The sequence below is a fragment of the Streptomyces sp. NPDC006296 genome, assembly GCF_040613235.1.
GTDB lineage: Bacteria > Actinomycetota > Actinomycetes > Streptomycetales > Streptomycetaceae > Streptomyces.
Map to the genome: position 1 here is coordinate 111,911 of NZ_JBEXRT010000006.1, position 57,389 is coordinate 169,299.

At 72.4% G+C, this 57,389-nt stretch carries 52 protein-coding genes and 2 tRNA genes (2 of these 54 running past the window's edge); 41 read left to right on the top strand and 13 right to left on the bottom strand.

The genetic code is table 11. The features are described from left to right. Together ABZ172_RS06465 and ABZ172_RS06470 are read left to right on the top strand one after the other, a co-directional pair. Positions 1–171: the 3' portion of an aminodeoxychorismate lyase gene (locus ABZ172_RS06465; protein ID WP_356880766.1), read on the top strand. 651 nt of this gene lie to the left of the window's left edge; 171 of the gene's 822 nt are visible here — the last part of the coding sequence; its start codon lies beyond the left edge, outside the window; its stop codon occupies positions 169–171. Positions 172–255: 84 nt separating this feature from the next. After that, positions 256–1,092, top strand: coding sequence for a GNAT family N-acetyltransferase (locus ABZ172_RS06470; RefSeq protein WP_356880768.1), 837 nt, complete (start codon positions 256–258; stop codon positions 1,090–1,092). A gap of 28 nt (positions 1,093–1,120) precedes the next feature. Here ABZ172_RS06470 and ABZ172_RS06475 read toward each other — a convergent pair whose 3' ends face one another. Beyond that, complete coding sequence (locus ABZ172_RS06475; protein ID WP_356880770.1) at positions 1,121–1,639, bottom strand: DsbA family protein; 519 nt, start codon at positions 1,637–1,639, stop codon at positions 1,121–1,123. A 154-nt stretch (positions 1,640–1,793) separates the two neighbouring features. Here ABZ172_RS06475 and ABZ172_RS06480 point away from each other — a divergent pair, with 154 nt between their 5' ends. The 3 genes from ABZ172_RS06480 (at position 1,794) to ABZ172_RS06490 (ending at position 3,913) form a co-directional block, all read left to right on the top strand. After that, positions 1,794–2,249 carry a hypothetical protein gene (locus ABZ172_RS06480; protein ID WP_356880773.1) on the top strand — a complete coding sequence of 152 codons (456 nt, stop codon included), beginning with the start codon at positions 1,794–1,796 and terminating at the stop codon, positions 2,247–2,249. A gap of 313 nt (positions 2,250–2,562) precedes the next feature. Then, positions 2,563–3,582: a LacI family DNA-binding transcriptional regulator gene (locus tag ABZ172_RS06485; protein WP_356880775.1), complete on the top strand. Its 1,020-nt coding sequence runs from the start codon at positions 2,563–2,565 to the stop codon at positions 3,580–3,582. 175 nt (positions 3,583–3,757) lie between these two features. Next, positions 3,758–3,913, top strand: coding sequence for a hypothetical protein (locus tag ABZ172_RS06490; RefSeq protein WP_356880777.1), 156 nt, complete (start codon positions 3,758–3,760; stop codon positions 3,911–3,913). Positions 3,914–3,977: 64 nt separating this feature from the next. Here the strand turns inward: ABZ172_RS06490 and ABZ172_RS06495 are convergent, their stop codons facing one another. Beyond that, positions 3,978–4,535, bottom strand: coding sequence for a CGNR zinc finger domain-containing protein (locus tag ABZ172_RS06495; RefSeq protein WP_356880779.1), 558 nt, complete (start codon positions 4,533–4,535; stop codon positions 3,978–3,980). A gap of 695 nt (positions 4,536–5,230) precedes the next feature. Continuing rightward, positions 5,231–5,644 carry an SsgA family sporulation/cell division regulator gene (locus ABZ172_RS06500; protein WP_003959770.1) on the bottom strand — a complete coding sequence of 138 codons (414 nt, stop codon included), beginning with the start codon at positions 5,642–5,644 and terminating at the stop codon, positions 5,231–5,233. Positions 5,645–5,834: 190 nt separating this feature from the next. Between ABZ172_RS06500 and ABZ172_RS06505 the strand changes: the two genes are divergently transcribed. From ABZ172_RS06505 to ABZ172_RS06530, 6 genes are all read left to right on the top strand, one after another. Continuing rightward, positions 5,835–6,293, top strand: a complete 459-nt coding sequence (locus ABZ172_RS06505; protein WP_356880781.1) for a TIGR02611 family protein — start codon at positions 5,835–5,837, stop codon at positions 6,291–6,293. A gap of 55 nt (positions 6,294–6,348) precedes the next feature. Next, a tRNA-Val gene (locus ABZ172_RS06510) sits at positions 6,349–6,420 on the top strand. Between the two features lie 216 nt (positions 6,421–6,636). Next, positions 6,637–7,902: an extracellular solute-binding protein gene (locus ABZ172_RS06515; protein ID WP_356880783.1), complete on the top strand. Its 1,266-nt coding sequence runs from the start codon at positions 6,637–6,639 to the stop codon at positions 7,900–7,902. 10 nt (positions 7,903–7,912) lie between these two features. Further along, positions 7,913–8,893, top strand: a complete 981-nt coding sequence (locus ABZ172_RS06520) for a sugar ABC transporter permease (protein WP_356880785.1) — start codon at positions 7,913–7,915, stop codon at positions 8,891–8,893. After that, the gene (locus tag ABZ172_RS06525; RefSeq protein WP_356880787.1) at positions 8,890–9,750 is read left to right on the top strand and encodes a carbohydrate ABC transporter permease; all 861 of its coding nucleotides are present in this window, start codon (positions 8,890–8,892) and stop codon (positions 9,748–9,750) included. Before ABZ172_RS06520 ends, ABZ172_RS06525 begins: the two co-directional genes overlap by 4 nt. A 6-nt stretch (positions 9,751–9,756) precedes the next feature. Further along, positions 9,757–10,347 (top strand): hypothetical protein, encoded by a 591-nt coding sequence (locus ABZ172_RS06530; RefSeq protein ID WP_356880789.1) that lies wholly within the window; start codon positions 9,757–9,759, stop codon positions 10,345–10,347. Between the two features lie 138 nt (positions 10,348–10,485). On the opposite strand, the gene ABZ172_RS06535 is transcribed toward ABZ172_RS06530, so the two are convergent. Further along, entirely contained in the window at positions 10,486–12,897 is a 2,412-nt protein-coding gene (locus ABZ172_RS06535; RefSeq protein ID WP_356880791.1) for a hypothetical protein, read from the bottom strand. A 115-nt stretch (positions 12,898–13,012) separates the two neighbouring features. On the opposite strand from ABZ172_RS06535, the gene ABZ172_RS06540 reads away from it, so the two are divergent. Further along, a tRNA-Val gene (locus ABZ172_RS06540) sits at positions 13,013–13,084 on the top strand. Positions 13,085–13,140: 56 nt separating this feature from the next. Here the strand turns inward: ABZ172_RS06540 and ABZ172_RS06545 are convergent. Then, entirely contained in the window at positions 13,141–13,866 is a 726-nt protein-coding gene (locus ABZ172_RS06545) for an exonuclease domain-containing protein (RefSeq protein WP_356880793.1), read from the bottom strand. Between the two features lie 424 nt (positions 13,867–14,290). Between ABZ172_RS06545 and thrS the strand changes: the two genes are divergently transcribed. Next, entirely contained in the window at positions 14,291–16,267 is a 1,977-nt protein-coding gene (gene thrS / locus ABZ172_RS06550; protein WP_356880795.1) for a threonine--tRNA ligase, read from the top strand. Positions 16,268–16,298: 31 nt separating this feature from the next. Here the strand turns inward: thrS and ABZ172_RS06555 are convergent, their stop codons facing one another. Beyond that, positions 16,299–16,976, bottom strand: coding sequence for a potassium channel family protein (locus ABZ172_RS06555; RefSeq protein WP_356880797.1), 678 nt, complete (start codon positions 16,974–16,976; stop codon positions 16,299–16,301). A 66-nt stretch (positions 16,977–17,042) separates the two neighbouring features. Between ABZ172_RS06555 and ABZ172_RS06560 the strand changes: the two genes are divergently transcribed. Beyond that, positions 17,043–17,615 carry an HIT domain-containing protein gene (locus tag ABZ172_RS06560; protein WP_356880799.1) on the top strand — a complete coding sequence of 191 codons (573 nt, stop codon included), beginning with the start codon at positions 17,043–17,045 and terminating at the stop codon, positions 17,613–17,615. Between the two features lie 316 nt (positions 17,616–17,931). Here the strand turns inward: ABZ172_RS06560 and ABZ172_RS06565 are convergent, their stop codons facing one another. Then, the gene (locus ABZ172_RS06565) at positions 17,932–19,602 is read right to left on the bottom strand and encodes a hypothetical protein (RefSeq protein WP_356880902.1); all 1,671 of its coding nucleotides are present in this window, start codon (positions 19,600–19,602) and stop codon (positions 17,932–17,934) included. Between the two features lie 157 nt (positions 19,603–19,759). Continuing rightward, positions 19,760–21,982, bottom strand: coding sequence for an elongation factor G-like protein EF-G2 (locus ABZ172_RS06570; RefSeq protein ID WP_356880801.1), 2,223 nt, complete (start codon positions 21,980–21,982; stop codon positions 19,760–19,762). Positions 21,983–22,265: 283 nt separating this feature from the next. Here ABZ172_RS06570 and pgsA point away from each other — a divergent pair, with 283 nt between their 5' ends. The 15 genes from pgsA to ABZ172_RS06645 all read left to right on the top strand — a co-directional run bounded on the left by pgsA (position 22,266) and on the right by ABZ172_RS06645 (position 37,908). Then, complete coding sequence (gene pgsA, locus ABZ172_RS06575) at positions 22,266–22,934, top strand: phosphatidylinositol phosphate synthase (RefSeq protein WP_356880803.1); 669 nt, start codon at positions 22,266–22,268, stop codon at positions 22,932–22,934. Next, entirely contained in the window at positions 22,931–23,854 is a 924-nt protein-coding gene (locus ABZ172_RS06580; RefSeq protein ID WP_356880805.1) for a phosphatidylinositol mannoside acyltransferase, read from the top strand. The genes pgsA and ABZ172_RS06580 overlap by 4 nt, the downstream gene beginning before the upstream one ends. Continuing rightward, positions 23,851–25,011 (top strand): glycosyltransferase family 4 protein, encoded by a 1,161-nt coding sequence (locus ABZ172_RS06585; protein WP_356880807.1) that lies wholly within the window; start codon positions 23,851–23,853, stop codon positions 25,009–25,011. The genes ABZ172_RS06580 and ABZ172_RS06585 overlap by 4 nt, the downstream gene beginning before the upstream one ends. Positions 25,012–25,078: 67 nt before the next feature. Next, a complete protein-coding gene (locus ABZ172_RS06590; protein ID WP_356880809.1) occupies positions 25,079–25,627 on the top strand; it encodes a hypothetical protein in 549 nt (182 codons plus the stop codon). Positions 25,628–25,814: 187 nt separating this feature from the next. Then, positions 25,815–26,735 (top strand): pyridoxal 5'-phosphate synthase lyase subunit PdxS, encoded by a 921-nt coding sequence (pdxS, locus tag ABZ172_RS06595; protein ID WP_356880811.1) that lies wholly within the window; start codon positions 25,815–25,817, stop codon positions 26,733–26,735. A 6-nt stretch (positions 26,736–26,741) separates the two neighbouring features. Then, positions 26,742–27,407 (top strand): pyridoxal 5'-phosphate synthase glutaminase subunit PdxT, encoded by a 666-nt coding sequence (pdxT, locus tag ABZ172_RS06600; protein WP_356880813.1) that lies wholly within the window; start codon positions 26,742–26,744, stop codon positions 27,405–27,407. Between the two features lie 61 nt (positions 27,408–27,468). Then, on the top strand, positions 27,469–28,221 hold the full coding sequence (locus ABZ172_RS06605; protein ID WP_356880815.1) for a YebC/PmpR family DNA-binding transcriptional regulator: 753 nt from the start codon (positions 27,469–27,471) through the stop codon (positions 28,219–28,221). A gap of 114 nt (positions 28,222–28,335) precedes the next feature. Continuing rightward, the gene (gene ruvC / locus ABZ172_RS06610; protein ID WP_356880817.1) at positions 28,336–28,869 is read left to right on the top strand and encodes a crossover junction endodeoxyribonuclease RuvC; all 534 of its coding nucleotides are present in this window, start codon (positions 28,336–28,338) and stop codon (positions 28,867–28,869) included. After that, the gene (gene ruvA, locus ABZ172_RS06615; RefSeq protein WP_356880819.1) at positions 28,866–29,492 is read left to right on the top strand and encodes a Holliday junction branch migration protein RuvA; all 627 of its coding nucleotides are present in this window, start codon (positions 28,866–28,868) and stop codon (positions 29,490–29,492) included. Before ruvC ends, ruvA begins: the two co-directional genes overlap by 4 nt. An 86-nt stretch (positions 29,493–29,578) precedes the next feature. Further along, entirely contained in the window at positions 29,579–30,664 is a 1,086-nt protein-coding gene (gene ruvB, locus ABZ172_RS06620; RefSeq protein WP_356880821.1) for a Holliday junction branch migration DNA helicase RuvB, read from the top strand. Between the two features lie 169 nt (positions 30,665–30,833). Next, the gene (gene yajC / locus ABZ172_RS06625) at positions 30,834–31,325 is read left to right on the top strand and encodes a preprotein translocase subunit YajC (RefSeq protein WP_356880823.1); all 492 of its coding nucleotides are present in this window, start codon (positions 30,834–30,836) and stop codon (positions 31,323–31,325) included. 147 nt (positions 31,326–31,472) lie between these two features. Continuing rightward, positions 31,473–33,218 (top strand): protein translocase subunit SecD, encoded by a 1,746-nt coding sequence (secD, locus tag ABZ172_RS06630; RefSeq protein ID WP_356880825.1) that lies wholly within the window; start codon positions 31,473–31,475, stop codon positions 33,216–33,218. A gap of 1 nt (position 33,219) precedes the next feature. Continuing rightward, positions 33,220–34,317 (top strand): protein translocase subunit SecF, encoded by a 1,098-nt coding sequence (gene secF, locus ABZ172_RS06635; RefSeq protein WP_356880827.1) that lies wholly within the window; start codon positions 33,220–33,222, stop codon positions 34,315–34,317. Further along, positions 34,314–34,871, top strand: a complete 558-nt coding sequence (locus ABZ172_RS06640) for an adenine phosphoribosyltransferase (RefSeq protein WP_356880829.1) — start codon at positions 34,314–34,316, stop codon at positions 34,869–34,871. Before secF ends, ABZ172_RS06640 begins: the two co-directional genes overlap by 4 nt. A gap of 169 nt (positions 34,872–35,040) precedes the next feature. Continuing rightward, entirely contained in the window at positions 35,041–37,908 is a 2,868-nt protein-coding gene (locus tag ABZ172_RS06645; RefSeq protein WP_356880831.1) for a RelA/SpoT family protein, read from the top strand. 572 nt (positions 37,909–38,480) lie between these two features. Here the strand turns inward: ABZ172_RS06645 and ABZ172_RS06650 are convergent. Then, positions 38,481–39,710, bottom strand: a complete 1,230-nt coding sequence (locus tag ABZ172_RS06650) for a DUF349 domain-containing protein (RefSeq protein ID WP_356880833.1) — start codon at positions 39,708–39,710, stop codon at positions 38,481–38,483. Between the two features lie 189 nt (positions 39,711–39,899). After that, positions 39,900–40,682: a peptidylprolyl isomerase gene (locus ABZ172_RS06655; protein WP_356880835.1), complete on the bottom strand. Its 783-nt coding sequence runs from the start codon at positions 40,680–40,682 to the stop codon at positions 39,900–39,902. A gap of 148 nt (positions 40,683–40,830) precedes the next feature. Here ABZ172_RS06655 and ABZ172_RS06660 point away from each other — a divergent pair, with 148 nt between their 5' ends. The 4 genes from ABZ172_RS06660 (at position 40,831) to ABZ172_RS06675 (ending at position 45,344) form a co-directional block, all read left to right on the top strand. Further along, complete coding sequence (locus tag ABZ172_RS06660) at positions 40,831–41,517, top strand: MBL fold metallo-hydrolase (protein ID WP_356880837.1); 687 nt, start codon at positions 40,831–40,833, stop codon at positions 41,515–41,517. A gap of 15 nt (positions 41,518–41,532) precedes the next feature. Beyond that, complete coding sequence (gene hisS / locus ABZ172_RS06665; protein WP_356880839.1) at positions 41,533–42,798, top strand: histidine--tRNA ligase; 1,266 nt, start codon at positions 41,533–41,535, stop codon at positions 42,796–42,798. A gap of 492 nt (positions 42,799–43,290) precedes the next feature. Continuing rightward, on the top strand, positions 43,291–43,926 hold the full coding sequence (locus ABZ172_RS06670; protein WP_356880841.1) for a vitamin K epoxide reductase family protein: 636 nt from the start codon (positions 43,291–43,293) through the stop codon (positions 43,924–43,926). A 44-nt stretch (positions 43,927–43,970) separates the two neighbouring features. Next, positions 43,971–45,344, top strand: a complete 1,374-nt coding sequence (locus ABZ172_RS06675; protein WP_356880843.1) for a replication-associated recombination protein A — start codon at positions 43,971–43,973, stop codon at positions 45,342–45,344. A gap of 10 nt (positions 45,345–45,354) precedes the next feature. Here the strand turns inward: ABZ172_RS06675 and ABZ172_RS06680 are convergent, their stop codons facing one another. After that, complete coding sequence (locus ABZ172_RS06680) at positions 45,355–46,056, bottom strand: DUF2470 domain-containing protein (protein WP_356880845.1); 702 nt, start codon at positions 46,054–46,056, stop codon at positions 45,355–45,357. 188 nt (positions 46,057–46,244) lie between these two features. Here ABZ172_RS06680 and rpsD point away from each other — a divergent pair, with 188 nt between their 5' ends. Beyond that, positions 46,245–46,859, top strand: a complete 615-nt coding sequence (gene rpsD, locus ABZ172_RS06685) for a 30S ribosomal protein S4 (RefSeq protein ID WP_014157362.1) — start codon at positions 46,245–46,247, stop codon at positions 46,857–46,859. A gap of 14 nt (positions 46,860–46,873) precedes the next feature. On the opposite strand, the gene ABZ172_RS06690 is transcribed toward rpsD, so the two are convergent. Beyond that, the gene (locus tag ABZ172_RS06690; protein ID WP_356880847.1) at positions 46,874–49,120 is read right to left on the bottom strand and encodes an AAA family ATPase; all 2,247 of its coding nucleotides are present in this window, start codon (positions 49,118–49,120) and stop codon (positions 46,874–46,876) included. Positions 49,121–49,359: 239 nt separating this feature from the next. On the opposite strand from ABZ172_RS06690, the gene ABZ172_RS06695 reads away from it, so the two are divergent. The 6 genes from ABZ172_RS06695 to ABZ172_RS06720 all read left to right on the top strand — a co-directional run bounded on the left by ABZ172_RS06695 (position 49,360) and on the right by ABZ172_RS06720 (position 55,976). Further along, positions 49,360–49,812, top strand: a complete 453-nt coding sequence (locus ABZ172_RS06695) for a DUF948 domain-containing protein (RefSeq protein ID WP_356880904.1) — start codon at positions 49,360–49,362, stop codon at positions 49,810–49,812. A 7-nt stretch (positions 49,813–49,819) separates the two neighbouring features. Further along, entirely contained in the window at positions 49,820–50,116 is a 297-nt protein-coding gene (locus ABZ172_RS06700; RefSeq protein WP_356880849.1) for a DUF6167 family protein, read from the top strand. Continuing rightward, positions 50,116–52,785, top strand: a complete 2,670-nt coding sequence (gene alaS / locus ABZ172_RS06705; protein WP_356880851.1) for an alanine--tRNA ligase — start codon at positions 50,116–50,118, stop codon at positions 52,783–52,785. The genes ABZ172_RS06700 and alaS overlap by 1 nt, the downstream gene beginning before the upstream one ends. Continuing rightward, the gene (ruvX, locus tag ABZ172_RS06710; protein ID WP_356880855.1) at positions 52,782–53,267 is read left to right on the top strand and encodes a Holliday junction resolvase RuvX; all 486 of its coding nucleotides are present in this window, start codon (positions 52,782–52,784) and stop codon (positions 53,265–53,267) included. Before alaS ends, ruvX begins: the two co-directional genes overlap by 4 nt. 100 nt (positions 53,268–53,367) lie before the next feature. Continuing rightward, entirely contained in the window at positions 53,368–55,152 is a 1,785-nt protein-coding gene (gene mltG / locus ABZ172_RS06715; RefSeq protein WP_356880857.1) for an endolytic transglycosylase MltG, read from the top strand. After that, positions 55,149–55,976, top strand: coding sequence for a shikimate dehydrogenase (locus ABZ172_RS06720; protein ID WP_356880859.1), 828 nt, complete (start codon positions 55,149–55,151; stop codon positions 55,974–55,976). The genes mltG and ABZ172_RS06720 overlap by 4 nt, the downstream gene beginning before the upstream one ends. Before the next feature lie 163 nt (positions 55,977–56,139). On the opposite strand, the gene ABZ172_RS06725 is transcribed toward ABZ172_RS06720, so the two are convergent. Then, entirely contained in the window at positions 56,140–56,574 is a 435-nt protein-coding gene (locus ABZ172_RS06725) for a hypothetical protein (RefSeq protein ID WP_356880861.1), read from the bottom strand. Positions 56,575–56,861: 287 nt separating this feature from the next. Between ABZ172_RS06725 and aroC the strand changes: the two genes are divergently transcribed. Then, positions 56,862–57,389 carry the start of a chorismate synthase gene (aroC, locus tag ABZ172_RS06730; RefSeq protein WP_356880863.1) on the top strand. 657 nt of this gene lie beyond the right edge of the window, so the window shows 528 of its 1,185 coding nt (coding positions 1–528); it begins with the start codon at positions 56,862–56,864; its stop codon lies beyond the right edge, outside the window.

Here is a 57,389-nt window from a genome sequence, read left to right on the forward strand (position 1 = left end):
CCGCTCGACGTGCTCGAACGGGCCGACGAGGTCTTCCTCACCTCGACCCTCCGCGACGTCCAGGCCGTCCACCGGGTCGACGGCCGGGAGCTGCCCGGCGCCCCCGGCCCCGTGACCGCGAAGGCCATGCGGGTCTTCGACGAGCGCGCGGCGGGCGATCTCGACCCCTGAGCGGGTCGCCCCGCGGGCCGGGCCGGGTGAACCGGAATCCGCAAAGCGGGTGACGGGCCGCCGTCCAGCGGATAGAACACCCTGATGACCACGACCATCCGGCCGGCCGAGCCGGTCCAGCAGGGCGCCGACGGCGCGCGGGCACGCACGTACGACGTGTGCGACAACGGGCGGGCCGTGGGCGCCGTCGGCATCTCGACGGACCCGGCGTTCGGCCCCACGGCGGGTGTGCTCCGGTCCCTCGGCATCGACGAGGCGCACCGCAGGCGGGGGCGCGGCACCATCGCCGCCCTCGCCGCCGAGGAGGTGCTGCGCGGCTGGGGGTGCACCCAGGTCCGCCTGGTGGCCCCCGCGGACAACGGCGCCGCACGGGCCCTGGCCGCCGTGCTCGGCTACACCGAGCGCAGTCGGAACATGCTGAAGACCCTCCGGCGGACCGCACCCGCGCTGCCCCCGGGGGTCACCGGACGCCCGATGACGGAGCCGGAGTTCGCCGCGTGGGCGGCCGTCAGCGTCGGGACGTACGCGCGGAGCTGGGCGGAGCGCGGCGTCCCCGAGGAGCAGGCCCGGCGCAAGTCCGAGGCCGACCACGCCGAGAACCTGCCGGACGGCCTGGCCACCCCCGGCATGTACTTCCACGTCCTCGTGCACGAGGGAACCGTCGTCGGCCACGTCTGGGTGGCGCGGCGTGCGGAGCCGGAGGGCGACGACCTCGGCTTCGTGTTCGACGTCGAGGTGCGGGAGGGGCACCGGGGGCGCGGCTACGGCCGGGCGCTGATGCACCTCGCCGAGGACGTCACGCTCGACGCCGGCCTCGGCCTGCTCGGCCTGCACGTCTTCACCACCAACACCCCGGCGCTCCGCCTGTACGAGTCGCTCGGCTACGAGGTCACGCAGTACAACCTCGCCAAGGCGCTCTAGCGTCCGGCGGAGCGGGCGGGCGCTGCGGTCAGGCGGAGCCGGCGAGCAGGCGGTCGGCGATCTCCTCGATCCGCGCGCGCAGCCCGTCCTGGCTCGTGCCGCCGTCCAGCCGCTCGTCGCCGATCACGTACGTCGGCGTGCCGGTGACGCCGATCGCCTTGCCCTCGGCCTGGTCCGCGTCCACGATCAGCAGATGCCGGCCGTCGATCAGGGCGGTGTCGAACTCCTCGGCGTCCAGACCCAGGTCGCCCGCCACCTCGATCAGCAGGGGCTCGCCCGAGCGGGCCAGGTCGGCGGTGCGGGCCAGGACGGCCTCGACGTACGGCCAGCCCCGGCCCTGGGCGAAGGCCTCCTCGGCCGCCTGCGCCGCCGCGTACGCGTGCTTGTGCTTCTCCAGCGGGTAGTGGCGCAGCCGGACCTCCAGCCGGTCGCCGTAGCGGGCGCGCAGGGCGTGCAGGTCGGAGAGGGCCCGGTGGCAGTCGGGGCACTCCAGCTCGCACCAGACGTCCAGGACGACCGGCGCTGCGGAGGAGGAGGAATCGCTCATGCGGCCAGTCTTCCAGGCCCTGCCGGTGCGCCCCACACGGGACCCGGGGAGGAGCGAGGCCCTGAAAAGTCCCTGATGTGGTCCCGCGCCGTGGATCCCGGGGCGGTGCCCGGTGCAGGATGGAAGGGACGTGTCCCGATCGCTGGAGGTTCCGATGCTTGCCGAGACCATCTGTTCCGCTGTGTCGGCGGCGGGCCTCGGCATCGCCGCGATCGCCGCCTACCGCAAGCGGTTCCTGACGGCGACCAGGATCTTCGCCTACGCGCTCGTGCCCGTCGGCCTGGTGATGACCGGGGTCGTGCGGTGGGCGTCGGACATCGTCTTCAAGCCGGGCGTCTGGATCGGCTTCGGTCTGCTGGCCGCGGCCTGGCTGCTCTTCATGACCACGCGGGCCGTGGAGCGGCGCAGCGGTTCGACCCGGCGGGAGCGCCGGGCCGCCCGGTCCGCCGAGGGGGGTGCCGCCGTCGCCCCGGCCGCCTCGTCGCCCTCCCTGACGTCCGGGGCCGGTACGGGCGCTCCGCAGGCGCAGGGCCGCACCGCGGCGAAGCAGGCCGCCCCGGCGGACGACTTCAGCGACATCGAGGCGATCCTCAAGAAGCACGGCATCTGACGGGCCGCCCCGGAGCTCCGGGGCGGCCGCTCGTGACCGGACCGCGGGATCCCTCGGGTGTGAATCGATTCATGCGGGTCGGTCGAGTGGCGAAGGATCCGCCGGCCGTCCGCTTCTCGGTATATTCGGGTTGCGGTGCACCGATCTTGACGGTATCCGGTGGGTCCGGTTAGCGTCGCGAGCGGATTGAAACAATTCAATCCGCCGAGCGAGCCCGGGCGGCGGCGCGGCGCACCATGTCGCGGGCCCGTGGACGGACCGGTGGACCCGGCGCCGACGCGCGGCGGCCGGACGTATCAGTGGGGCAGGGCAAGTGGGGCGTGTGGCAGGGATCAAGGACGTGGCCCGGCAGGCCGGGGTCTCGGTGGGCACGGTCTCCAACGTGATCAACCGCCCCGAGGCGGTGCTGCCCGACACCCGGGCCCGTGTGCTGGCGGCGATCGAGGACCTCGGCTACGTGCGCAGCGAGTCCGCGCGGCAGCTCCGGGCCGGCCGCAGTCGCATCATGGCGCTGCTCGTGCTGGACATGGGCAACCCCTTCTTCGTCGACGTCGCCCGCGGCGCGGAGCGCGCGGCCCGGGACGCCGGACTCGGCGTCATGGTCTGCAACAGCGGCCAGAGCCAGGAGGAGGAGGCCGAATACCTCGGCCTCTTCGCCGAGCAGCGGGTCTGCGGAGTGCTGGTCACCCCCGCCGACGCCACCGGGGGCAACCTCGAAGCCTTCGCGCGGCACCGGATCCCGTACGTGCTGGTCGACCGGGTGGCGACGTCGACCGACAGCTGCGCCGTCTCCGTGGACGACGTCCGCGGGGGCACGCTCGCCGTCGGCCACCTCGTCTCGGCGGGGCACCGCTCGGTCGCCTATGTGAGCGGCCCCGGCGACCTCCACCAGATCAGGGACCGCCGTCAGGGCGCCCTCGCCGCGCTGGCCGAGGCGGGGCTCGGCCCCGAGGCGCTCGTCGAGATCCCCTCCGACCGGCTGGACGTCGCCGCGGGCCGCGACGCCGGTGCCCGGCTGCTCGGTCTCGTCCCCCGGCCGACCGCGGTGTTCTGCGCCAACGACCTGCTGGCGCTCGGCGTCCTGCAGTCGCTCTACGCCGCGGGCGTGCGGGTGCCGCAGGACATCGCCATCGTCGGCTACGACGACATCGAGTTCGCCGCGGCCGCCGCCGTGCCCCTCACCTCGGTCCGGCAGCCCGCCGTGGTGATGGGCAGGATGGCGGCGGAACTCCTCCTGGAGGAGGCGGACGACGAGGACGGCAGCCACCGGCACCGCAGTGTGGTGCTCCAGCCGGAGCTCGTCGTCCGCGCCTCCAGCGCCGCGCCGCGCTGACCCCGGGGAGGGTCCCGGCGGAGTGCCGGGGTGCCGGTGCTCCACCGGTGGGCGAACACCTGCGGGACCTTCGGTCGGGCGAGCGAATCCGTACGACCCGGAGTGGGTGAACTAGCCCTGCGAAACGCTCTGTTGATCGCGAACAGGGGCAACTCTGCGCCATGATCGCTACGAGATGGTGGACACATCCCGGGGCGACGTCCCCGCACCCCCTGTCGAAGAGCCGCGTGGCTGCCTCTTCGCGCTTTCCCAGCCGCCCCTGATGATCTTCCTGACGGTGGTCGGCAGCCTGCTGCTGATGGCCGCCCTGCACGATCTCTTCCTCCTGTGAGCGGCCGAGGGGCGGGGGCACCCGCCGCCGCGCCCGTCCGGCCCCCTCCCCGGGGACGTGCGGCTCAGCCCGCCGCTTCGCGCCGCCGCGCCCGGTACGCGGCGACGTGGAGCCGGTTACCGCAGGTGCGACTGGAGCAGTAGCGGCGGGAGCGGTTCCGCGACAGGTCGACGAAGGCGTGGCGGCAGTCGGGGGCCTCGCACCGCCGCAGCCGGTCCTGCTCTCCCGAGACGACGATGAAGGCCAGGGCCATCCCGCAGTCGGCCGCGAGGTGGTCCGCGATGGAGGCGTCCGGCGCGAAGTAGTGGACGTGCCAGTCGTAACCGTCGTGGTCGGTGAGCTGCGGTGTGGTGCCGGCCTCCGCCACCAGCGCGTTGACCAGGTCGGCCGCGGTGCGGGCGTCGGGCGCCGCGAATATCTCGGCGAACCGGCTCCGGACGTCCAGCACGGCCCCCAGGTCCTTGTCGCCGAGGGTTCCGACGCCGCTGATGTGGTGGCGCTCCGCGAAGGCGTAGAGCGCGGGGAGGTCCGCCAGACCGTCGCCCGGACCCTCCTGACGTGCGGTGTTCACCAGATCGACCACCACGTCGAGGGCGATCCGGGTGTCGTGAGGGATCAGCACGTTTCGCTCCCTGGCCTCCGGCGGACGGGCGCCCGCCGATGCCGGCTGACTCTACTGGCTCCGCGGGGGCGCCCACGGCCCGCGGCGGGCCCGGCAGGGGCTCGGCGGGCCCCGTGCGGGACCGGCGGGGGAGCGGGCCGGGCGGCTCGTGCCGCCCTGCCGGGCGCGGGCCGGTCCTCCGGAGCCCTGCCGGCCACGTGGCGGCCCGCCGGCACCCTTCGGCGACCTCGCGACGCGAGGCGGCGGGGCAGCGGGGCAGCGACGCAGCGACGCAGCGGGGCGGCGGGGCGGCGGGGCGGCGACGCAGCGGGGTGGCGAGGCGGGAACAGGTGCGCGGGCGGTGCGTGCGGCGCCGGATGACGGACGGAGGCGGTGCGGGAGGTGGCGGGGGAGCCGGGGCGTGCGGTACGGGCCGTGCCGCCGGGGCTCGCCCGACCGGCACGCGCACCACCGGCATCCGTCCGACCGGCGCCCGCACCGCCGGGGCTACCCGAGCGGCGCCACGACCCGTCGGCACCCGACCCGCCGGAGCCCCGCCCCGCCATTACGCACCCGGAAGGCTCGCCGCCCCACCGCACACCGGCGCCGCCGCCGCGGTGGGTTCCGCGGCGACGGCGCCGGTGACTGCCCTATGAGGTTGTCCGCGCGACGCCGTCTCCCCGAGTCGGACGGCGTCCCGCAGCTCTCGGCCTGGCTCAGCTCTCGGCCAGGATGTGTGAGAGCTCCGTATCGAGGTCGAAGTGACGATGCTCGGTGCCGGGCGGAACCGCGGCGTCGGTCCTCTTCAGGAACGACTCCAGGGCCCTCGCCGGGGCTTCCAGCAGGGCTTCGCCCTCCGGGGAGCTCAGTGCGATGCAGACGACGCCTTGGCCGTGACTTCGAGATGGCCAGACGCGGACGTCTCCGGTGCCGGTGGGCCGGTGCAGCCCCTCGGCAAGGAGGTCACGGGCGAAAACCCATTCGACCGTCTCCTCCGCTCCGGTGTGGAAGGTGGCGTGCACGGCATAGGGATCGGCCGTGTCATACCGCAGGCCCGCGGGTACAGGCAGTGAGGACTCGCTCGACACAACGAGGCGCAGGTGCAGCTCGCAGCTGACCGTGGTGTTCATAAGCGCCAGGGCCTTTCGCTCAGTGTGCGCTCGGGGATTCGCACGTCGGCGAAATCGACATGCCACCTACGGTGCCGTTGTAAACCCCTCTGACCTATTTGTGATGCTTCGGGCCCCTCGTCCGGCGGTGTGTAACTTTGGGTCATGCGTCCATTCCGGTGACGCGCGCGGGTCCGGTAGGTTGGGCTTCATGAACGCGGAGAGTGACGAGCGGGGAGAGGCGACCGTCGCGGCGGTGGCCACCGAGCCCGCCGCGGGGGACGGGCGTGCGCCGGAGCGTGAGCTGGGCTCGCGGGCGCCCGGGTTCATCAGGGAGTCGCGGGTTCTCCACCTGAGCTGGCAGGTCGGGATCTTCGTCGTCGGCCTCGCCGTGGTCGGCGCGGGCATCGTGATGCTGCCGCTGCCCGGCCCGGGATGGCTGGTGATCTTCGGCGGCATGGCGATCTGGGCGACCGAGTTCGTCTGGGCGCAGCTCGTCCTGCGCTGGACGCGCCGCAAGGTCACCGAGGCCGCGCAGCGGGCCCTCGACCCCAAGGTCCGGCGCCGCAACATCATCCTCACCTCGGTGGGGCTGGTGATCATCGCGGTGCTGGTGGGGATCTACGTCTGGAAGTTCGGCGTCGTGATGCCGTGGAAGATCGAGCAGTGACCCGTGAGGTGGTCCGGCGGCACCCCTGGCATGGGGTAATGTTTGCGACGCACCGGGGCGATTAGCTCAGTGGGAGAGCGCTTCGTTCACACCGAAGAGGTCACTGGTTCGAACCCAGTATCGCCCACCTCGGACCGAGGGCCCGGAAGCTTCCGAGAAGCTTCCGGGCCCTCGGCGTTTCCGCGCCGCGGACCCCGCCCTCCGTTCGGCCCGTCGTCATGCCGCCGGAATTTCGTCCTCACCGTTGACGCGCCCCTCACGGCTCCCTACCTTTACCCGGCAAGCGCTTTCTTGAACGATTCAATGTGAGCGTTGGGGGCGAACTGTGTCTTGGAACGACGGCATGGACAGGCGACGGCTGCTGAAGCTGGCCGGCCTCTCGCTGGCCGGTCCCGGGCTGGCCGCGGCCGGCTGCGGTCCGGGCGGCGGTTCCGGTGGTCCGGTCACCCTCCGGCACGCGTGGTGGGGCGCGGACGACCGTGCCGAGAAGGTCCAGCGGTGCGTCCGGCTCTTCGAGAAGAAGCACCCGGGGATCAGGGTGAAGACGGACTTCCAGCAGTACGCGGACTTCTGGAAGAAGTTCAACACGCAGGCCGCCGGCGGCAATCCTCCGGACGTCATCCAGAACGCCGTGACCTTCCTGCGCAAGTACGAGGCGAAGCACGTCCTCCTCGACCTCAACCCCCAGGTGGAGAAGGGCAACCTCGACCTCGGTGGATTCCGGTCCGGGCTGGAGAAGTTCGCCGAGATCGACGGCAGGCTGCTCGGGGTGCCGGTCGGCAGCAACTCGATGGCCCTGGTCATCGACGAGGAGGTGTACGAGAAGGCGGGCATCACCCCCGCGATCGGTTGGACCTGGGACGACTGGTACGCCGGCCTCCGGAGGATCAGGAGCGGGCAGAAGCTCGCCGGTGACGCCGGGCCGCACGGTGTGATGTACCTGTACGACCTGATCCTGCGCCAGCACGGCAAGGCCTTCTTCACCGAGGACCGCATGGGCTTCGGTGAGGCCGAGCTGCTGCCCCACTGGACCGAGGCCCTGGAGCGGGTCGAGGCGGGGCTCTACGCCGACCCCGGCAAGGTCGAGCAGATCAAGCCCGCGTCGGCGACCGCCAGGGGCCTCTCCGCCGGCGAGTTCACCTGGGACAACTTCTCCGTCCGCTTCAGCGCCGAGGGCCGCAGCCGCTACGGCCTCGCCCCCGTCCCGAGCACCGACGGGAGGAGGACCGGACAGTACCTCGGGTCGCTGATGCTGAGCGGCACCGCGCGCACCCGGCACCCCGCCGAGGTGGCGGCCTTCATCGGCTTCATGACCCACGACCCCGGGGTCGCCCGGATCATGGGATACGACCGCGGTGTGCCCGCCACCACCGCGCAGTTCGAGGCCTTCCGGCCCACCGACGCGCCCAGCAGGGCGATCGCCGCGTACGAGACCGCCATCGCGGACGCGGGAGTGCTGGAGCCCATCACCCCGCACCCGGCGGGCGCGGACGTCATCGAGGCGGCCTTCCTACGCATCGGCACCGATCTGGCGCTCGGCAGGACCTCCCCGGAGGACTCCGTGACGCAGTTCTTCTCCGAGGCCGAGACCGCCCTCGCCGCCAACTGAGGGGACAGCGGTGACCCGTATCCAGATCTCCCCGGGCGCCACGCCCTCCCGGGGCGACCGGTCCGTCCCCGGACGGAACGGCCCGGAGAGCGGCGGTGCCGAGCGGCCCGGGCGCCGTGAGAACCTGGCCGGCTATCTGTTCATGTCGCCCTGGATCGCGGGCTTCCTGTTCCTGGTCGCCGGACCCATGGTGTTCTCGCTGTACCTGTCGTTCACGGAGTACGACCTGTTCGAGGCGCCACGCTGGATCGGTCTGCGGAACTTCACCGACATGTTCGCCGACCCGCGCTGGCGCCGGTCGGTGGAGGTCACCTCCTGGTACGTCCTGATCGGCACCCCGGTCAAGCTGGCCGCCGCACTCGCCGTCGCCCTGCTGCTGGCGCAGAAGCGGTGGGGCCGCTCCTTCTACCGGGCGGCCTTCTACGCCCCGTCCCTGATCGGGGCGAGCGTCTCGGTGGCGATCGTCTGGCGCGCGCTGTTCTCGGACGACGCGATCGTCGACCGCACGCAGCGGGCGTTCGGCTTCGGCGCCGGGGGCTGGATCGGCGATCCCGGGCTGATCGTCTACGCGCTGATCGCCCTCACCGTCTGGCAGTTCGGCGCGCCGATGGTCATCTTCCTGGCCGGCCTCAAGCAGGTCCCCCGGGAGCTGTACGAGGCGGCCGAGATGGACGGGGCCGGGCCCTGGCGCAGGTTCACCCGCATCACCCTGCCGATGATCTCCCCGGTGCTGTTCTTCAACGTCCTGCTGGAGACCATCCACTCCTTCCAGATCTTCGGCTCGGCCTACGTCGTCAGCAACGGCAGCTGCGGACCGGCCGACGCGACCCTCGTCTACACCTGCTACCTGTACGAACAGGGCTTCGTGAACAGCCGCATGGGATTCGCCTCGGCGATGGGATGGCTGCTGCTGGTCACCGTCGGCCTGGTCACCGCCGTGCTGTTCCGGTCCCAGAGGCACTGGGTGCACTACCAGGGGGGTGGACGGTGAGTCTCCGGACAGCGGCTCTGCGGCGCGGCCGGCCCGGCGCGTTCGTCTGGCACCTCGGTGCGCTCGCGATCCTCGCCGTGGTCCTCTACCCGGTGGTGTGGACGATCGGTGCCTCGTTCAAGCCCAGCGCGGAGATCATCGGCGCCCCGGACCTTTTCCCGGCCGATCCGATCGGCGACAACTACGCCCGGCTCACCGAGGGCATCGCCGACATCCCGGTCACCACGTTCTTCGTGAACTCGGCGTACATCGCGGTCGGTTCCGTGGTGGGCGTGGTGCTGTCCTGCTCGCTGACCGCCTACGCCCTCGCGAAGGTGCGCTTCGCCGGCCGGACCCTGCTGTTCGCCGTCATGATCGGCACCCTCCTGCTGCCGTACCACGTGCTGATCATCCCGCAGTACGTGCTGTTCCAGAAGCTGGACCTGATCAACACCTTCACCCCGCTGCTGATCGGCAAGTACCTGGCCACCGACGCCTTCTTCGTCTTCCTCATGGTGCAGTTCATGCGCGGCCTGCCCGGGGAGCTCGACGAGGCGGCGCGGCTGGACGGCTGCGGGCACCTGAGGACCTACTGGTCCATCGTCCTGCCGCTCTGCCGGCCGGCCCTCGTCACCAGCGCGATCTTCACGTTCATCAACGCCTGGAACGACTTCATGGGCCCGCTGCTCTACCTCAACGAGCCCGACAGGTACACCGTCTCCCTGGGGCTGAAGATGTTCATCGACCAGGACGCGGTGGCGGACTACGGCGGGATGATCGCCATGTCCCTGGTGGCCCTGCTCCCGGTGCTGGCCTTCTTCGCGGCCTTCCAGCGGTACCTGATCGACGGCATGGCCACCTCGGGTCTGAAGGGCTGACCCGCCGTGACGACGAAGGCCCGCGCCCCGGACGGGCGTCCGCGTCCGACGGACCGCTTCGCCCTGTTCGCCGAGTGCCTGCTCACCGGCGTCTGGATCGCCGTCGCCGCCCTGCCCCTGGTCACCTTCCCGGCGGCCTTCGCCGCGGGGACCCGGCACCTGCGCCGGTACCTCGCCGGTGAGCGGGGCGGACTGCGCGAGTTCGCCGGGGACGCCCGGGCCGCCGCGCGCCGCGGATGGATCGTCGGCGCCGCCGCAGGGGCCGCCGCGGCCCTGCTCCTGCTCGATCTCGCGGCCGTACGGGCGGGGCTGCCCGGCGGGCCGTTCGTGGGCGCGGTCGGCATCCTGGCCATGATCGGTTTCCTCGTCGCCGTGGTCCGCGCCGCCTCCTGCTGGGAGCCCGGGGCCCGTTGGCGCGTCCTGCTCGCCGAGGCCGGCCGGAACACGGTCCGCGATCCGGCCGGCTCCCTCCTGCTCGTCTGCGGGATGGCCGTCGTCGTGCTCTCCGGCGCCCTGGTGCCGCCGCTGGCCGTCCCCGTCGTGGGGGTCGTGGCCGCCGCCGCCACCGCGGTGCGGACACGCGGGCGGTCCCGCTGAGGGCTCTGACCGCCTTGACCGCCTTGACGGCCTTGACCGCTTGGGCCGCTCCGGTCGCCGGACCGTCAGCGGCGGCGTGGCGGACCGCCCGAGCCCCGCCGGTCCGCCCGCGTACGCCGTGACGGCGCGGAGCAGGGCCTAACGCATCCGGCCGAAGCTCTCCCGCACCCGGCGCGCGTCGCGCAGCCGCTGTTCGTAGGTCGCACCGATCCCGAGCAGCAGCAGCCCGGCCAGCGCCGGGGGCGCCCAGCGCGGGAGCGCGTCGAAGACCTGCACCACGTGCGGGGCCAGCTCGTGCAGCCCGTCCAGCGCCAGGACGGCACCGCCCAGGACCAGGGGGGCCCGCAGCCCGAGGCGGGCACCGGCCAGCGTGACCGCCAGGGCCGCCAGCCCCAGCAGCAGCGGGCGCAGCCAGTGCGGGTCGCCCCAGGCCACCACGAGGCTCGGGACCATCGTCAGGCTCAGGGCCGGACCGTAGGCCACCCACGACGAGGTGGCCGGATCGCGGCGGTGGCGCAGCCGGCCCACCGCGAACGCGGCCACCGACACGGGCAGCGTGTACGCCTCCGGGTCCGTCACCCCCGAAGCCGCCAGCCGCACCCAGGCCGCCGCCACGAACAGCGCGGCCGCCGCGGCCCCCGCCACGCGCCGGCTTTCGGCGCGCAGCGCCGTGGCCGAGGCCAGCACCCCGCAGAGGCCCAGCACCAGCGCCAGGACCGGGGCGTCCGGCACCGCGAGGGCCACCGCCGACACCGCGGCGAACGCCCCCGTGAGCTCCACCGCGACCGCCACCACGGGCTCCCGCAGCCGCGCCCCGAGCAGCACCGTGACCGCCGTGACGACCAGCACCGGAACGGCCGTGTGCGGGGCGCTCCACCCCAGCGACGCCCCCGCCGCACCGACGAAGGCCACCGCGCACAGCACCGAGGCGCAGGCCGTCACCGCCCGTACGGCGGGCACCCGGGCGGCTGCCGCCGCGAGGGCGAGGAGCAGCGTCAGCGTGCCGGAGACCACGTGCGTCGCCGGCTCGGAGGCCAGTCCGAGCAGCCCCACGCCCAGCGCGCCGGCCAGCCCGCACACCAGGGCGGCCGTCGCGAGGGCGTCGGCCGCGCGGCGCACGGCGACGGCCAGCATCACCGCGACCAGCAGGAGCTCCAGGCCCACGGCGAGTGCGTACGGCGCGTCCGCCACCGCGGGAAGCGTCGGCACCGCGCTCCAGCCCAGCACCACCGCGCACACCGCGGCGACGGGCCGGCCCGTCGCCGGGAGGGGCTTCGGCCACCGCAGATGCAGCGCCGCCGCCAGTCCCGCCGCCACCAGCAGCACCGCAGGGGCGGAGGCGCCCTGCGACCAGGACGCCGCGGGCCCGAGTGCGCCCCGGAAGCCGTCCGGCGCACCCGACCACACCCCCGCGGGCAGGGACGCCGGTCCCAGCAGCGCGGCGGAGGCCACCGGCGCCGCCCACAGCACCGCGCCCGCCACGACCGAGGCCGAGGCGCTCAGCACCCCCCACAGGACCGCCCGCGGCAACCGGAGCCGCAGCACCGGCACGAGGGCCGCACCGCACAGCAGGTACACCAGGACCGCACGGTCCCACGCCAGCACCGCGCCCGGCACACCGCCCACCGCGGCCACCACCGCGAGACCGGCCAGCAGGCCCCCGAGCACGGCCGGTCCGCCCGGCGCGCGCCAGGCCCCGGCCACCGCCACGGCCGCACCGGCCACCAGCAGCACACCCGGACCCACGGCATCCGCCGCGCCGTCGGCCGCCACGGACAGTCCCAGCCCCAGGGCCAGGGCCGCCGGCCCCGTGAGCACCGCCGCCGCGCACGCCGTCACCCGCACCGCGGTGCCCCGGTACCGGGAGGCGACGGCGACGTCCGCCGCCGCCGTCACCAGCAGCGCCCAGCCGAACCCGGTCGCGGACGCCCCCACCGCCCAGGCGGCGAGCACCAGCGGAAGCTGCCCCGCCACCACGGCGGCGGGCAGCGGTGTCCGCAACGGGGCCGGCAGCAGCCCGTACAGCGTCCACGCCGAGGCGAGGACGGCCGTGGCCACCGCCCAGAACGTGAGCCCGTCCGTCCCCGGAGCGGCCACCGCGTGCAGCGCGACCGCGTCCAGCACGGTCAGCAGCAGGGCGAGCACCGACACCGCCTCGGCCGTCGAGGGCAGCCCGCGGCGCAGCAGCACCGGGGGCGCCACCAGCGCGCCGGCCGTCACCACCGCGAGCACCGCCGCACGGCCCGCGATGCCCATCTCCCCCCAGCTGAACAGCGTGAAGGCGATCGCCGCGACCGCCAGCAGCAGACCGCCCAGCACCAGCAGCACGTTCTGCGTGCCGTGTCCGGATCCCGGGGCGGGCGCGGTGGCCGGCGGGGCGTACGGCCGGGGGAGCGGGGCCGCGGGAGGAACGGGGGAAGCGGCCGGTGCGCGCAGGACGCTCACGAGCCAGGCGCGTCGGCTCAGCAACTGGAGCCGACGGGCGTCCAGCCGGGCCAGTTCATGATCGAGGAGGGCCAATTCCTCGGCGGGCGGCGGCACATGTCTCATGTACCGGAGTGTGGCGCCGGCCCGCCCCGGCGGCATGCGCTCACCTACTCAGTTCTGCCCCTGAGTAGGAGTTTGAACCCAGGGCCGCGCGCCCTGTATGGTTCAACCCGTTCCCGGGCGATTAGCTCAGTGGGAGAGCGCTTCGTTCACACCGAAGAGGTCACTGGTTCGAACCCAGTATCGCCCACCCGGGAAAAGCCGGTCCGTCGTCGACGGACCGGCTTTTGCGTGCGGCGGTACGGATCAGGCGACGGCGGGCAGCGCCGGGCGCAGCGGCCAGGCCGGATCCGCCTGCTCCGGCGCACCGCCCTTCTCGAACCACGCCTGCGGACCGCGGGCCTGGGCCGCGTGCCACACCGCCTGGAGCGCGTGCACCTCGGCCGGTGACAGCCGCTCCAGGCGGGTCGAGAAGCGCCGTCCCACCGCCCGCACCAGTTCGAGGGACGCCGTCGCGTCGGCCGCCGCGTCGTGCGCGCCGTCCCGGGCGATCCCGTACAGCTCGCACAGGTCCGTCAGCGTGCGGCGGCCCTTGCGGTAGCGGTCCAGGTGGGTGTCCAGCACCCGCGGATCCAGCACGCAGAGCGGCTTCTTCCCCAGGTAGCCGGCCAGCGACGAGGCCCGGTGGCGCCGGATCTCCCGGTCCAGCAGGGTCAGGCCGAACGGCGCGTTCGTCACGACCAGCGGGCGCCCGGTCGCGCACTGCTCCGCCAGCCCGCGGGCTATCTCCTCGACGACCGGTGCGGGCCACCGGCCGTTGCGCTGCAGGTGATCGTCCGTCAGGCCGTGCACCCCGGTGGCGCCGGGCGGCACCGGCACGCCCGGACTGACCAGCCAGCGGGTGACGCGGAGCCGCCCGCCCGTCGCGTCCTGGAGGACGAGGGCCGCCGAGACGATCCGGTCCTCCTCGACGTCCGCGCCCGTCGTCCCGGTGTCAAAAGCCGCCAGCGGTCCATCGAACCAATGCGTCATCCGCGAACTCCTCGCGCCTGCGGGGCAGATGGCGGGATCCCTCTGCCCGGTTCGGTGATACCCGCCCCTTGTGCCCGGTACGCCGCGCACGGCCGGGCTCCTGCGGCGACGGCCCGCCGGCGGGCCGGGAGCGCCGACCGGGACGCGGCGGGCGGCCGGCCCGCCGGGGGCCCGACCGGGCGGAGCGCGCCGGACCGGGTGGCCGGGGGCCGCCTCCCGGTCGCCCGGCGACCCGCCAGGAGCGCCCGGGGGCGCCTGTACGGGGTGCACCCCGCTGCGCCCGCGCCGCCCGGGTTCGAGAGCCTGTGCGAGGGAGGAGGGGGAGCCGCGGTATCCCTTTCGCGTCGAGGCCCCCCGGCTCGGTACGATTCCTCTTGCGCGCGCAAGAGGAAAGCGACGCACCCCCCTCAGTCAGGAGAGACCGGTGTCAGACGTCCGTGTGATCATCCAACGCGATTCCGAGCGGGAAGAGCACGTGGTGACGACGGGCACGACGGCCGCCGAGCTCTTCCCCGGACAGCGCACCGTCGTCGCCGCACGCGTCGAGGGCGAGCTCCGGGACCTCGCGTACGAGCTCAGGGACGGCGAGGTCGTCGAGCCCGTCGAGATCTCCTCCGAGGACGGCCTGAACATCCTGCGGCACTCCACCGCGCACGTCATGGCGCAGGCCGTGCAGGAGCTGCACCCCGAGGCCAAGCTGGGCATCGGCCCGCCGGTCAAGGACGGCTTCTACTACGACTTCGACGTCGAGAAGCCGTTCACGCCCGAGGACCTCAAGGCCATCGAGAAGAAGATGCAGGAGATCCAGAAGCGGGGACAGCGGTTCTCCCGCCGGGTCGTCACCGACGAGGCCGCCCGTGCGGAGCTCGCCGACGAGCCGTACAAGCTGGAGCTCATCGGGATCAAGGGGTCCGCGTCCTCCGACGACGGCGCCGACGTCGAGGTGGGCGGCGGCGAGCTGACCATCTACGACAACCTCGACGCCAAGACCGGCGACCTGTGCTGGAAGGACCTCTGCCGGGGTCCGCACCTGCCCACCACCCGGTTCATCCCCGCGTTCAAGCTGATGCGGAACGCGGCGGCGTACTGGCGAGGCAGCGAGAAGAACCCGATGCTCCAGCGCATCTACGGCACCGCGTGGCCGACCAAGGACGAGCTGAAGGCGCACCTGGAGTTCCTGGAGGAGGCCGCCAAGCGCGACCACCGCAAGCTCGGCAACGAGCTGGACCTCTTCTCCTTCCCCGACGAGATCGGCCCCGGCCTCGCCGTCTTCCACCCCAAGGGCGGCGTCATCCGCCGGGCCATGGAGGACTACTCGCGGCGCCGCCACGAGGAGGAGGGCTACGAGTTCGTCTACAGCCCCCACGCCACCAAGGGCAAGCTCTTCGAGAAGTCCGGCCACCTGGACTGGTACGCCGACGGCATGTACCCGCCCATGCAGCTCGACGACGGGGTGGACTACTACCTCAAGCCGATGAACTGCCCGATGCACAACCTGATCTTCGACGCGCGCGGCCGTTCCTACCGCGAACTCCCGCTGCGCCTCTTCGAGTTCGGCACGGTGTACCGCTACGAGAAGTCCGGCGTCGTGCACGGCCTGACCCGCTCGCGCGGCTTCACCCAGGACGACGCGCACATCTACTGCACCAAGGAGCAGATGGCGGAGGAGCTGGACCGGACGCTCACCTTCGTCCTGAACCTCCTGCGCGACTACGGCCTGACCGACTTCTACCTGGAGCTCTCCACCAAGGACCCGGAGAAGTTCGTCGGCTCGGACGAGATCTGGGAGGAGGCCACCGAGACGCTGCGCCAGGTCGCCGAGAAGCAGGGCCTCCCGCTGGTCCCGGACCCGGGCGGCGCCGCGTTCTACGGCCCGAAGATCTCCGTGCAGTGCAAGGACGCCATCGGCCGCACCTGGCAGATGTCGACCGTGCAGCTCGACTTCAACCTGCCGGAGCGCTTCGACCTGGAGTACACCGGCCCGGACGGCACGAAGCAGCGGCCGGTCATGATCCACCGTGCGCTGTTCGGTTCCATCGAGCGCTTCTTCGCGGTGCTGCTGGAGCACTACGCGGGCGCCTTCCCCGTCTGGCTCGCCCCGGTCCAGGCGGTCGGCATCCCGATCGGCGACACCCACGTCCCCTACCTCCAGGAGTTCGCCGCCAAGGCGCGCCGGCAGGGGCTGCGGGTCGACGTGGACGCCTCGTCGGACCGGATGCAGAAGAAGATCCGCAACCAGCAGAAGCAGAAGGTGCCGTTCATGATCATCGCGGGCGACGAGGACATGGCCAACGGCGCCGTCTCCTTCCGCTACCGCGACGGATCGCAGGAGAACGGCGTCCCGGCCGACGAGGCCATCGCCAAGATCGCCAAGGCCGTGGAGGACCGCGTCCAGGTCTGATCCGCGCCGTGCGAGGGGCCCCGGGAGAGCGCTACGCGTCCCCCTGGGGCCCCTTCTCGTCCTCCCGCCGGAACACCTGGACCAGCCACGAGGAGAACGAACCCGTCACCGCCCCCAGCAGCGCGAGCCCGCAGGCCATCAGCCCCACGGCGACGACCCGGCCGCCGGGGGTGACCGGCACCGCGTCCCCGTAGCCCACCGTGGTGAGCGTCGCGCACGCCCACCAGACCGCGTCGCCGAAGGTGCGGATCGAGGCCCCCGGAGCGTCGTGCTCGAGGTGGTAGACGGTGAGCGACGCCGCCAGGCCGAGGAGCACGGCCGTCAGACTCGCGTACGACATCACCCGCGCGTACAGACTCAGCCGGGGCTTCTCCCGCCGCTGCTGCACCGCGGTGTACACCTGCACCAGGCGCAGCGGACGCAGCAGCGGCAGCAGCAGGACCAGCGTGTCCAGCCAGTGGGCCCGCACGAAGTGCCCGCCCAGCCCGCTCAGGCGGAACCGCACCGCGTAGTCCACGACGAAGAGCAGCCAGGTCGCGCAGACCAGGGCCAGGGCGAGGTCGCGCACCGGGCCGGTGTCGGGCGGCACCAGGACGCGCACCGCGTACCCCACCAGGAAGACCAGGCCCGCGACGAAGAGCGGCACCTCCGTGCGCTGCTCCCATTCCTGGAGCCGAGGGGGTACGGGGGCCGGGGGACGCTCGCTCATGGCGCCAGCATCGCGGTGCGCCGGCGGGCTCGCCCCCGGCGACACGCGCGACGGGAGTGACGCAATATGCTGACCGGCATGACGAGTGAGCCGGAACAGCAGATCGGAGTGGGGACGCCCGACGCGTTCCAGCGCCTGTGGACGCCCCACCGGATGGCCTACATCCAGGGTGAGAGCAAGCCGAGCGGCCCGGGAGCCGGCGACGGCTGCCCGTTCTGCGAGATTCCGTCGAAGTCCGACGAGGACGGGCTCGTCGTCGCGCGCGGCGAGAAGGTCTACGCGGTCCTCAACCTGTATCCGTACAACGGCGGTCACCTGATGGTGGTCCCGTACCGGCACGTCGCCGACTACACCGGGCTGGACGGCCCGGAGACGGCCGAGCTGGCCGACTTCACCAAGCGGGCCATGGTCGCGCTGCGGGCCGCCTCGGGTGCGCACGGCTTCAACATCGGGATGAACCAGGGCGCGGAGGCCGGTGCCGGTATCGCCGCCCACCTCCACCAGCACGTGGTGCCCCGCTGGGGTGGGGACACCAACTTCATGCCGGTCGTCGGGCACACCAAGGTGCTCCCGCAGCTGCTGGGCGACACCCGGACGATGCTGGCCGGTGTGTGGCCGGCCGGACCGCCCGCCGCCTGACCCACCCCGGCGCCCGGGGCGGGCGGCTCGACCGGGGACCGACCCCGCCCGGAGCGGCGCGCGGGCATCGCCCCCGCGGGCCGTCCGGCACGGTGCGCACCCGGGACGGCCCGGTCGGTCCCGGCCGCGCACACCGCCTGAGGCCCGGCCCGCCCTGCCGCTCCCGCGTGCGGGTGGACGGCAGGGCGGCCGTACGGCGGCCGTCGTGCGGGCGGCGCGACGGCCGTACGCGGGCCGCGGGGCGCGGCCGGCGCCGGATCCTGCAAGATCACCGGCGGGCCGCCGGATCCCGCAGGACCACCGGCGGCCCCCACCCTCACGCGTCGTAGACGTCGGCCTTCCGCGGGGCCGCGTCCTGGACCATGCCGCTGAGGACCATGGAGCGGTTGTCGAACCGCTCGGTGTCGACACCGTGTTCCTTCAGGACCCGCATGGTCGCGGAGTGGACGACGCGCAGCACCGGGGTGGCCGTCCGCATGGCGTCGTCGGCCATGAAGCGGTGGCCCCAGGGCTGGGCCGCCCAGGCGTGCCGCAGACCGAACGGCTCGGGCAGGACGATCTTGCCGCCCAGGTACTCGAGCAGCGGCGGGTACCAGGTGAGGGGCGCGCGCAGGGCGAGCCTGACGACCTCGCTCGCCTTGACGAGCGGCAGCGTGATCTTCCGGGTCTCCCAGAACCTCACCGCCTTCTTGACCGTCTTGGTCGCCGTCTCCGGCTTGGAGAGGAAGAGTCCGTGCACCGGACCCAGCGCGTGCCCGGTGACCTCGATCCGCAGGGTCTCGTGGAGCACGGTGACGGTGATCAGCATGGTGATCACCAGCTGGCCGTCCCAGAGGGTGAACTGCACACCCAGGTAGTGGCGGTTCCCGCTGCCGAACTGCTGGTGGTTGCAGATGCGCTGTATCTCGTGCGGCTTGATCTGGAAGGTCGCGACGTCCTCGCCCTCGGGGCGCGAGACGGAGTCCGCGTTCTCGCCGACGGCGGAGACGATCCAGTGCTTCACCGACGGCGTGGGGAACCCGCCCGTGTTCAGCGGGCCGCGCTCCAGCATCTTCAGCTGGTCGTGGATCGCCCGCACGACGTCCCAGCTGCGGAACTGGTGGATCTCCTTGGCGGGGTCCTCGGGGGTGAGGTCCTCGGCGAGCTGCCAGCTGCCCCAGCGCGTCCCCATCCCGAGGATGCCCTTGGAGCCCGCGTAGAAGACGGAGTTGGACTGCTGCTCCGCGGAGAGCTTCTCCAGGCCCTGGCGCAGCGCCTCGCGTGCGGTCTCGTTGGGGTTCTTCGGCACGGCCTCGGGGATCTTCGCGCTGACGCCCCCGCCGGACAGCAGCCCCTCCCAGCGGGCGCGCAGGTCCCGCACGGAGGCCTCGGCGACCCGCTTGGCGAGCAGCCAGCCGATCAGCGGGGCGAGCGCGGACGCGCGGAGGTAGAGGGCGAGGAAGCCGTGCAGCGGCATCGTGATGAGGAAGAACGCGGCGGCGGCGGCGAGCACGACGAGCAGGACCCCGCCCAGCGCCTGGAAGAACTTGTCCTTGGACGTGTTGAGGAAGTCACGGAGCCGGAAGGCCAGAACCCAGAGCAGCAGACCCGGCAGGAAGAGGACACCGAAGACGACCGTGATCAGGGTGAGCCGCGTGTCGCGCGCCTTGCGCAGCCGGGACGCCGAGAGGCAGTGCTCGACGACGGTCTGCGGGTCGGAACCGAAGGACTGGATGAGCGCGGCACGACCGCCGCCGAGCATCCGGTCCTGCACGGCCCGGGAGAACGCCTCGCCCAGATTCGGCTTGAAGTAGTCGGACTTGAACAGCTTCGACTCGCCCGGTTTGACCTCGGACTTGTGCCACTCGCTGTTGGCCTTGAGGATCTCCGTCACATCGCTGTCGCGGTACGCGGCGGAGGCGAGGGCGTTGGTCGCCACCGCCTGCCCGCCGGAACCCTGGAGCGGGATCTGCGCTCCAGGGGAGAAGTCGAATCCGTCGTTGGCCACTGTCTCCCCCACTCACCCGCACGGTCCGCTCCTGCGGCTGTTCCCAACTACCGTACGTCGCACACCTTCTGAGCTGGGCCCACAGCGTAGCGTCCGGGCGGTGCGCCCGCCCGGACGTCGGGGCGCGAGGCGGACGCCGGGCGCCATTTCCGGTCAGCTAGCCATTTTTTGTGCCGTTTTCCGCCGCTTCGCGGAGGCGGGTGGCGAGCTGCGGGGGCATCGGTTCGTGCCGGGCGTACGCCCGGTCGAAGCGCCCGGTGCCGTGCGTCATCGAGCGGAGGTCGACGGTGTACCCGCCGATCTCGATCTCCGGCACCTCCGCGCGCACCAGCGTCCGGTCCCCGGCCTCCTGCTCGGTGCCGACGACCCGGCCGCGCCGCCCGGCGAGGTCGCTCATGACGGCCCCCACGTAGTCGTCGGGCACGAGGACGCCGACCTCCGCGACGGGTTCGAGGAGCTCGACGCGGGTGTCCGCCGCGGCCTCGCGCAGCGCCAGCGCGCCCGCCGTCTGGAAGGCGGCGTCGGAGGAGTCCACCGAGTGCGCCTTCCCGTCGAGCAGGGTGACGCGCACGTCGACGAGCGGATGCCCGGCCGCGACCCCGCGGGCCGCCTGGCCGCGCACGCCCTTCTCCACGGACGCCACGAACTGCCGTGGCACCGAGCCGCCGACCACCTTGTCGACGAACTCCACACCGGTGCCGGGCGGCAGCGGCTCCACCTCGATCTCGCAGACGGCGTACTGGCCGTGGCCGCCGGACTGCTTGACGTGCCGGCCCCGTCCGGCGGCGCGGGAGGCGAACGTCTCGCGCAACGGCACGCGGTGCGGTTCGGTGTCGACCCGGACGCCGAACCTGGTGCGCAGCCGCTCCAGCGCCACCTCGGCGTGCGCCTCGCCCATGCACCACAGGACGACCTGGCGGGTGTCCTGGTTCTGCTCCAGGCGCAGCGTCGGGTCCTCGGCGACCAGCCGCGCCAGGCCCTGCGAGAGCCGGTCCTCGTCGGCCTTGCCGTGCGCCCGGACCGCCAGCGGGAGCAGCGGGTCGGGCAGGGCCCACGGCTCCATCAGCAGCGGTACGCCCTCCTCCGAGAGGGTGTCCCCGGTCTCCGCGTCGCCGAGCTTGGAGACGCAGGCCAGATCGCCCGCGGCACAGCTGTCCAGGGGGCGCTGCTGCCCGCCGAACGGCGAGGAGAGCGCGCCCACCCGTACCTCGGACTCCCGGGGTGCCGCCCGGCCGCCGGGGCCGGCGGGCCCGTGCCCGCACACGTGCACGGCGGCGTCCGGGCGCAGGGTGCCGGAGAAGACGCGGACGAGGGAGACCCGGCCCACGTAGGGGTCCGACGCGGTCTTCACGACCTCGGCGAGCAGCGGGGCCGCCGGGTCGCAGACGGGCGCCGGGCGCCGGGTGCCGTCCGGAGCGGTGACGGCCGGGAGGACGTGTTCCCCGGGGGAGGGGAAGCCGCGGGTGATCAGCTCCAGGAGCTCCACGGTGCCGACACCGGGCCGCGCCCCCTCGGCGGCGGGCGCGGCGGTGAGCACGGGGTGGAAGGAGCCGCGTGCGACGGCTCGTTCCAGATCGTCGGTGAGGGCCGTCGCGTCGATCTCGTCCCCCGCGAGGTAGCGGTCCATCAGCGTCTCGTCCTCGCTCTCGGCGACGATCCCCTCGATGAGCCGGTTCCGGGCCTCCCGGAGGGGGCCGGACCGTTCCGCGGAGGGCGGCGCCTCCCGCCGTTCCCCCGAGGAGTGGTCGAGGACCCGCCCGGTGAGCAGGTCGGTGAGCCCGGTGAGCGGGGCGTGCCCGTCCGGCCCTTCGGGCCCCCGCACGGGCAGGTGGAGCGGGAGGACGGCGTCGGGGTCGTCGTGCCCGAAGAGCCGGCCGCAGACCCGGGCCATCTCGTCGAAGGGGGTGCGCGCGGTCTCCAGGTGCGTGACGACGACGGCCCGCGGCATGCCGACGGCCGCACACTCCTCCCACGCCGCCCGGGTGGTGTCCGCCACTGCCTCGGCCTCCTGGGCGGCCGAGACGACGAAGAGGGCCGCGTCCGCCGCGCGCAGCCCGGCCCTGAGCTCCCCGACGAAGTCCGGGTAGCCGGGGGTGTCCAGCAGATTGATCCGGTGGCCGTCCCACTCGACGGGGACCAGGGAGAGCTGGACCGAACGCCGCCGGCGCCGCTCGACCGGATCCCGGTCGGAGAGGGACGTGCCGTCCTCGACCCGGCCGGCCCGGTTCAGCGCCCCGGCGGTCAGCGCCAGCGCCTCGACCAGAGTCGTCTTGCCCGCACCGCTGTGGCCGACCAGCGCCACGTTCCGTACGGAACCGGGCCGGCCGGCCGTCGTCGCCCCGCCGGCGGCCCCGGTGTGCGTGTGTGTCCTGTCGCCCATGACGGCGTGCCTCCCGGTCGGTGCCGCGGTGCCGCGGTGCCGCGAGAACAGGGGGAGCGGACGCACGGGCGGGAGGGGCTCGCGGCGGTCCCTGCGACGCCCGCGGTCCTCCGAGCGTCGCACCCGTACCGGAGGCCGTCCACATGTCACGTGCGGCGGGGCAGGACTTCCGGGACATCCGCACCGACGGGGTGGCCCCGCCGGTGCGCGGCGGCGCGCGTGACTACGATGGGCCAGCCGGTGGCCGAAGGGGCCGCGGCGCCCACCGAACCTCGGGAAGGCCATGCTGAACAAGTACGCGCGTGCATTTTTTACGCGTGTCCTCACACCGTTCGCCGCTCTGCTGCTCCGTCTCGGGGTCAGCCCCGACGCGGTCACGCTCGTCGGCACGGCCGGAGTGATGGCGGGTGCGCTGGTCTTCTTCCCGATGGGGGAGTTCTTCTGGGGCACGATCGTGATCACGATCTTCGTCTTCTCCGACCTCGTCGACGGCAACATGGCCCGTCAGGCGGGCATCTCCAGCCGGTGGGGCGCGTTCCTCGACTCGACGCTCGACCGGGTGGCGGACGGCGCGATCTTCGCCGGATTCGCCCTCTGGTACGCGGGCGGCGGGGACGACACCGTCCTCTGCGCGGTCGCGATCTTCTGCCTGGCCAGCGGCCAGGTGGTCTCCTACACCAAGGCCCGGGGCGAGTCGATCGGCCTGCCGGTCGCGGTGAACGGACTGGTGGAGCGCGCGGAGCGGCTCGTGATCTCCCTGGTCGCGGCCGGCCTCGCCGGGCTGCACGGCTTCGGGGTGCCGGGCATCCAGGTCCTGCTGCCTGTCGCGCTGTGGATCGTCGCCGCGGGCAGCCTGGTCACGCTGGTCCAGCGGGTGGTGACCGTACGCAGGGAGGCGGCCGAGGCCGACGCCGCGGCCGGCGCCCCGGGCGGGAGCGGGACCGCACCGTGAGCAGCACCCGGTCCGACCTCAAGGGACGGCTGACGGACGGGCTCTACGGGCTCGGCTGGGGCGCCGTCAAGAAGCTCCCCGAACCCGCCGCCGCGGCGCTCTTCCGCACCCTGGCCGACCAGGTGTGGAAGCGGCGCGGGAAGTCCGTGCTGCGGCTGGAGTCCAATCTCGCCCGGGTGGTGCCCGACGCGGACGCCGCCCGGCTCGCCGAGCTGTCGAAGGCCGGCATGCGGTCGTACATGCGCTACTGGATGGAGTCGTTCCGGCTGCCGACCTGGAGCCCGGAGCGGATCAAGGCCTCCATCGACGTCCGCGACGCCCACCGGCTCACGGAGGGCCTGGACGCGGGCCAGGGGGTGGTCCTCGCGCTGCCGCACCTCGGGAACTGGGACCTGGCCGGCGCGTGGGTCACCACCGACCTCAAGGTGCCGTTCACGACCGTCGCCGAGCGGCTCAGGCCGGAGAGCCTCTACGACCGCTTCGTGGCCTACCGGCAGGGGCTCGGCATGGAGGTCCTCCCGCACAGCGGCGGGGCCGCGTTCGGGACCCTGGCCCGCCGGCTGCGCGCGGGCGGACTCGTCTGCCTGGTGGCCGACCGCGACCTCTCGGCCTCCGGCGTCGAGGTGGACTTCTTCGGCGCCACCGCGCGGATGCCCGCCGGACCCGCCCTGCTGGCCCAGCAGACCGGCGCCCTGCTGCTGCCCGTCACCCTCTGGTACGACGGCACCCCCGTGATGGGTGCGCGGGTCCACCCGCCCGTCCCGGTGCCCGCGACCGGCACGCGCACGGAGCGGACGTCCGCCATGACACAGGCGCTGGCCGACGCCTTCGCCTCCGGCATCGCCGAGCACCCCGAGGACTGGCACATGCTCCAGCGCCTCTGGCTCCCCGCCGCTGACCCCCGGGGGGAGACCCCGTGAAGATCGGCATCGTCTGCCCCTACTCCTGGGACGTCCCGGGCGGGGTGCAGTTCCACATCCGCGACCTGGCCGAACACCTGATCCGCCTCGGCCACGACGTCTCGGTGCTCGCACCCGCCGACGACGAGACCCCGCTCCCGCCGTACGTCGTCTCCGCGGGGCGCGCCGTCCCCGTCCGGTACAACGGCTCGGTGGCCCGGCTCAACTTCGGGTTCCTCTCCGCCGCGCGGGTCAGGCGCTGGCTGAAGGACGGCACCTTCGACGTCATCCACATCCACGAGCCGACCTCGCCCTCGCTGGGCCTGCTCACCTGCTGGGCGGCGCAGGGGCCGATCGTGGCCACCTTCCACACGTCCAACCCGCGCTCCCGGGCCATGATCGCGGCGTACCCGATCCTCCAGCCGGCCCTGGAGAAGATCAGCGCGCGCATCGCGGTCAGCGAGTACGCGCGGCGCACCCTGGTCGAGCACCTCGGCGGCGACGCCGTGGTCATCCCCAACGGGGTCGACGTCGACTTCTTCGCCCGTGCCGAGCCCAGGGCGGAGTGGCAGGGCGGCACGCTCGGCTTCATCGGCCGGATCGACGAACCCCGCAAGGGGCTGCCCGTCCTGATGAAGGCGCTCCCCGCGATCCTCGCCGCCCGTCCCGGCACCCGGCTGCTCGTCGCGGGGCGCGGTGACGAGGAGGAGGCGGTCGCCTCGCTGCCGCAGGAGATGCGCGCGCGCGTCGAGTTCCTCGGCATGGTGAGCGACGAGGACAAGGCACGGCTGCTGCGCAGCGTCGACGTGTACGTCGCGCCGAACACCGGCGGTGAGAGCTTCGGCATCATCCTGGTCGAGGCGCTGTCGGCGGGAGCCCCCGTCCTCGCCAGCGACCTGGACGCGTTCGCCCAGGTCCTCGACCAGGGAGCCGCGGGCGACCTCTTCGCCAACGAGGACGCCGACGCGCTGGCCGCCGCCGCGATCCGGCTGCTGAAGGACCAGGAGCGGCGCGAAGGCCTGCGGGAACGGGGCTGCGCGCACGTGCGCCGCTTCGACTGGGCGACGGTCGGCGCGGACGTCCTGGCGGTCTACGAGACAGTGACGGACGGAGCGGCCGCCGTGGACACCGACGAACGCACGGGGCTCCGCTCCCGCTTCGGTCTCGCGCGGGACTGACCGGGTCCCACCCGCCCGGGAGAGCGGGCTCACCGGCGGGCCGCCGCCGGCGGTAGCCTTGCCGCCCGTGATCGAAATCCTCATCTGGACCGTCGTCGCGCTCCTCGCGATCGGCCTGTACCTCAGCTGGACCGCCGGACGGCTCGACCGGCTCCACGCCCGCATCGACGCCGCCCGTGCGGCCCTGGACGCCCAGCTGCTGCGCCGCGCCTCGGTCACCCAGGAACTCGCCACGTCGGGGGTCCTGGACCCGGCGGCGTCGATCGTGCTCTACGAGGCGGCGCACGCCGCACGGCAGGCCGAGGAGGAGCGGCGCGAGGTCGCCGAGAGCGAGCTGAGCACCGCCCTCCGCGCCGTCTTCGGCGAGACGGCGCAGGTCGACGCCGTGAAGGAGGTCCCCGGCGGTGAGGACGCGGCGAGGGAACTGGCCGCCGCCGTGCGCCGGGTGCCGATGGCGCGCCGCTTCCACAACGACGCGGTGCGGGCCGCGCGCGCCCTGCGCCGGCACCGGACGGTGCGGCTGCTCCGCCTCGCAGGCCACGCCCCGTTCCCGCTCGCCTTCGAGATGGACGACGAACCGCCGGTGGCCCTGGCGGACCGCCCCGGCAGCAGCTGAGCGCGGGCGGCGCGGGACGCACGGGCGGGCCCGGCCGCCGGGGAAGGACCCCGCCGCGCCGGCGGCTCCCGGGCGGTGCGGAGCGGTCCACGGGGTGCTCATTGGCCCTTGCTGTGGACTGCTTCCGGGGCGTTTGCTCGGAGACGTCCCACCCCGATGTCTTCTCCGTCCCCAGTGAGGTCGATCCGTGTCCACGCTTCCCCGCACCCCGCAGTCCGCCGAGACCCCGGCCACCGGCACCGCCCGAGTCAAGCGCGGCATGGCCGAGCAGCTCAAGGGTGGGGTGATCATGGACGTCGTCAACGCCGAGCAGGCGAGGATCGCCGAGGACGCGGGCGCCGTGGCCGTCATGGCCCTGGAGCGGGTGCCCGCCGACATCCGCAAGGACGGCGGCGTCGCCCGCATGTCGGACCCCACCATGATCGAGGAGATCATCGCGGCCGTCTCCGTGCCGGTCATGGCCAAGTCCCGCATCGGCCATTTCGTCGAGGCCCAGGTGCTCCAGTCCCTCGGCGTCGACTACATCGACGAGTCCGAGGTCCTCACCCCGGCCGACGAGGTCAACCACAGCGACAAGTTCGCCTTCACCACCCCCTTCGTCTGCGGCGCCACCGACCTGGGCGAGGCCCTGCGCCGCATCGCCGAGGGCGCCGCGATGATCCGCTCCAAGGGCGAGGCGGGCACCGGAAACATCGTCGAGGCCGTCCGCCACCTGCGCCGGATCAAGAACGAGATCGCCCGGCTGCGCGGCTACGACAACAACGAGCTGTACGCCGCCGCCAAGGAGCTCCGCGCCCCCTACGAGCTGGTCAAGGAGGTCTCCGAGCTCGGCCGGCTGCCCGTCGTCCTGTTCTCGGCCGGCGGCGTGGCCACCCCCGCGGACGCGGCCCTGATGCGTCAGCTCGGCGCCGAGGGCGTCTTCGTGGGCTCCGGCATCTTCAAGTCCGGCGACCCGGCCAGGCGCGCCGCCGCCATCGTGAAGGCCACCACCTTCTACGACGACCCGAAGATCGTCGCGGACGCCTCGCGCAACCTGGGCGAGGCCATGGTCGGCATCAACTGCGACAACCTGCCCGAGGGCGAGCGCTACGCCGCCCGCGGCTGGTAAGCACCGATGACCGCTGTCTCCGGCACGTCCGGCGTGCCCGCTTCCGGAACCCCCCTCATCGGAGTCCTGGCCCTGCAGGGCGACGTACGGGAACACCTGACCGCGCTGACCCGGGCGGGCGCCCTGGCCCGGCCGGTCAGGCGGCCCGAGGAGCTCGCCGAGGTCGACGGGCTCGTGCTGCCCGGCGGCGAGTCCACCACGATGTCGAAGCTGGCCGTCCTCTTCGGCATGCTGGAGCCGCTGCGCGCGCGGGTCGCGGCAGGGATGCCCGTCTACGGCACCTGCGCAGGAATGATCATGCTCGCGGACAGGATCCTCGACCCCTCCCCGGGCTCCCGGCCCCCGCCGGACGGCGGGCCCCCCGTCTCCGCCCAGGAGACGGTCGGCGGCATCGACATGATCGTGCGCCGTAACGCTTTCGGGCGGCAGAACGAGTCCTTCGAGGTCGCCGTCGAGATGGCGGCGGTGCCGGGCGGACCCGTCGAGGGCGTCTTCATCCGGGCGCCCTGGGTCGAGTCGGTCGGCGCCCGCGCCGAGGTCCTCGCGGTGCACGGCGGACATATCGTGGCCGTACGCCAGGGAAACGCCCTGGCGACGTCGTTCCACCCGGAGCTGACCGGGGACCACCGTGTGCACGGGCTCTTCACCGACATGGTGCGCGCCGTGGGCTGATCCGACCCCGGTAGGATCTCTCGGGTTCGGATCGGTTTTGGTGACGCGAAGGAGAAGGCAGATGTCCGGCCACTCTAAATGGGCTACGACGAAGCACAAGAAGGCCGTGATCGACGCCAAGCGCGGCAAGCTCTTCGCGAAGATGATCAAGAACATCGAGGTCGCGGCCCGGACGGGCGGCGCCGACGTGTCCGGCAACCCGACCCTCTTCGACGCCATCCAGAAGGCCAAGAAGAGCTCGGTCCCGAACAAGAACATCGACTCGGCGGTCAAGCGCGGTGCCGGCCTGGAGGCCGGCGGCGCCGACTACGAGACGATCATGTACGAGGGTTACGGCCCGAACGGCGTCGCGGTGCTCATCGAGTGCCTCACCGACAACCGCAACCGTGCCGCGTCCGACGTGCGGGTCGCCATGACCCGCAACGGCGGCTCGATGGCGGACCCGGGCTCGGTCGCGTACCTGTTCAACCGCAAGGGCGTCGTGATCGTCCCCAAGGGCGAGCTGTCCGAGGACGACGTCCTCGGGGCCGTGCTCGACGCGGGTGCCGAGGAGGTCAACGACCTCGGCGACACGTTCGAGGTGCTCAGCGAGGCCACCGACATGGTCGCGGTCCGCACCGCACTGCAGGACGCCTCCATCGACTACGACTCGGCCGAGGCCAACTTCGTCCCGACCATGCAGGTCGAGCTCGACGAAGAGGGCGCGCGCAAGATCTTCAAGCTGATCGACGCGCTGGAGGACAGCGACGACGTGCAGAACGTCTTCGCCAACTTCGACGTCTCCGACGAGGTCATGGAGAAGGTCGACGCCTGAGGGCGGTCTGCCGCACCGACGGGCCGACGGGACACACCCCGTCGGCCCGTCGCATTGTCGGTGGGACCCGATAGCCTGCGGGAACAGGTGACCGAGCGGCAGAGGGGCCCTTTCGTGCGGGTGTTGGGCGTGGACCCGGGGCTGACCCGGTGCGGTGTCGGAGTCGTCGAGGGCGTCGCCGGCCGGCCGCTCACCATGGTCGGGGTCGGCGTCGTGCGGACCCCGGCCGACGCGGACCTCGGCCACCGGCTGGTCGGGATCGAGCGGGGCATCGAGCAGTGGCTCGACGAGCACCGCCCCGAGTTCGTCGCGGTGGAGCGGGTGTTCAGCCAGCACAACGTCTCCACGGTCATGGGCACCGCCCAGGCCAGCGCCGTCGCCATGCTCTGCGCGTCCCGCCGCGGCATCCCCGTCGCCCTGCACACCCCCAGCGAGGTCAAGGCCGCCGTCACCGGATCCGGACGCGCCGACAAGGCGCAGGTCGGGGCGATGGTGACCCGGCTGCTCCGGCTGGACGCGCCGCCCAGGCCCGCCGACGCCGCCGACGCCCTCGCCCTCGCCATCTGCCACATCTGGCGCGCACCCGCGCAGAACCGCCTGCAGCAGGCCGTCGCCGCCCATCGCACGCTGAAAGGCCGCACCGCATGATCGCCTTCGTCTCCGGCCCGGTGGCCGCACTCGCCCCGACCACGGCCGTCATCGAGGTCGGAGGCATCGGCATGGCCGTCCAGTGCACCCCCGACACCCTCGCCGGGCTGCGGATCGGCACGGACGCCCGGCTGGCCACCTCCCTGGTGGTCCGCGAGGACTCGCTCACCCTCTACGGCTTCGCGGACGACGACGAGCGCCAGGTCTTCGAACTGCTCCAGACCGCCAGCGGAGTGGGCCCCAGGCTCGCCCAGGCGATGCTCGCCACCCACCGCCCCGACGCCCTGCGCATCGCCGTCGCCACCGGCGACGAGAAGGCGCTGACCGCCGTGTCCGGCATCGGCAAGAAGGGCGCCCAGAAGCTCCTGCTGGAGCTCAAGGACCGGCTCGGCGAACCGGTCGGCGCGCGCATCGGGCAGCAGGGCATCGGCACGGCCGTCAGCTCCTCCTGGCGCGACCAGCTGCAGGCCGCCCTGATCGGCCTCGGCTACGCCATCCGGGAGGCCGACGAGGCGGTGGCCGCCGTGACACCGCAGGCCGAGGCCGCGCTCGCCGAGGGCGGCCAGGCCCCCGTGCCCCAGCTGCTCCGCGCGGCGCTGCAGACGCTCAACCGCGCACGCTGACCCCCGGGGCCCGCGCGCCCCGAACGCCGGCCGGGACACCGCACGGAACGGACCGGCACCGAAACACCCGAGGCGGGACTGACGAGATGAACTGGGACGAGACCGGGACCGACACCGGCGACCTCACCGACGAGCGGCCGGACGACCGGCTGGTCGACGCCGGGGCGGACGGCGAGGACACCGCGGTCGAGGCGGCCCTGCGCCCGAAGGACCTGCACGAGTTCGTCGGCCAGGAGAAGGTGCGCGAACAGCTCGACCTGGTCCTCAAGGCCGCCCGCGCACGCGGTGCCACCGCCGACCACGTCCTGCTCTCCGGCGCCCCCGGCCTGGGCAAGACCACCCTCTCCATGATCATCGCGGCCGAGATGGGCGCCCCGATCCGGATCACCTCGGGCCCCGCGATCCAGCATGCGGGCGACCTCGCGGCGATCCTCTCCTCCCTCCAGGAGGGCGAGGTCCTCTTCCTCGACGAGATCCACCGGATGTCGCGGCCCGCCGAGGAGATGCTCTACATGGCGATGGAGGACTTCCGGGTCGACGTCATCGTCGGCAAGGGCCCCGGCGCCACGGCCATCCCGCTGGAGCTGCCGCCCTTCACCCTCGTCGGCGCCACCACCCGGGCCGGACTGCTGCCGCCCCCGCTGCGCGACCGCTTCGGCTTCACCGGGCACATGGAGTTCTACGCCCCCACCGAGCTGGAGCGCGTCATCCACCGCTCCGCCGGTCTGCTCGACGTCGCCATAGACACCGCGGGCGCCGCGGAGATCGCCGGCCGCTCCCGCGGCACGCCCCGCATCGCCAACCGCCTGCTGCGCCGTGTCCGCGACTACGCCCAGGTCAAGGCCGAAGGGCGGATCGACCGGGACATCGCCGCAGCCGCCCTGCGGGTGTACGAGGTCGACGCCCGGGGGCTCGACCGGCTGGACCGCGCGGTGCTCGGCGCCCTGCTGAAGCTCTTCGGGGGCGGCCCCGTCGGCCTCTCCACGCTCGCGGTGGCCGTGGGGGAGGAGCGCGAGACGGTCGAGGAGGTCGCCGAGCCCTTCCTCGTACGGGAAGGACTGCTCGCGCGGACCCCGCGCGGCAGGGTCGCCACCCCCGCGGCGTGGGCGCACCTGGGGCTCGTGCCGCCGCAGCACGGCGTAAAGGGACAACAGGGCCTGTTCGGGGCGTGACGGCGGACGGGTTGGCCAGCAGGGGAACCCCGGTGCCATGCTGGACGTTGTTCCAACGATGCGGACTCGCCTAGACTCCGCCGATGCCGCCCGTATACAGGTCGGTGTTCCCACCCCCGTAGACCAGGCCGCGTGAATCAGCGTGGTCGTGCGAAGGAAGTTCCGTCCCGTGAGTCTCGTGACCCTCCTCCCCTTCATCGTGCTCATCGGGGCCATGTTCCTGATGACCCGGTCCGCCAAGAAGAAGCAGCAGGCGGCTGCGCAGATGCGCGACGACATGCAGCCCGGTACGGGCGTCCGGACGATCGGCGGCATGTACGCCACCGTCAAGGAGATCCAGGACGACACGGTTCTCCTTGAGGTCGCGCCCGGCGTCCACGCCGTCTACGCGAAGAACTCCATCGGTGCCGTCCTGGACGACGCGGAGTACAACCGCATCGTCCACGGCGACGTCGAGCTGGAGGGCGAGGGCACGGTCGTGCCCGACGACGCCTCCTCGCTCACCGACGGCGGCTCCGCGGACGAGGACGTCGCGAAGATCGACCTGGGCAAGAAGGCCGAGGACGACGCCGAGCCCAAGGGTTCCGAGGCCGAGGACGCCGAGGTCAAGGGTTCCGAGGCCAAGGACGCCAAGGCCGACGGCGAGGGCGAGGCGAAGTAGTTCCACGATCCCCGGACGCCGGACCCCTGCGGGTGTCCGGCGTCTCGCGGGCCGTGGGCCCTTCTGCGGGGTCGGGTCCCCACATCACTCAGTGGCCGCTCGGGCGCGCACCCGGCGCGGGGCGGTTGGACAGGGAGAAACGAAAAGGTGGCAGCACCGAAGAAAGGCCGGGGCTCAGCCGGTCAGGGCAGGCCGGGCCGCGCCCTGGCACTGATCCTCATCGCCATGGTCGCCCTGACCGGCGGGATGTTCCTGTCCGGTCACACCACGCCCCGGCTCGGTATCGACCTGGCCGGCGGCACGTCGATCACCCTCAAGGCGAAGAGCCAGCCCGGCAAGCCCGAGGCGATCAACGAGACCAACATGAACACCGCGGTCAGCATCATCGAACGCCGTGTCAACGGTCTGGGCGTCTCCGAGGCCGAGGTCCAGACCCAGGGCGCATCGAACATCATCGTCAACATCCCCAAGGGGACGAACTCGGCGCAGGCCCGGGAGCAGGTCGGCACCACCGCCCAGCTGTACTTCCGGCCCGTGCTCACGGTGACCGGCGGCGGACCCACGCCCGAGGGCTCCGCCAACCCGTCGGAGAGCGGTTCCGGGGAGCCGAGCGCCACGCCCAGTGCGAAGGCGAGCGACCCGGAGACGGCCTCGGACCCGAAGGCGACCCCCTCGGCGAGCGCCACCACGCAGGGCCGTGCCGTGACCGGCGCCCTGAAGAAGGACGCCACGCCGACCCCCTCGGGCACCGGCGGGTCGGACGCCCCCGCGGCGACCGAGACGCCCGACGCGGCGACCGCGGCGCTCCAGAAGAAGTTCACCGAGCTGGACTGCACCGACAAGGCGGCCCGCGCGGCCGCGGGCGACGGCGTCAAGCCCGAGGACCCCACGGTCGCGTGCAGCTCCGAGGGTGACGCCAAGTACCTCCTCGGCCCGGCCGAGGTCTCCGGTACGGACGTCGACGACGCGAAGGCGCAGTTCGACCAGCAGCGCGGCATCTGGCTCGTCTCGATGCAGTTCACCGACAAGGGCTCCAAGAAGTTCCAGTCGATCACCAAGAAGCTGTCGACGCAGCAGTCGCCGCAGAACCAGTTCGCGATCTCCCTCGACGGCGAGGTCGTCTCGGCGCCCCAGGTGAACGAGGCGCTCAGCGGCAGTGCGGAGATCTCCGGCAGCTTCACCCAGCAGTCGGCCGAGGACCTGGCCAACGTCCTGTCCTACGGTGCGCTCCCGCTGTCCTTCAGCGAGGACACCGTCACGACCGTCACCGCCGCACTCGGCGGCGAGCAGCTGGAGGCCGGCCTCATCGCCGGCGCCATCGGTCTGGCCCTGGTCGTCATCTACCTGGTCGCCTACTACCGCGGCCTGGCGCTCATCGCGCTCCTCAGCCTGCTGGTCTCCGGCGTCCTGACCTACACGATCATGGCTCTGCTGGGCCCGGCCATCGGCTTCGCGCTGAACCTCCCGGCCGTCTGCGGTGCGATCGTGGCGATCGGTATCACCGCGGACTCGTTCATCGTCTACTTCGAACGCATCCGGGACGAGATCCGCGAGGGCCGCACCCTGCGTCCGGCCGTCGAGCGCGCCTGGCCCCGGGCCCGGCGCACCATCCTCGTGTCCGACTTCGTGTCGTTCCTCGCGGCGGCCGTGCTCTTCCTCGTCACCGTCGGCAAGGTCCAGGGCTTCGCGTTCACGCTCGGTCTCACGACCCTGCTCGACGTCGTCGTGGTGTTCCTCTTCACCAAGCCCGTCATGACACTGATGGCCCGCACCTCGTTCTTCGGCGGCGGTCACCCGTGGTCCGGTCTGGACCCGAAGCGGCTCGGCGCCAAGCCGCCGTTGCGCCGCTCGCGCCGCGTCAACGCCCGCACCGACCACCCGAAGGAGGCGTGAGATGTCGCGACTCGGCAATCTCGGCGCCCGGCTCTACCGTGGCGAGGTCGGTTACGACTTCATCGGCAAGCGCAAGATCTGGTACGGCGTCTCGATCCTGATCACCATCACGGCCATCCTCGGCCTGGCGGTCAGCGGCCTGAACATGGGCATCGAGTTCAAGGGCGGTGCCGTCTTCACGACGGACACCAAGGCCAAGGTGTCGGTCTCCCAGGCCCACGACGACGCGGTCGCGGCCTCCGGCCACGAGGCGATCGTCCAGGAGCTCGGCAACGGCGGCCTCCGGATCCAGATCACCGAGGTCGACACCCAGAAGGCCGACCAGATCAAGACCCAGCTCTCCGAGGACCTCGGCATCCCCGAGTCCAAGATCAACGCGGACCTGGTCGGACCCAGCTGGGGCGAGCAGATCGCCAACAAGGCCTGGGCGGGCCTCGGCATCTTCATGGTCCTCGTGGTGGTCTACCTGGCCATCGCCTTCGAGTGGCGGATGGCCGTCGCCGCCCTCGTCGCGCTGATCCACGACATCACCATCACCGTCGGTGTCTACGCCCTCGTCGGCTTCGAGGTCACCCCGGGCACCGTCATCGGTCTGCTGACCATCCTCGGTTACTCCCTCTACGACACGGTCGTCGTGTTCGACAGCCTCAAGGAGGGCACGCAGGGGATCACCAAGCAGACCCGCTGGACCTACAGCGAGATCGCCAACCGCTCCATCAACGGCACGCTGGTGCGCTCCATCAACACCACCGTGGTGGCGCTGCTGCCGGTCGCCGGTCTGCTGTTCATCGGCGGCGGTGTCCTCGGCGCCGGCATGCTGAACGACATCTCGCTGTCGCTCTTCGTCGGCCTCGCCGCCGGTGCGTACTCCTCGATCTTCATCGCCACCCCGCTGGTCGCCGACCTCAAGGAGCGCGAGCCGCAGATAAAGGCACTGAAGAAGCGGATCCTCGCCAAGCGGGCCGCCGCGGCCGCCAAGGGCGAGTCCGCCGAGGACGAGCGCGAGGACCCGGCCGACGAGGCCGAGCCCGCGGGTGCGGTCGTCGGGCAGCGCCGCCAGCCCGGGGGCCACGGCCGGGCTCCGAGGAACCGTCGATGACGAGCACGAGCGTCACCGACGCGACCCGGGAGCTCCTGCTCAGCCGGATCCGCGACGTACCGGACTATCCGAAGCCCGGAGTGCTGTTCAAGGACATCACCCCGCTGCTCGCGGACCCGGTCGCCTTCGCCGCGCTCACCGACTTCTTCGTGGAGCTGTGCGTGCGGCACGGCGCCACCAAGATCGTGGGCCTGGAGGCGCGCGGCTTCATCCTGGCCGCGCCGGTCGCCGTCCGGGCCGGGATCGGGTTCGTCCCCGTCCGCAAGGCCGGGAAGCTGCCCGGCGCCACCCTCGGACAGGCGTACGAGCTGGAGTACGGCACCGCGGAGATCGAGATCCACGCCGAGGACCTGTCCGCCGACGACCGGGTCATGGTCATCGACGACGTCCTGGCCACCGGTGGCACGGCCGAGGCCTCGCTGGAGCTCATCCGGCGGGCCGGTGCAGAGGTCGCCGGAGTTTCGGTGCTCATGGAGCTGGGCTTCCTCCTCGGCCGCGACCGGCTCGGGGCGGGGCTGCGGAACGCCCCGCTGGAGGCTCTGATCACCCTCTGACCTGCGCCGCGCGAGCACGGCGCGCGTAGGGACGCACAGGACGGGTATCCGGGAACATCCGGATACCCGTCCTGCGTCCGTGCGGGGTTCCGCGGTCCCCGGGCGAGGACATGCCCGGAGATCGATACCATGGGCTATCCGGCAGCCCGGATCCGCACGAGGAGCGCTCTTGCCAGACGAGGCCCAGCCAGTCGCCGCCCCGCAGCCCGAACGGCCCGCGGCGGACTCCGCCACGCCCGGCGGGACGCAGCCCGGCGGGCGTGGCGCCTCCGGGTCCGCCGACCGCCCCGCGCAGGGTTCCGCACCGGACCCGGCAGCCCGGCCGCCCGCGGCCGACCCGGCCCCGCCCACGGCGGCGAAGCCGGGGCCGCCTCCCGGCGTGAAGGCGGCACCGTCCTCCGGCGCGAAGACATCCGCGCCCGGCTCGGGTTCCGCGCCGGCGCCCGGTTCAGGTTCCGCTCCCCAGGAGAAGCCCGCCCCCGCCTCCGGTACGGAGGGGGCGCCCGGCTCGGGTTCCGCGCCGGCGTCCGGCTCGGGTTCCGCGCCCGCGTCCGGAGAGAAGGCCACCTTCGGCTCGGGTTCCGCGCCCGCGTCCGGAGAGAAGGCCACCTCCGGCTCGGGTTCCGCGCCCCAGCAGAAGCCCGCCCCCGCGTCCGGGGCGCAGAAGCCCCCGGCGCCCGCAGCGAAGTCCCCGGCCCGGCCCGCCGCCGGCGCACCGGCCGCGTCCGCGCGCTCCGGCGGCTCCTCCAGCCGGGTCCGGGCCCGCCTCGCCCGTCTGGGCGTACAGCGCTCCAGCCCGTACAACCCGGTGCTCGAACCCCTCCTGCGGACGGTCCGCAGCAATGACCCCAAGATCGAGTCCGCCACCCTGCGCCAGATCGAGCGCGCCTACCAGGTCGCCGAGCGCTGGCACCGGGGGCAGAAGCGCAAGAGCGGCGACCCGTACATCACCCACCCGCTCGCCGTCACCACGATCCTCGCCGAGCTCGGCATGGACCCGGCGACGCTCATGGCGGGGCTGCTGCACGACACGGTCGAGGACACCGAGTACGGCCTGGACACCCTGCGCAAGGACTTCGGCGACCAGGTCGCGCTGCTCGTCGACGGCGTCACCAAGCTCGACAAGGTCAAGTTCGGTGAGGCCGCCCAGGCGGAGACCGTGCGCAAGATGGTCGTCGCCATGGCCAAGGACCCCCGGGTCCTGGTCATCAAGCTCGCCGACCGGCTGCACAACATGCGCACCATGCGCTACCTCAAGCGGGAGAAGCAGGAGAAGAAGGCCCGCGAGACCCTGGAGATCTACGCGCCGCTGGCCCACCGCCTGGGCATGAACACCATCAAGTGGGAGCTGGAGGACCTCGCCTTCGCGATCCTCTACCCCAAGATGTACGACGAGATCGTCCGCCTCGTCGCCGAGCGGGCGCCGAAGCGCGACGAGTACCTCGCCATAGTGACCGACGAGGTCCAGGCCGACCTGCGCGCCGCCCGCATCAAGGCCACCGTCACCGGACGGCCGAAGCACTACTACAGCGTCTACCAGAAGATGATCGTGCGGGGGCGCGACTTCGCCGAGATCTACGACCTGGTGGGCATCAGGGTCCTCGTCGACACGGTCCGCGACTGCTACGCGGCGCTCGGCACCGTCCACGCCCGGTGGAATCCGGTGCCCGGGCGGTTCAAGGACTACATCGCGATGCCCAAGTTCAACATGTATCAGTCGCTGCACACCACGGTGATCGGTCCCAGCGGCAAGCCCGTCGAGCTCCAGATCCGGACCTTCGACATGCACCGGCGCGCCGAGTACGGCATCGCCGCGCACTGGAAGTACAAGCAGGAGGCCGTGGCGGGCGCCTCCAAGGTGCGCACCGACGTCCCCCGGAACACGGGCGGCCGCGGGCAGGACACCGTCAACGACATGGCGTGGCTGCGCCAGCTCCTGGACTGGCAGAAGGAGACCGAGGACCCCAGCGAGTTCCTGGAGTCCCTGCGCTTCGACCTGTCGCGCAACGAGGTCTTCGTCTTCACGCCGAAGGGCGACGTGATAGCGCTGCCCGCCGGCGCGACTCCGGTCGACTTCGCGTACGCCGTCCACACGGAGGTCGGACACCGCACCATAGGAGCCCGGGTCAACGGGCGGCTCGTCCCGCTGGAGTCGACCCTCGACAACGGTGACCTGGTGGAGGTCTTCACCTCCAAGGCGGCCGGCGCCGGGCCCTCCCGCGACTGGCTCCAGTTCGTCAAGTCGCCCCGGGCCCGCAACAAGATCCGGGCCTGGTTCTCCAAGGAACGGCGCGACGAGGCGATCGAGCAGGGCAAGGACGCCATCGCGCGGGCCATGCGCAAGCAGAACCTGCCGATCCAGCGCATCCTCACGGGCGACTCCCTGGTCACGCTGGCCCACGAGATGCGCTACCCCGATATCTCGTCGCTGTACGCGGCGATCGGTGAGGGGCATGTCGCCGCCGCGGGCGTCGTCCAGAAGCTCGTCCAGGCGCTCGGCGGCGAGGACGCCGCCAACGAGGACCTGGCGGAGAGCTCCCCGCCCTCGCACGGACGCAGCAAGCGCCGGTCCAAGGGCGACCCCGGTGTCGTCGTCAAGGGCGTCGAGGACGTCTGGGTCAAGCTGGCCCGCTGCTGCACCCCGGTGCCCGGCGACCCGATCATCGGGTTCGTCACCCGGGGGAGCGGCGTCTCCGTGCACCGCGCGGACTGCGTCAACGTCGACTCGCTCTCGCAGCAGCCCGAGCGGATCCTCGACGTCGAATGGGCGCCCACCCAGTCGTCCGTCTTCCTGGTCGCCATCCAGGTGGAGGCGCTCGACCGGTCCCGGCTGCTCTCCGACGTCACCCGCGTGCTGTCCGACCAGCACGTGAACATCCTGTCGGCGGCCGTGCAGACCTCCCGCGACCGGGTGGCCACCTCGCGCTTCACCTTCGAGATGGGCGACCCGAAGCACCTGGGGCACGTCCTGAAGGCCGTACGCGGCGTGGAGGGCGTCTACGACGTCTACCGGGTCACCTCGGCGCGCCGGCCGTAGCCGCAGCCGCCGGGGCGGCCCTCAGGGACCGCCCCGGCCCCTGGCGGGCGACACCCGCCGGTCCCTGGGTCACGGCCGGTCGTAGCGGTGGCAGTGGGCGGGGCCCCGGGGCCCGCCCACGGCGTCTGTCGGCCGACAGACGCCGGTCCCTGCGGTCACGGCAGGTCGTAGCGGCAGCCGTCCGCCCGTCCCTCGGGACCGCCCGGTCTCTGCGGCACGGGCCCCCGCCGGTCTCCGGGCACATGCGCCCTCCTCGGTGCGCCGGCCTCGGGTCCCGGCACGGGAAGAGGACCGGTTCCCGGATCCGCCGCACGGCAACGGCCGCCGAGGCACGCGTCCACGGCCCGTGCAGCCGAGGTGCCCGCCCCAGGCCCGCCCCGGCCCTGCGCCCCGGCCTGTGGCAGCGCCCCGCCACCGGCCTCGCTCCCCGGCCTATGGCGTCGCCCCGCCCTGGCCCATGGCCGCACCCCGCCCCAGGGCCGCGCCCCGGCGCCCCGGTGGCTGACGCACGACGAGGGGCCCGTGCACACGACGCGTGCACGGGCCCCTCGTCGTGCCGGGGAGAACGCGGCTCAGCCGCCGAACTCCTCCAGGCCCTTCAGCGCCTGGTCCAGCAGGGCCTGGCGGCCCTCGAGCTCACGGGAGAGCTTGTCGGCCCGGGCGTTGTTGCCCGAGGCGCGCGCCGTGTCGATCTGCGTACGCAGCTTGTCGACGGCCGCCTGGAGCTGACCGGTCAGGCCCTCGGCACGGGCCCGTGCCTCCGGGTTCGTCCGGCGCCACTCGGACTCCTCGGCCTCCTGGAGCGCGCGCTCCACCGCCTGCACCCGGCCCTCGACCTTCGGGCGGGCGTCACGCGGGACATGGCCGATGGCCTCCCAGCGCTCGTTGATGGAGCGGAACGCCGCCCTGGCGGCCTTCAGGTCCTTCACCGGGACCAGCTTCTCGGCCTCGGTGGCGAGCTCCTCCTTGAGCTTGAGGTTCTCGCCCTGCTCGGCGTCGCGCTCGGCGAAGACACCGCTGCGGGCGCCGAAGAAGACGTCCTGGGCGCCGCGGAAGCGGTTCCACAGCTCGTCCTCGGCCTCGCGCTGGGCGCGTCCGGCCGCCTTCCACTCGGTCATCAGGTCGCGGTAACGCGCGGCCGTCGTGCCCCAGTCGGTCGAGCCGGAGAGCGACTCGGCCTCGGCGACCAGCCTCTCCTTGACCTTGCGCGCCTCCTCGCGCTGGGCGTCCAGCGCGGCGAAGTGGGCCTTGCGGCGCTTGGAGAAGGCGGAACGGGCATGCGAGAAGCGGTGCCAGAGCTCGTCGTCGGACTTGCGGTCCAGACGCGGCAACCCCTTCCACGTGTCGACCAGCGCCCGCAGACGCTCACCGGCCGAACGCCACTGCTCGCTCTGCGCCAGCTCCTCGGCCTCGACGACGAGCGCCTCCTTGGCCTGACGGGCCTCGTCGGTCTGCTTCGCCTTCTGGGCCTTGCGCTCCTCGCGCCGCGAGTCGACCGTCGCGACGAGCGCGTCCAGCCGCTTGCCGAGCGCGGCGAGGTCCCCGACGGCGTGGTGCTCGTCCACCTGCTGCCGCAGGTGGTCGATCGCCGCCGTGGCGTCCTTCGCCGAGAGGTCGGTGGTCTTCACCCGCCGCTCCAGGAGGCCGATCTCGACCACCAGGCCCTCGTACTTGCGCTCGAAATAAGCCAGTGCCTCCTCGGGGGAACCGGCCTGCCACGATCCGACGACCTGCTCGCCCTCGGCCGTACGCACGTACACGGTGCCCGTCTCGTCGACACGGCCCCACGGGTCGCTGCTCACAGCGCCTCCTCCACCTGATGCATCGAGGGGGTTGGCCCCCCGTGCATCGTCCACAGTTTCCTGGGGCGGGCAGCGCCCGCCCTCCACCACGCCAATCTAGGCGACCGGCCGCCCGGCTGTCCGCACTCAGCGCGGCTGAAATTCTCCGGTACCCTCCCGGAGCCTCCGGCCGGGCGGCCGCCCGTGGCGTCAGGCCTTGTCGACCTTCACCTTCTCGATCGTGACGGCCTTCTTCGGAGCACCGTCGGCCGCACCCTCGGCGACACCCGCCGCGGCGACCTTCTCGACCGCCTTCAGGCCGGCGTCGTCCATGGTGCCGAACGGCGTGTAGTTGGGGGGCAGTTTGGTGTCCTTGTAGACCAGGAAGAACTGGCTCCCGCCGGTCCCCGGCTGGCCGGTGTTGGCCATCGCGACGGTGCCCTTGGGATAGGTCACCGAACCGTCGTCACCCGGCTTGCCCAGCGAGGTCAGGTTCTCGTCCGGGATCGTGTAGCCGGGGCCGCCCGTCCCGTCGCCCTTCGGGTCGCCGCACTGGAGGACGAAGATGCCCTCGGTGGTCAGCCGGTGACACTTCGTGTCGTCGAAGTACCCCTTGTCCGCGAGGGCCTTGAAGGAGTTCGTGGTGTGCGGGGTCTTCGCCGCGTCCATCGTGATGCCGATGTCGCCCTGGCTCGTCGTGAGCGACATCGTGTACGAGGCCTTCTTGTCGATCTTCATCGCGGGCTCGGGCGCGCTGCTCTCGCTCTCCGAGGGCGACGCCGACGGGCTCGCCTCGGCCTTCGCCGAGCTCTTCACGTCGTCCCCGTCGAACGTGAGCCAGGCGCCGACCCCGATGACCGCAACCACGGCCACCGAGGAGGCGATGATCACCGTGAGACGCCTCGTCCTGCGGCGCGCTTCCTCCCGGCGCTGCTGCTGCCGCTCGAACTTCTCCCGGGCGAGCTGCCGCCGCCGCTGATCGCTGCTGACCACCGGATGGTCTCCTTGTGCGTCGTGTGATCGGACCTGGAATGCCCGTACGGTATATGGGTTAGCTGTGGAATGAGGAGCGCCGGTAGTCTCGGGTCTGCCGCACGACCCTCCGCGGCCCTCCTCGTCGGACGACACCTTAAGGACGATCGTGCTCATTGCCGGGTTCCCCGCCGGGGCCTGGGGGACCAACTGCTACCTGGTCGCCCCCGCCGCCGGCGAGGAGTGCGTGATCATCGACCCGGGGCACCAGGCCGCCCAGGGCGTCGAGGAAGCGCTGAAGAAGCATCGGCTCAAGCCCGTCGCCGTCGTCCTCACCCACGGCCACATCGACCACGTCGCCTCGGTGGTGCCCGTGTGCGGGGCCCACGACGTCCCCGCCTGGATCCATCCCGAGGACCGCTACATGATGAGCGACCCCGAGAAGGGGCTGGGACGCTCCATCGGGATGCCGCTGATGGGCGAGCTGACCGTCGGTGAGCCGGACGACGTGAAGGAACTGTCCGACGGTGCGGCGCTGAAGCTCGCCGGCATGGAGTTCGGCGTCGCGCACGCACCGGGCCATACCAAGGGGTCGGTGACGTTCCGGATGCCCGAGGTCGCGGACGTACCGCAGATCCTCTTCTCGGGCGACCTGCTCTTCGCCGGCTCCGTCGGACGCACCGACATGCCCGGCGGCGACCACACCGAGCTGCTCGAGTCCCTGGCCCGCGTGTGCCTGCCGCTCGACGACTCGACCGTGGTGCTGTCCGGCCACGGCCCCCAGACGACCATCGGCCGCGAGCGCGCCTCCAATCCGTACCTGCACGGACTGGACGCGCCCCGCCGAGGAATGTGACGAGAGAAAAGACCTGTGAGCACCTTCCGGGCCCCCAAGGGCACGTACGACCTGACCCCGCCCCGCTCCGCGAAGTTCCTCGCGGTGCGCGAGGCCATCGCCTCGCCCCTGAAGCACTCCGGCTACGGATACATCGAGACCCCCGGCTTCGAGGACGTCGCGCTGTTCGCCCGGGGCGTCGGCGAGTCCACCGACATCGTGTCCAAGGAGATGTACGCCTTCGAGACCAAGGGCGGCGACAAGCTCGCGCTGCGCCCCGAGGGCACCGCGTCCGTGCTGCGCGCCGCCCTGGAGGCCAACCTCCACAAGGCGGGCAACCTCCCCGTCAAGCTCTGGTACTCGGGCTCGTACTACCGCTACGAGCGTCCGCAGGCGGGCCGCTACCGCCACTTCTCGCAGGTGGGCGCCGAGGCCATCGGCACGGAGGACCCCGCACTCGACGCCGAGCTGATCATCCTCGCCGACCAGGCCTACCGCTCGCTCGGCCTCACGGAGTTCCGCATCCTGCTGAACTCGCTGGGTGACAAGGAGTGCCGGCCCGTCTACCGCGAGGCGCTCCAGACGTTCCTGCGGGACCTCGACCTCGACGAGGAGACCCGCCGGCGCATCGAGATCAACCCGCTGCGGGTCCTCGACGACAAGCGGCCCGACGTCCAGAAGCAGCTGACCGGTGCCCCGATGCTGCGCGATTTCCTCTGCGACGCCTGCAAGGCGTACCACGAGGAGGTCCGCGACCTGCTGACGGCCGCGGGCGTCGCCTACGAGGACGACGAGAAGCTGGTCCGCGGCCTCGACTACTACACCCGCACGACCTTCGAGTTCGTCCACGACGGCCTGGGCTCCCAGTCCGCGGTGGGCGGCGGCGGACGCTACGACGGTCTGTCCGAGATGATCGGCGGCCCCGCGCTGCCGTCCGTCGGCTGGGCCCTCGGCGTGGACCGCACGGTGCTCGCCCTGGAGGCCGAGGGCGTCGAACTCGACATCCCCGCCCCGACCGGCGTCTACGCGGTGCCGCTCGGCGAGGAGGCGCGGCGGGTGCTCTTCGGCCTGGTCACCGAACTGCGCAAGGCCGGCGTCGCGACCGACTTCGCGTTCGGCGGCCGGGGCCTCAAGGGCGCCATGAAGAGCGCGAACCGCTCCGGTGCCCGCTACACGGTCGTGGCCGGGGAGCGGGACCTCGCCGAGGGCAACGTCCAGCTCAAGGACATGGAGTCGGGCGAGCAGGAGGCCGTGGCCGTCGACGAACTGGTCACGGTGATCCGGGCCAGGCTGACCGCCTGAGCCGACCCGCCCGTCCGCACCCGTGCCCGCCCGGTCCGACCGGGCGGGCACGCCCCTGTCCGGCACCTGGTCCGGCGGGCCCTCCGTCAACCCGGAGGCGGCGGATTCATCCTGTGGGGCGATCTTGATCGGGGAGCGCTGACGGCCGCCCGCGGAAGAGGCGACCACGCGACGGAGGTGCCCCGCGCCGCCCTGACGCACCGGCCCCATCCGTGTGCCGGCGCCCCGGCCCGCACCACCCCGGCCGGGACGCCCGGCGCGTCCGCGGGGCTGATCCGCAGGTCGGGACGGGGCCGGAGCGGTGGGGCGGCCCGGACGCCCGCCCGGCCCGCGCACCCCGGCCACCCGGTCCGCCGTCCGGCGCGGCTCCGCCGCAGCACCGGGCCGCGGTCCCGGTCCGCGCACACCTTTATGGCCATCGAACGGATGGGCGTGCCGACGGTGCGGCACAATGACGGAGCCCGGCTGGCTACTCAGTGATGGAACGGCGATATGACGATGGCAGCGGTAGACCACCCCTCCTCACGGCAGGACGAGGACAACGGGGCGAAGACCTTCGGCGGCAGTCGCGCGCTCGCACTGCTGCTGGTGATCACGGGAGCGGCCGGGCTGCTCGCCGCCTGGGTGATCACGATCGACAAGTTCAAGCTGCTGGAGGACCCGAGCTTCACCCCGGGCTGCAGCCTGAACCCGGTCGTCGCGTGCGGCAACATCATGAAGAGCGAGCAGGCGTCCGCCTTCGGCTTCCCCAACCCGATGCTCGGCATCGCCACCTACTCCGTGGTCATCGGCATCGGCATGGCGCTCCTGGCGGGCGCCCGCTTCCGCGCCTGGTACTGGCTGGGCCTCAACGCGGGCACGCTGTTCGGCGTCGGCTTCTGCACCTGGCTGCAGTACCAGTCGCTGTACAACATCAACTCGCTGTGCCTGTGGTGCTGCCTGGCCTGGGTCGCCACCATCGTCATGTTCTGCTACGTCACCACGCACAACATCCGGCACGGCATCCTGCCCGCCCCCGCCTGGCTCCGGAACACCCTCACCGAGTTCCCCTGGGTGCCGCCGGTGCTCTGGATCGGGATCATCGGCATGCTGATCCTGACCCGCTGGTGGGACTTCTGGACCAGCTGACGCACCGGGCGGTCCTGTCGGTGGGGTGACATAGGCTTTCCCGCGTGGAGCCCGACCTCTTTACCGCAGCCGCCGAAGACCGCCAGGAGAAGGACCCGTCCAGCAGCCCCCTCGCTGTCCGGATGCGTCCTCGCACGCTGGACGAGGTCGTCGGCCAGCAGCACCTGCTCAAGCCGGGCTCGCCGCTGCGCCGCCTCGTCGGCGACGGCGGCTCGGGCCCCGCCGGGCCCTCGTCGGTGATCCTCTGGGGTCCGCCCGGCACGGGCAAGACGACCCTGGCGTACGTCGTCAGCAAGGCCACCAACAAGCGCTTCGTCGAGCTCTCCGCGATCACCGCCGGTGTCAAGGAGGTCCGGGCGGTCATCGAGGGCGCGCGCCGCGCCACCGGCGGCTACGGCAAGGAGACCGTCCTCTTCCTCGACGAGATCCACCGCTTCTCCAAGGCCCAGCAGGACTCGCTGCTCCCCGCCGTGGAGAACCGCTGGGTCACCCTCATCGCGGCCACCACCGAGAATCCGTACTTCTCGATCATCTCCCCGCTGCTGTCGCGCTCCCTGCTCCTCACCCTGGAGCCGCTCGGCGACGACGACCTGCGCGCCCTGCTGCGCCGGGCCGTGGAGGACGAGCGGGGGCTGGCCGGAGCCGTCACGCTCCCCGAGGACGCCGAGGCGCACCTGCTGCGGATCGCCGGCGGGGACGCCCGGCGGGTGCTGACCGCGCTGGAGGCCGCCGCCGGAGCGGCACTCTCCAAGCACGAGGACGCGATCACCCTGGAGACGCTGGAGGAGACGGTCGACCGCGCCGCCGTGAAGTACGACCGGGACGGCGACCAGCACTACGACGTGGCGAGCGCCCTGATCAAGTCGATCCGCGGGTCCGACGTGGACGCCGCGCTGCACTACCTGGCCCGGATGATCGAGGCGGGGGAGGACCCGCGCTTCATCGCCCGGCGGCTGATGATCTCCGCCAGCGAGGACATCGGGCTGGCCGACCCGACGGCACTGCCCACGGCGGTGGCCGCCGCCCAGGCCGTCGCCATGATCGGCTTCCCCGAGGCGGCGCTCACCCTCAGCCACGCCACGATCGCCCTCGCCCTCGCCCCCAAGTCGAACGCGGCGACCCTGGCGGTCTCCGCCGCCCAGGAGGACGTGCGACGGGGACTCGCCGGCCCGGTCCCCGCCCATCTGCGCGACGGCCACTACAAGGGCGCCGCCAAGCTGGGCCACGCCCAGGGATACGTCTACCCGCACGACGTCCCGGGCGGGATCGCCGCCCAGGAGTACGCCCCGGACGCCGTCCGCGGCAGGCGCTACTACGAACCCACCCGGTACGGCGCCGAGGCGCGCTACGCCGACGTGGCGGAGCGGGTCCGCGAGCGCCTCGGCCGGACCGATCCCGGGGGCGCGGCCTCCTCGTGACGGCGGCGGCTCAGCAGGCCGCCGCCTCGAAGAGCACGTGCATCGCCCGGCGCAGCTCGCCGACGTCGCGCACGGGCTCGGGAAACTCGAAGCGCGCGTCGAAGCAGGCCTGGCCGCCCTCGACGAAGCGCACCCGGAGGCCGAAGCGGTCGACCGCCAGCGGGACGGCGTCGAGCCGGTGCTCCGGGCAGCCGCACGCGTCCCGGTCGCCGAGCAGCGAGGACAGGGTGGCCATCCGGTCACCGTGGGCGGCGTGCAGGTGCTGGAGGAGTTCGGTCTCGTGCGCGGTCAGCGGGTCGGCGACGGCGTCCCGGAAGTCCTCCGGCTCCACCTCGTCGAAGCCCCACAGATCGTCGACCGAGGCCTCCCCGGTCTCCAGCCGGAGCATCGTCCGGCCCGGCTCCGCGAGCCCCGGCACCGCGGTGAGCCAGCCGGCGACCCGGGCCCGTCCGCGGATCCGGTGGGGCACGGAGACCGGGGCGACGTCGGTGATCTCCAGCACAGCGGTCAGCTCGTCGCCCTGGGCCCGCGTCGCGGCCCGTACGACCGGGGATTCCGCGGGGAAACCGAGGAACAGGTCGCCCTCGGGACCGATGCTCCGGCTGACCGGCATCGACTGGTCCGGGTGGATCACCGACAGCCCCGGTACGATCAGCACGGCGGAGCAGGTACTCTGTACGAGAGTTCGTGTGCGCTCGGCTGCTGACGGCATCCGAGTGTTTTCAAGCCCGCTGGGACGCGGCTGACCACGATCAGATCGGCCTTCCGTCGTTACGGCGCCCTCGTGTGCGCCGTCGCTGTCTGTGCTGTCCGTGACGTGTGTGGTGTTCCCAGGGCGAGACATGCGATCTCCTTGAGTAAGGTAAGCCTAACCTAACCTACAACGGAGGTCTGGAGAACGTGCCTAACCAGTCGCGTCCCAAGGTCAAGAAGTCGCGTGCCCTCGGCATCGCCCTGACGCCGAAGGCTGTCAAGTACTTCGAAGCCCGCCCCTACCCGCCGGGCGAGCACGGCCGTGGCCGCAAGCAGAACTCGGACTACAAGGTCCGTCTGCTCGAGAAGCAGCGTCTCCGCGCGCAGTACGACATCAGCGAGCGCCAGATGGCGCGTGCCTACGACCGCGCCCGCAAGGCCGAGGGCAAGACGGGCGAGGCGCTGGTCGTCGAGCTCGAGCGCCGTCTCGACGCCCTGGTCCTGCGTTCGGGCATCGCCCGCACCATCTACCAGGCCCGTCAGATGGTCGTCCACGGCCACATCGAGGTCAACGGCGGCAAGGTCGACAAGCCGTCCTTCCGCGTGCGTCCCGACGACGTCGTGCAGGTCCGCGAGCGCAGCCGCTCCAAGGTCCCCTTCCAGGTGGCCCGTGAGGGTGGTTACGACACCGACGGCGAGACCCCGCGCTACCTCCAGGTGAACCTGAAGGCCCTGGCCTTCCGCCTGGACCGTGACCCGAACCGCAAGGAAATCCCGGTCATCTGCGACGAGCAGCTCGTCGTCGAGTACTACGCCCGCTGACGCAGGCGCAGCGCTCAACCGAGCTCGGGCCCGCCCCTCCCTGATGTACGGGAGGCGGCGGGCCTTCGCGTGTCCCCGACGGGTCCCGGCCCGGCGGCCCCCGCTCCGGACGCGCCCGGTCCGGGTGTTCCCTCCGGATCCGGACCGCCGTCCGCCGGGCCCGCCCCGTGCTCCGCGGCGCCCCGGAGCGCCCGCGCCACCGCGGCCCGGGTGTCCAGCCGGCGGCCCGACCCGCGCTCCCTCTCGTACCGGGCGTCGCCGAGTTCCGCCCTCGACCGTGACTCGCACTCGGTCCGCGGCACGCCGTAGTGCGCGGAGCCGAACAGCGGCAGGCCCACCGAGGGCCAGATCCGGTCCGCGGCTCCCTGGAGCGCCGCGGCCCCGGCCGCGTCGCCCTCGGTCACCGTGACGAGGGCCAGCAGCTCCAGGGAGAGGACCGTCCCCAGCAGGTCGTGGAAGGTGTGCGCGATGGTCAGCGCCTCGCCGAGCATCCGGCGCGCCCGCCCGTTCCGCCCCGACCGCAGGGCCGCGTAGCCCAGGACGTACAGCGCGTAGGCCAGGGTCCAGCGCTCGCCGCGGTCCTCGCAGATCTCGCGGACCTCCTCGCAGATCGCCGCCGCCGCCTCCAGGCCGCCGCGGAACGCGACGGCCATGCCCAGCTCGACCTGGGCCATCAGCACATTGCTGTTCAGCTCACCGATCTCCCGGTAGCGCCCCAGCGCCTCGCGCAGCAGTTCCTCGGCGCGGATCGGGTCGTCCGTGACCATCGAGAGACAGCCCGTGCGGTGCACGGCGTAGGCCACCGCGGCAGCGTCCCCCGAGCGCTCCCCCTCCTCACGGCACTCCTGCAGCGCCGACACCGCGCCCACCGGATCCCCCTGCAGCACCGCCACGTAGCCGAGCACCCACAGGGCCTTCAGTCGCGAGTGGTCGTACGGGGAGTCCTCCTCCAGCACCTGGTCCAGCCAGTGGCGGCCCTCGGCGAGGCGGCCGCAGCCCGCCCAGAAGAACCACAGCGTGCCCGCCAGGTACTGCGCGAGATGGACCTCCTCCGGGCTCTCCATCGAACACTCCATCGCCCGGCGGAGATTGGGCAGATCGCTGTCGATCCGGGCCGCGGCCTCCGCCTGCCGGGGGCTGAACCAGTCGAGTTCGCACCAGGTCGCCAGCCCGAGGTACCAATCCCGGTGCCTGCGGCGCAGCCGGTCGGCGTCCCCGGTGGCCCGCAGCCACTCGGCGCCGTACTCCCGCACGGTGTCCAGCAGCCGGTAGCGGCAGCCGAGCGCCGAGTCCTCGCGCAGCACCAGGGACTGCGCCAGCAGTTCGTCCAGCACGTCGAGCACCGAGTCGGCGGGCAGGTCCGGGCCGCTGCAGATGTACTCGACCGCCTCCAGGTCGAACTGCCCGGCGAACACGGAGAGCCGCGCCCACAGCAGGCGCTGTCCGGGAGCGCACAGCTCATGGCTCCAGCCGATCGCCGTGCGCAGCGTCCGGTGCCGGGAGAGCGCGCTCGGACTGCCCCCGGTCAGCAGCTTGAAGCGGTCGTCGAGACGGTGCAGCACCTGCCCCGGCGTCAGGGCCCGCAGCCGTCCTGCGGCGAGTTCCAGGGCCAGCGGGATGCCGTCGAGCCGGCGGCAGAGCTCCCGCGCGGTCTCCCGGTCGCCGTCGCTCAGCGGGATGCCGGGCCGTACCGAGGCGGCGCGCCGGACGAAGAGTTCCAGGGCGTCGTCGTCCGTCATCGGCGGGAGGGAGAAGGTGACTTCGCCGTCGACCCGCAGCGGCCGGCGGCCGGCCGCGAGCACCCGGAGGCCGGGGGCCCGGCGCAGCAGGTCCCGCAGGAGCTCGGCGCACGGGCCGGCGAGATGCTCGAAGCCGTCGATCACCAGCAGGAGCCGGCGGGCCGCGCAGTACTCCGCCAGCACCGCGCGGGGCGGCCGGCGGGTGTGGTCGGTGAGCCCCAGGGCGTCGACCAGGGTGTGCACGAGCAGACCCGGATCGTGGACGTCGGAGAGCTCGGCGATCCACACGCCGTCGCAGTACCGTTTCTCCATCAGAGCGGCGGCCCGGGCGGCGAGACGGCTCTTGCCGACCCCGGCGACCCCGGCGACGGTGACCAGCCGGGAACCGTCCAGCAGCGCGAGCAGCGCGGCCAGTTCGGCGTCGCGCCCCACGAAGGTGTTCAGCTCCGCCGGGAGGTTTCCGCGCACGGACGCGGGCTCCGTGTCGTCGGGCGTGGGGGAGGGGAGCTGAGGGCGTCGCATGGAACACGCAGAGTACTGGCACATAAGCTCTCCGTACAATCTCCCCTTTCCGGGGCCCGCGGCGCCCGCCCGGAATCCGGTACGGGGTGTGACGCCCGGCGCGATAGGCTCGGGGGGACGACGATCGGCAGAGGTGGCAGGAAGCCCCGGCCGGCCGGCGGAAGACAGGTACCGGCGGGGGAGGACCCCGGCCGATGCGGGTGACGAGCAGAGAGCGGTGCACTGTGTCCGGTGGAGAGGTGGCCGGCATCCTGGTGGCCGTCTTCTGGGCGATCCTGGTCTCCTTCCTCGCCGTGGTTCTGGTGAGACTGGCCCAGACGCTCAGGGCGACGACGGCGCTGGTGGCGGACGTGACGGAGCAGGCGGTCCCGCTGCTCGCCGACGCCTCCGCCACCCTGCGTTCCGCGCAGACCCAGCTGGACAAGGTCGACGCCATCGCGAGCGACGTCCAGGAGGTCACCTCCAACGCCTCCGCGCTCTCCACCACGGTCGCCTCGACGTTCGGCGGTCCGCTGGTGAAGGTCGCCGCGTTCGGCTACGGAGTGCGGCAGGCGATCGGCCGCCGCACCGCGGCCGAACCGGAGCAGGACCGCCGTGCCGCCCGCCGCACCGTGATCGTCGGCCGAACCGTGCCGTCCGCCCGTGACAGGAAGCGGGCCGGCCGCCGAAGCTCCCGCGGACAGAAGGACTGACCCAGCGATGTTCCGCCGTACGTTCTGGTTCACCGCCGGCGCAGCCGCCGGTGTGTGGGCCACCACCAAGGTCAACCGCAAGATCCGGCAGCTGACCCCCGAGAGCCTCGCGGCGCAGGCCGCCGACAAGGCGATCGAGGCGGGTCACCGGATGAAGGACTTCGCCCTCGACGTGCGCGAGGGCATGGTCAGGCGCGAGGCCGAACTCGGTGACGCCCTGGGGATCGAGGCTCCGGCCGTCCCCGGCCCCGTCGCCCACCGCGCACTTCCCTCCCACTCGAACAACCGGAATGAGGACCACTGATGGAGTCGGCTGAAATCCGCCGCCGCTGGCTGAGCTTTTTCGAGGAGCGCGGTCACACCGTCGTGCCTTCGGCGTCGCTCATCGCGGACGACCCGACTCTGCTGCTGGTCCCCGCGGGCATGGTCCCCTTCAAGCCGTACTTCCTCGGCGAGGTCAAGCCGCCCGCCCCGCGCGTCACCAGCGTGCAGAAGTGCGTCCGCACGCCGGACATCGAAGAGGTCGGCAAGACCACGCGGCACGGCACCTTCTTCCAGATGTGCGGCAACTTCTCCTTCGGCGACTACTTCAAGGAAGGCGCCATCGAGTTCGCCTGGGAGGCTCTGACGAGCCCGGTGGCGGACGGCGGCTTCGGCCTCGACCCCGAGCGCCTGTGGATCACGGTCTACCTGGACGACGACGAGGCCGAGCAGATCTGGCGCGAGAAGATCGGCGTCCCCGCCGAGCGCATCCAGCGCCTGGGCAAGAAGGACAACTTCTGGTCCATGGGCGTCCCCGGCCCCTGCGGCCCGTGCTCGGAGATCAACTACGACCGCGGTCCCGAGTTCGGCGTCGAGGGCGGCCCGGCCGTCAACGACGAGCGCTACGTGGAGATCTGGAACCTGGTCTTCATGCAGTACGAGCGCGGCGCCGGCGACGGCAAGGAGGACTTCCCGATCCTCGGCGACCTGCCGTCGCAGAACATCGACACGGGGCTCGGCCTCGAACGCCTGGCCATGATCCTGCAGGACGTACAGAACATGTACGAGACGGACACCCTGCGCGTCGTCATGGACAAGGCCACCGAGCTCACCGGTGTGCGCTACGGCGCCGACCAGGGCTCCGACGTCTCGCTCCGCGTCGTCGCCGACCACATCCGCACCTCCGTCATGCTCATCGGCGACGGTGTCACCCCCGGCAACGAGGGCCGCGGCTACGTCCTGCGCCGCATCATGCGCCGCGCCATCCGCAACATGCGGCTGATGGGCGCCACCGGCCCGGTCGTCCGCGAGCTCGTCGACGTCGTCGTGGAGAACATGGGGCAGCAGTACCCGGAGCTGATCACCGACCGCAAGCGCATCGAGACCGTCGCCCTCGCGGAGGAGGCCGCCTTCCTCAAGGCCCTCAAGGGCGGCACGAACATCCTCGACACCGCCGTCACCGAGACCAAGGCCGCCGGCGGCAGGATCCTGGCCGGTGACAAGGCGTTCCTGCTCCACGACACCTGGGGCTTCCCGATCGACCTCACGCTGGAGATGGCCGCCGAACAGGGCCTCTCGGTCGACGAGGACGGCTTCCGCCGTCTGATGAAGGAGCAGCGGGAGCGCGCCAAGGCCGACGCCAAGGCCAAGAAGACCGGTCACGCCGACCTGTCCGCCTACCGCGAGGTGGCCGACAACTCCGGCGTCACCGAGTTCACCGGCTACACCTCCACCGAGGGCGAGTCGAAGATCGTCGGCCTGCTCGTCGACGGCGTGCCCTCGCCCGCCGCCTCCGAGGGCGACGAGGTCGAGGTCGTCCTCGACCGCACCCCCTTCTACGCGGAGGGCGGCGGCCAGCTCGCCGACCAGGGCCGGATCCGGCTCGACAGCGGCGCCGTCATCCAGATCCGCGACGTCCAGCAGCCGGTCCCGGGCGTCTCCGTGCACAAGGGCGCGGTGCAGGTCGGCGAGGTGACGGTCGGCGCCTCCGCCTACGCCGCCATCGACAACACCCGCCGCCGCGCCATCGCGCGCGCCCACAGCGCCACGCACCTCACGCACCAGGCGCTGCGCGACGCTCTCGGCCCGACGGCCGCCCAGGCCGGTTCGGAGAACTCGCCCGGCCGCTTCCGCTTCGACTTCGGTTCGCCCGCCGCCGTCCCCGGCACGGTCCTCACCGACGTCGAGCAGAAGATCAACGAGGTCCTCGCCCGGGAACTCGACGTCCAGGCCGAGGTCATGTCCATCGACGACGCCAAGAAGCAGGGCGCCATCGCCGAGTTCGGCGAGAAGTACGGCGAGCGGGTCCGCGTCGTCACCATCGGGGACTTCTCCAAGGAGCTGTGCGGTGGCACGCACGTGCACAACACCGCCCAGCTGGGGCTGGTGAAGCTGCTCGGCGAGTCGTCGATCGGCTCCGGGGTGCGCCGCATCGAGGCCCTCGTCGGCGTCGACGCGTACCACTTCCTCGCCCGGGAGCACACGGTCGTCGCCCAGCTCCAGGAGCTGCTCAAGGGCCGTCCCGAGGAACTCCCCGAGAAGATCTCCGGCATGCTCGGCAAGCTGAAGGACGCCGAGAAGGAGATCGAGAGGTTCCGCGCGGAGAAGGTCCTCCAGGCCGCCGCCGGACTCGTCGAGTCGGCCAGGGACGTGCGCGGGGTCGCGCTCGTCACCGGACAGGTGCCGGACGGCACCGCGGCCGACGACCTGCGCAAGCTGGTCCTCGACGTGCGCGGGCGCATCCAGGGCGGCCGGCCGGCCGTCGTGGCCCTGTTCACCACCGTCAACGGCCGCCCGCTGACGGTCATCGCCACCAACGAGGCGGCCCGCGAGCGCGGCCTCAAGGCCGGTGACCTGGTGCGCACCGCCGCCAAGACCCTCGGCGGCGGTGGCGGCGGCAAGCCGGACGTCGCCCAGGGCGGCGGCCAGAACCCGGACGCCATCGGTGACGCCGTCGCCGCGGTCGAGCGCCTCGTCACCGAGACGGCATGACGTCCGGCACGGCGCCCATGCGGCGGGGACGGCGACTCGCCGTCGACGTCGGCGACGCCCGTATCGGGGTCGCCTCGTGCGACCCCGACGGGATCCTCGCCACGCCGGTGGAGACCGTGCCGGGACGTGACGTCCCGGCCGCCCACCGGCGGCTCGGACAGATCGTCGAGGAGTACGAGCCGATCGAGGTCATCGTCGGTCTGCCCCGTTCGCTGGGCGGCGGCGAGGGTCCGGCCGCGGCCAAGGTCCGCGCCTTCGCCCAGGTGTTCGCCCGGGCGATCGCGCCGGTCCCGGTGCGCCTCCTGGACGAGAGGATGACCACAGTGACGGCCACCCAGGGGCTGCGCGCTTCGGGCGTGAAGTCCAAGAAGGGCCGGTCTGTCGTGGATCAGGCTGCCGCTGTGGTGATCCTCCAGAACGCTCTGGAGTCCGAACGGGCGTCAGGTGCTGCGCCGGGCGAGGGCGTCGAAGTGGTTGTCTGATCGCGATACGGTAACGTTCCGCGCGATGCGGCGGTGTTCGAACAGACACCGCACAGCAAAGCGAAGAGACGGAGCGTCGTCTCGCGGCTCAAGGGGATCGATGACTGAGTATGGCCGGGGCTCCGGCTCCGAACCGTGGCATCCCGAGGACCCCTTGTACGGGGACCAGGGGTGGGGCCACCAGGCCGCCCACGGCCAGGGCCAGTACGACAGCCAGCAGCAGCCGACCTACGCGCAGGACCCGTACGCCCAGCAGGGCTACCAGCAGGATCCCTACCAGCAGCAGCCGCAGCAGGACCCCTACCAGCAGCAGCCCCCGCACGACCCGTACCGGCAGGAACCGCACCAGCAGTACCCGTACGAGCAGTACGGCGCCCCGCAGGATCCGTACGCCCAGCAGCCGCAGCAGCTCCAGCAGCCGTCCCCGCCGCAGTACGACGGCGGCTGGGACACGGGTGCGCAGGCGGCGATGCCGTACGGGGCGCAGCAGCAGTCCCCCTACGGCGACCACTCCGGCGGGTACGGCGAACAGGGCGACCCCTACGGAACCCCTGAGGCCTACCCTCCGCCGCAGCCCCCGGGGCACCGTCAGGAACCGGCGCCGCAGCAGTCGGCTCCGGACTGGGACCCCGAGGTGCCGCAGGAGGAGACGCACCCCTTCTTCACCGGTGCGGACGAGCCGGCCGACGGCGACCGTGCTGCGGGCTCCCGGTCCCGTGGCGGCACCGAGCACGACGACGACCTGGACGACGACCCCCGCGAGTCCCGCAGGGGCGGCGGTGAGCGCCGCGGCAAGGGCAAGAAGAAGAGCCGCAACGGCTGCGCCTGCCTGGGCGTCGCGGCGGTCCTCGTCGGAGGGCTCGGCGGGGTGACCTACGTCGGCTACTCCTACTACCAGAGCCAGTTCGGTGCGGCGCCCGACTACGAGGGCACCGGCACGAGCTCGGTCGAGGTGGAGATCCCCGACGGTGCCTACGGGAACGAGATCGCGACCATTCTGAAGAAGGCCGGTGTCGTGAAGTCGGCCGGCGCCTTCATCTCCGCGCAGAACGGGAAGTACAAAGGAAAGTCCGTCCAGGCCGGTGTCTATCTCCTGAAGAAGGAGATGTCCGGCGAGAGTGCCATGGCGCTGATGCTGGACCCGAAGAGCCAGAACGCCATGGTCATTCCCGAGGGCACGAGTGCCAAGGGCATCTACGCGGCGATCGACAAAAGGCTCCAGCTCAAGGCGGGCACCACGGCGGGCGTCGCGAAGGCGAAGGCCGGGAGCCTGGGACTGCCGGAATGGGCGGACGAGGACCCCAAGGTCAAGGATCCGCTGGAGGGATTCCTCTTCCCCGCGGCCTATGCGGTTCCGAAGGGCTCGAAGCCCGAGGACGCGCTGAAGAAGATGGTCACCCGGGCCAACAAGGAATACAACAAGCTCGATCTCGCAGAGAATGCGAAGAAGCTGAACCTGGCCTCGCCGCTCGACCTCATCACCGTCGCGAGCCTGGTCCAGAAAGAAGGAAAGTACAAACACGACTTCGACAAGGTCTCCCGGGTCGTCTACAACCGGCTCAAGCCGGACAACGTAGAGACCGTGGGACGGCTCGAATTCGACTCGACGGTCAACTACATCCGGGACGAGAGCACGCTGGACGTGGGCGCCGTCGACGACCTGCGCCAGATCGACGACCCGTACAACACCTACCGGATCAAGGGGCTGCCGCTCGGGCCGATCTCCAACCCGGGGACGGACGCGCTGCACTCGGCGATCAGCCCGGCCGACGGCCCCTGGTACTACTTCGTCTCGGTGACCGCGGACAAGACGCTGTTCGCGGAGACGAACGCGGAGCACGAGCGCAACCGCAAGGAATACGAAGAGAACAAGGCGAACCAGTGAGCGTCCCCCGCAGGGCCGCCGTCCTCGGCTCGCCCGTCGCGCACTCCCTCTCGCCGGTCCTGCACCGCGCCGCGTACGCGGAACTCGGCCTGGAGGGCTGGTCCTACGAGCGCTTCGACGTCGACGAGGCGGCGCTGCCCGGTTTCGTCGAGGGGCTGGACCGCTCCTGGGCCGGGCTCTCCCTGACCATGCCGCTCAAGCGGGCGGTCATGCCGCTGCTCGACGCCGTCAGCGACACGGCCGCGTCGGTCGAGGCCGTCAACACGGTGGTCCTCACCGAGGACGGCCGGCGGCTCGGCGACAACACCGACATCCCCGGGATGGTCGCCGCCCTGCGTGAGCGCGGCGTGCGGAAGACCGACTCCGCGGCGGTCCTCGGGGCCGGCGCCACGGCCTCCTCCGCCCTGGCCGCGCTCGCCGGGATCTGCGCCGGCCCGGTCACGGCCTACGTGCGCAGTGCGGCGCGGGCCGACGAGATGCGCGGCTGGGGCGAACGCCTCGGCGTCGACGTGCGGATCGCGGACTGGGACCGGGCGCACGAGGCGCTGCGTGCCCCGCTCGTCATCGCCACCACGCCGGCCGGGACCACGGACGCGCTGGCGGACGCCGTCCCCCGGGATCCGGGCACCCTCTTCGACGTGCTGTACGAGCCCTGGCCCACCCGGCTGGCGGCCGGCTGGGCGACGGCCGGAGGTGCGGTGGTCGGCGGTCTCGACCTCCTCGTCCACCAGGCCGTCCTCCAGGTGGAGCAGATGACCGGCTGCCGGGACGCGCCGCTCGCGGTGATGAGGGCCGCGGGCGAGGCCGCGCTCGGCGGACGCTGACCGGGCACCCCCGGTGCAGGCATTCGCGCGTCGCCCGTCGGTCCGGAGCGAGAGTCCCGAGGCATTCGCGTCGCCCGTCGGTCCGGAGCGACGGGCCCGGCCGGGGCCGGACGGACGGGTGAGGAACCGCCGCGCCTCACCCGCCCCACCTGATTCACGGGAATCAGGCGGCCTCGGAGACCCAGCAGGTCTTGTACGTCAGGATTTCGCTGCCCTCTTTGTTGGCGATCTGAATTCCGATGCCGTAGAGCCCGGCGTCGCTCTGGGCGGTGGTGTACCAGGCGCGGCCGCCCGGGGCGCCGCCGGAGTACGAGTGCCATCCCCAGTACTTGATTCCGCCGCCGTAGTTGCGGGACACGAAGCGGACCTCCGGGTGGTGCCCGTCCGACGCGATGTCGTAGGCGGTCAGCTCCAGGTCGATCGAGGTGACGGTGCCCTTGCTCCACCAGCGGTATCCCAGCTCGCCCTTGGCGCCCGACGACGTGCAGTCGATGTAGCGCCAGTCCGAGTTGCCCTGCCCGGCGTACGCCGTCCCGCCGAGCGTCACCGACAGGCCCAGGGCCGCTCCCAGGGCGAGCGGTATCAGGGATCTACGCATGCGTGCACGTCCTTATGAATTATTTACAAAGTGATCGAGCGGCGATTATCACGTGGCTGTCGATGACACGTCAAACACGTTTCCTTCACTCGGTACGCATGTCATACATGGCATGTGAAACGATGTTAATCATGCATTTTCGGGCCGATCTCCTCACACGGGGACGTCCGTCTGCTGGACCTACGGCGGGTCGCCGCCCCCGGGCGTGGGAGGATCGGGAGCGGCGGGCCGGGGCCGCGCACCCGGTCGCGCCGTCGCAGGTACAGGCGCGAGTATGAGGAGCACCGTTGAGCAGGTTGCGCTGGCTGACCGCCGGAGAGTCGCACGGCCCCGCACTGGTGGCGACGCTGGAGGGTCTTCCCGCCGGTATCCCCGTCACCACCGAGATGGTGGCGGACGCGCTCGCCCGGCGACGGCTCGGTTACGGGCGCGGCGCCCGGATGAAGTTCGAGCGGGACGAGGTCACCTTCCTCGGCGGTGTCCGGCACGGTCTGACGATGGGATCGCCGGTCGCCGTCATGGTCGGCAACACCGAGTGGCCCAAGTGGGAGCAGGTCATGTCGGCCGACCCGGTCGACCCGGACGTGCTGGCCGAACAGGCCCGCAACGCCCCGCTGACCCGCCCCCGCCCCGGTCACGCCGACCTGGCGGGCATGCAGAAGTACGGCTTCGACGAGGCCCGCCCGGTCCTGGAGCGCGCCAGCGCCCGGGAGACCGCGGCCCGCGTCGCCCTCGGCGCCGTCGCCCGCTCCTACCTCGAGGAGACCGCGGGCATCGAGATCGTCTCCCACGTCGTCGAGCTGGCCGCGGCCAAG

Bases quoted from the DNA above. Each gene is read 5' to 3' on its own strand.
- ABZ172_RS06505 (WP_356880781.1), top strand. From the start codon at position 5,835: ATGAACGCGGAGAGTGACGAGCGGGGAGAGGCGACCGTCGCGGCGGTG.
- ruvX (WP_356880855.1), top strand. From the start codon at position 52,782: ATGACGTCCGGCACGGCGCCCATGCGGCGGGGACGGCGACTCGCCGTC.
- ruvB (WP_356880821.1), top strand. From the start codon at position 29,579: ATGAACTGGGACGAGACCGGGACCGACACCGGCGACCTCACCGACGAG.
- ABZ172_RS06470 (WP_356880768.1), top strand. From the start codon at position 256: ATGACCACGACCATCCGGCCGGCCGAGCCGGTCCAGCAGGGCGCCGAC.
- ABZ172_RS06555 (WP_356880797.1), bottom strand. From the start codon at position 16,976: ATGAGCGAGCGTCCCCCGGCCCCCGTACCCCCTCGGCTCCAGGAATGG.
- ABZ172_RS06670 (WP_356880841.1), top strand. From the start codon at position 43,291: ATGACGATGGCAGCGGTAGACCACCCCTCCTCACGGCAGGACGAGGAC.
- ABZ172_RS06680 (WP_356880845.1), bottom strand. From the start codon at position 46,056: ATGCCGTCAGCAGCCGAGCGCACACGAACTCTCGTACAGAGTACCTGC.
- ABZ172_RS06700 (WP_356880849.1), top strand. From the start codon at position 49,820: ATGTTCCGCCGTACGTTCTGGTTCACCGCCGGCGCAGCCGCCGGTGTG.
- alaS (WP_356880851.1), top strand. From the start codon at position 50,116: ATGGAGTCGGCTGAAATCCGCCGCCGCTGGCTGAGCTTTTTCGAGGAG.
- secF (WP_356880827.1), top strand. From the start codon at position 33,220: ATGTCGCGACTCGGCAATCTCGGCGCCCGGCTCTACCGTGGCGAGGTC.
- ABZ172_RS06690 (WP_356880847.1), bottom strand. From the start codon at position 49,120: ATGCGACGCCCTCAGCTCCCCTCCCCCACGCCCGACGACACGGAGCCC.
- ABZ172_RS06545 (WP_356880793.1), bottom strand. From the start codon at position 13,866: ATGACGCATTGGTTCGATGGACCGCTGGCGGCTTTTGACACCGGGACG.
- ABZ172_RS06605 (WP_356880815.1), top strand. From the start codon at position 27,469: ATGTCCGGCCACTCTAAATGGGCTACGACGAAGCACAAGAAGGCCGTG.
- ABZ172_RS06640 (WP_356880829.1), top strand. From the start codon at position 34,314: ATGACGAGCACGAGCGTCACCGACGCGACCCGGGAGCTCCTGCTCAGC.
- ABZ172_RS06725 (WP_356880861.1), bottom strand. From the start codon at position 56,574: ATGCGTAGATCCCTGATACCGCTCGCCCTGGGAGCGGCCCTGGGCCTG.
- ABZ172_RS06490 (WP_356880777.1), top strand. From the start codon at position 3,758: ATGGTGGACACATCCCGGGGCGACGTCCCCGCACCCCCTGTCGAAGAG.
- ruvA (WP_356880819.1), top strand. From the start codon at position 28,866: ATGATCGCCTTCGTCTCCGGCCCGGTGGCCGCACTCGCCCCGACCACG.
- mltG (WP_356880857.1), top strand. From the start codon at position 53,368: ATGACTGAGTATGGCCGGGGCTCCGGCTCCGAACCGTGGCATCCCGAG.
- ABZ172_RS06475 (WP_356880770.1), bottom strand. From the start codon at position 1,639: ATGAGCGATTCCTCCTCCTCCGCAGCGCCGGTCGTCCTGGACGTCTGG.
- ABZ172_RS06535 (WP_356880791.1), bottom strand. From the start codon at position 12,897: ATGAGACATGTGCCGCCGCCCGCCGAGGAATTGGCCCTCCTCGATCAT.
- ABZ172_RS06500 (WP_003959770.1), bottom strand. From the start codon at position 5,644: ATGAACACCACGGTCAGCTGCGAGCTGCACCTGCGCCTCGTTGTGTCG.
- ABZ172_RS06560 (WP_356880799.1), top strand. From the start codon at position 17,043: ATGCTGACCGGCATGACGAGTGAGCCGGAACAGCAGATCGGAGTGGGG.
- ABZ172_RS06480 (WP_356880773.1), top strand. From the start codon at position 1,794: ATGCTTGCCGAGACCATCTGTTCCGCTGTGTCGGCGGCGGGCCTCGGC.
- pdxT (WP_356880813.1), top strand. From the start codon at position 26,742: ATGACCGCTGTCTCCGGCACGTCCGGCGTGCCCGCTTCCGGAACCCCC.
- ABZ172_RS06570 (WP_356880801.1), bottom strand. From the start codon at position 21,982: ATGGGCGACAGGACACACACGCACACCGGGGCCGCCGGCGGGGCGACG.
- ABZ172_RS06515 (WP_356880783.1), top strand. From the start codon at position 6,637: ATGGACAGGCGACGGCTGCTGAAGCTGGCCGGCCTCTCGCTGGCCGGT.
- pgsA (WP_356880803.1), top strand. From the start codon at position 22,266: ATGCTGAACAAGTACGCGCGTGCATTTTTTACGCGTGTCCTCACACCG.